Genomic DNA, 57,671 nt, shown 5'->3' on the forward strand with positions numbered 1-57,671 from the left:
CACTGGCAGAACGGCTAGTGGAGAAATACTCGAACCTTCTCGTGGTACACAATACGAAGTTGGTATCAAATCTGAGCTTTTTGATCAGCGGCTTTCGGCAACGCTAGCAGCCTATGATATTACTAAAACAAACATACCCATTACAGACCCTAATAATACTGACTTCTCAATTGCAGTGGGAGAAGTCAAAAGTCGAGGGATTGAAATGGATGTGGCAGGAGAAATTTTACCAGGTTGGAAGATTATCGCTTCTGGGTATTTGAATGATGCATTTGTTAGTAAGGATAACAGCACTTCAGTAGGACGCAGACTGGAAAATGCAGCTTATCATGGTGCTTCTTTATGGACAACCTATCAGATTCAAAAAGGTAACTTGCAAGGATTACAGTTTGGTGCAGGTATCTTTTTTGTCGGCGATCGCATTGCCAACCAGAGCGATCCCTTTACTATTCCTTCTTACGTCAGAACTGACGCTGCAATCTCCTACAAACATGATAATTGGCGAGCTGCGCTCAACTTTAAGAATATCTTTGATGTCAAATATTATGACACCAATGGCTACTATGTTTTCCCTCAACCACCGTTAACTGTGTTGGGAAGCATTTCAGTGGAGTTTTGACCTTTATTTAGCAGGAATATCTACCATGACTTTCAAAACTCTGCGTAACTAAGTTTTGACTCAACCTATGATTAAAGCGATCGCATGAAAGTTTGAAGCAAGAACCTGTGTAAAATATTTAAAATTTATCTTGTTGTACTATCCTACGGCAACCGGATAGGCGATCGCACTGTTTCTAATCTTCTTAATAGCAAGTGGAAATTAACAGTTGAAATTGCTCAACTATTGCTAACTCAATCTCAGCAACGCCAAAAATTCCAATTAGGGCGCAAAAAAATTCCGTTTTGGAGCCATTTTTTTCACATAAATCCTCTATTGTACTACCGCGGTACTAGTGGCAATAATTTTATCACTATGACATCTAAAATGGTACGTAAAGTTCTCTTTGGTTTACACCGCACTATTTCACTTTAATATTGATACAAATAGGTAGCAGGGGAGTCAGGGGAGGAAAGAGGGTCATTGTTCAGTAATTCTTGTCTCAAGAACAGCTTCTCTTCTCCCCCTGCTCAAGAACAGCCTGCCTCAACAAATAAATTCCTTAACCGAACGGTATTGGGGGTTGCCCGAATTCAATCAACGACTGCCCGAATTCAGTAAACGACTGCCCGAATTCAGTAAACGACTGCCCGAATTCAATCAACGACTGTCCGAATTCAATCAACGACTGTCCGAATTCAATCAACGACTGCCCGAATTCAGTAAACGACTACCGGAATTTAATCAACGACTGTCCGAATTCAATCAACGACTGCCCGAATTTAAGAAGTTGTTTGAAAAGTGGTTTGCTGTGATTTTAAACACTTATTCATCCCCTCTAGCCCCCCTTAAAAAGCTACCGCGTAAGTAAAAAAGTGCGAATCAACCAAAGTATGTAACTAAAAATTAACTAAAATCAAACCCTCTTCCCTTTTGCCTTACACCCTCTGCTTTCTGCCTTGCCCTAACGATAAATATTCACACCGACTTACTTAGCAGGCATTGTTACGGTTATGTTTATTGTCCTAACAGGTTTCATATCATGTCCGCTTGATTAGTTATTATTCCGGGCATCTATGCAAAAATATTAAAACCCTCTTTCCCCCTGCCCTCTTAATGAGCTGAGCGCAGTACGAAGCAAGCCGAGATACTCAGTACAAGTCAGTGACCACCGCAGGCATCACAATAACTAGCAGCCAAATTCAAATCGTGCAACGCCGCAATAGTAGTTACAGTCATCCTCCCAATGCATTTGGCGATCGCATTACTATCACTCAAGCAACCAATAATATGATAATTAAAAAAAATTTCAATAAATCACAAAAATGACTCTGTTTCTTTCAGCAAGAGAAGCCTATCACCAACAGCAAAATACTACTCTAACCTCTGAACCTACAAAAACTAACTCATATAATACTGGGTATCTAGCAGTGTTGGACGATCCAAAACAGCAAAGTCAGGGTTATTACCACGTAATGGCTTTCCCCACAGGTATCAACTTGCTAGTAAAACAGTACGACTTAGCGGAGGATTTAATTGTTGAGACAGAGGCATATAACCTTCCCTTAATGGAGTTTAGTTTTGCACTTGTCGGAGACAATGAGTCAGAAATGATACCTGCGGGACAAAATTTTACGGCAACTTATTTTGATTTCGATCAAGAAATTCCTGGTAGTGGATCTTATTGGCAAGCTGGTCAATGCATTTTGGAGGTAGAGATCGGGATCAATCCACAGGAATTCTTTTGCAGAGATGAAGTTAGCGGCTTAGATTTTCTACCAAAATCACTTCAGTTGTATCTAGAAACTGACAATATATCTTTTCTCAACTACTTTCGTATGGGGCAAAATACACCCGAAATACAAATTATTTTGCATCAAATAGTTAATTGTCCTTTCCAAGGTTTAATTAAAGAAATTTACTTGCAAACCAAATGTCTAGAATTAATCGCTCTGAAGTTGGAACCCGATACATCTGGAGAACGGGAATTGATGCGATCGCGCATTTTACGAGGAGATGATATTAACCGAATTTACCACGCCAGAGCAATTTTAATCTCTAATTTTGACAATCCACCCTCGTTGCTAGAATTGGCGCGACAAGTAGGTTTAAACGATTACAAGCTGAAAATCGGGTTCCGTCAGGTTTTTAACACAACAGTATTTGGTTATTTATGGGCATACCGGATGGAAAAAGCTAGAACACTAATCATGAGTCAGCAAATGACCATAAAACAGGTAGCTAAGATAGTGGGTTACGACTGTCCTAGTCGTTTCGCTGTGGCTTTTAAAAAGCGCTTTGACATCCAACCTAGTCAATACTTAGATAGATTTATTGTTGCCAAAAACACCGAAAAAAATCCGTTTCGGCATATACTTGGCTCGGATTTTTCACTATAGATTCCCGTATGCTGTTGATAATAAATCCTAAATCAAGATTGCTGTGATCTGGGATACTGTGGTGTGTGAGAGAAAAATGAGCAAGCGAATATTCCAAATCTTCAGTTGCAGACTGAAGTGGTTGTTGATACTTTTTATGGTTTTGGTGGTTCAGCCAGCGAAAGCGCAAGATATTTCTAAATTTGATTTATTGGTTAATCGGCTTCGCCCAGCGAAAACAGCACAAGAAGCGAAGCCACCTCAAACAACTAAAAAGATTCGACAACTAAGCGAAATAGAACCTGTTATTACCAGCGCCCAAATGTTACTGGTACAGTCGCCAACACCAACCGACCTCCTTAATCAAGGGAGTGAAGTTGTGCAGGTGACGGGAGTGAAAGCAAATCCCACGAATCAAGGCGTGGAGATAATTTTACAGACAACTAAGGGGCAACAGTTGCAAGTTATAAATCGCAGTGCTGGTAATAGCTTTGTTGCTGATATTCCCAATGCTCAACTGCGTTTACCGTCAAGTGAAGCCTTTACATTCCGCTCGACTAAACCAATTGCAGGTATTACTGAAATAACAGTCACTAACTTTGATGCCAATACAATTCGGGTGACAGCTATCGGTCAGGGGAGTGTACCAGCAGTTGAGTTATCTGACAGTCCAGACGAGGGTCTAATCTTCTCGGTGGCTAGTGCTGCATCTAGAGCGCAACAGCAACAACCCCAAACCTCACAACAGCCCGAACCTAGTCAGCCGTCAAGTCAGACACAGCCAACTCAACCATCAGCTTCTGGTGACGAGCCGATTGAACTAGTGGTGACGGGTGAACAAGACGGATACAATGCATCTAATGCAACAACTGCGACCAGAACCGACACACCGTTGCGCGATATTCCTCAGTCGATTCAAGTAATTCCGCAAGAGGTAATCAAAGATCAGCAAATTACGAAGATTACCGATGCTGCCCGCAATGTGTCTGGAGTATCACCCTTATCGGGCTACGGTGGTTTCTCTGATAACTACACAATTCGAGGATTTGTTGACTACAATGTTCTGGTAAATGGCTTCGTAAACAACTCCTTTTTCGGTTATGGTGCTAACGTAGAGCGCGTTGAAGTTCTCAAAGGCCCTTCTTCTGTACTATACGGCCAGATCGAGCCTGGTGGTGTCGTCAATTATGTCACCAAGCAGCCCTTAAGCAGTCCCTACTATGCAACAGAATTGACCGTAGGTAGCTTCAGTTTTTATCGTAGTGCCATAGACCTTTCTGGACCATTGACCACAGACAAAAAATTACTCTATCGCTTGAACGTTGCCTACGAGAATTCCGGCAGTTACCGAGATTTCTATGGTCAGGAAATTGTCTCTGTGACACCTGTAATCACTTACAAGCCCAGCGAAAACACTACCCTGAATTTTGAATACGAATATGGCAGACGACGTGGATCATTTGATCGCGGTTTTCCAGCGAATAACCCTGTGTTCCGAACTCTTCCCATCAGTCGTTTATTGGACGAGCCTAGCGATTTTTTAAATATAGATTACCAACGGGGAACCGCGACAGTAGATCATCGCTTCAGTGAGAATTTACAATTGCGAAGTTCTTTTTCTGTGCAATCGACGTTTGACAACAATGCTTATACCCAACCCGGTAGCGACATTGAACCAGATGGTAGTAGCGTAGGTCGTGGCTACATCACAAATCGCAATCGCAGACTTGAAGACTACTCCTGGCAAACTGATTTAATTGGTAAGTTCAACACAGGTTCAATAGCCCATCAACTCCTGCTGGGTTTGGAGTTGCGTCGCAACACAGACATTAATCCGATCTTTGACACTGATGATGTTGCCTCAATCGATATTTTCAATCCCGTTTATGGTGCCCGTCCGATAGGGGAACTGAATAAACGTCTATTCCGTACGAGAATTTCCACAACAGGTGTTTATTTGCAAGACCAGGTAACTCTACTATCTAATCTCAAGTTATTGGTTGGTGGTAGATACGATTTTGTTCTTAGCGATAACAGTGCAAAAGTCGGCGATGCAGACACCTCTAACTCTAATTTTTACGACGCTGCTTTTTCGCCCCGTGTGGGCTTAGTCTATCAACCCATAGAGCCAATTTCGCTTTATGCCAGTTACAGCCGTTCCTTTGTTCCCAGCAATGCAACAACGGCTAGTGGGGTACAACTGGAACCTTCTCGCGGTACACAGTACGAAGTTGGGATCAAATCTGAGTTTTTTGATCGACGGCTTTCCTCAACCCTAGCCGCCTATGACATCACAAAAACAAACATACCTACTCAAGACCCGAACCCGAACAATATCGACTTCTCCATCGCCATAGGAGAAGTCAAAAGTCGAGGAATTGAACTGGATGTGGCAGGGGAAATTTTACCAGGCTGGAAGATCATTGCTTCTGGGTATTTGAATGATGCCTTCGTCAGCAAAGATAACACCCTTCCAGTAGGACGCAGACTGGAAAATACTGCCTACCACGGTGCAAGTCTATGGACAACCTATCAGATTCAACAGGGAAGTTTGAAAGGATTACAATTTGGAGGTGGCATATTTTTTGTCGGTTCGCGCATTGTTAACCAGAGCGATCCGGATACTCTTCCTTCTTATTTGAGAACTGATGCCGCAATCTCCTACAAACATGATAATTGGCGGGCGGCGCTCAACTTTAAGAATATCTTCAATGTCAGATATTACGACACAAATGGCTACTTCTTCGTGCCTCAAGCGCCGTTGACTGTGTTGGGAACGATTTCGTTTGAGCTTTAACATTTATTTAGCACGAATATCTACCATGAATTACAAAACCTTGCGTAACTTCGTATTTGGTTTACACCGCTACATTGGGTTAGCTGTGGGACTGATTGCGATTATTGTTGGTTTGACTGGTAGCTTACTGGTCTTCCAATCCGAAATTATTGCCCATCAAAACCATGACCAAATTGTAACCATTATTCCTCAAGGGAAAATGCTGCCGATTGAGGTTATTCTGAATACACTCAAAAAGAGCTATGCCAACCAGCCTGATGCCAAGCTCAAGCGAGTTTATGTACCGACGAAACCAGATGAACCATTTAGTGTTGTCTATACGACCAAAAAAAATGATTGGATTCCAACTTCCGTTCATCCTTATACAGGAGCAATTCTGATCAGTAATAATCTCGAACCCAGCCCTTTAGAGCGCTTTTACAATGTTATTTATCCACTCCACTTCAGTCTCTTGGCAGGTGACATTGGAAACAAAATTGCTGGTACTGTTGGTTTACTGGTGTCCATTTTAACAATTACAGGAATATTTCTCTGGCCTGGTTGGAGGAACTTACTGTCAGGCTTTAAAATCAAGTGGAATGCCCATCCTAAGCGAGTCAACTTTGATATTCACAAAGTTGCTGGTGTAATTGCAGGTGTGTTTCTTTTTTTCACATTTTTTACAGGTTTTTGCTGGAATTTTGGTGAGTTTAGTGAGCCATTTATTCGGGCAATCACTTTTAGTCCGCACCCACAAGAACCTGTTTCTCAACTTATCCCTAATCAGTCTCCTTTAAAGCTTACCGAGCAACTTCAGACCGCTCAAGCTCAATTACCTGGTGCAGAACTCAGAAGCGTTTATTTTGCAGAAAAACCAGACAATGCTTTGATGATTCGCTACAAGTTTCCTCAAGAAATAGACGATAGTGGAAACAGCTATGTCTACCTCGATCAGTATAGTGGCAAAGTTTTGCGGGTGGACAATGCTATCAAACCGTTATTGGGCGATCGCATTCTCAATTCATTCATTCCTCTACACTACGGCACATTTGGCGGTTTGCCTACTCGCATTCTCTATGTGTTTGTAGGGCTTACACCGTTAATTCTATTCATCACTGGTTTTGTGATGTGGCAGTATCGCAAAAGACCTACCCCGGATTTCTCACCAGTCAGAAAAAATTCCTGGAATTAGCAAAATTTAGGATTGAATCCTGAAATAAATAAGATATGTATTATGAATTAGTCAACATAATCTGCTGAAATGTTCTATGAGTAAGGTTTTCGAGTGCCAATATGAGCAGTTTACTGCTCTTTTTCATGACTAATTGCGATCGCTTCATACCCAATATTGCTCGGTTAAGAATATTCGTAGGTTGGGTTGAGGAACGAAACCTAACCTAGACACTTTTGTTTTTTAGGCAAAACTTACGCAGTATTGGCTTCATACCCTATAGCGCCATAGTTTGCTCAAGGCGGAATTTGTCAACCCTACAACCAGATAGGATTTTGAGGCAAACAAATGTCTAACTAAATGAACATTATAATTATTATGATAAAAAATCAGTTGTATATTATTTAGCAAAGTTAATTTTATTACTTTAAATAGCAATAGATTTACTAATAATCTTTAAGAAAATTACGTAGAAATCAACTTCAATGAGACAATCTGACCTAATCTTCTCAACCCAAAGGAAGACATGAACGATCGCACAAAGGCTCTCCAGGCTCTCGCGGCTGAACGTTGGCGAGTATCCCTGATTCTCAGTGGAGCCATGATATTTATTTACTTTGGCTTTATCTTGCTAATCGCGTTCAATAAGCCCCTGCTGGGGTCATTAGTAGTTCCTGGTCTTAGCCTGGGAATTTTACTGGGGGCGCTGGTAATTGTCTCAGCATGGGTATTAATTTTTATCTACGTGCGTTGGGCAAATAGTAGTTACGACGACCAAATCGCCAGGCTGACACGCAAGTGAATTAGCTATTAGCAACTTCTAGTCCAAAATCCAAAATACTAAACCAAAAAAGCATGAATAGTGTGTGGTTCGATCTGCCACTAGCGGCGGATATTACCAGTCTTGGTAAGTTTAACCCGTTGGCGATCGCTTTCTTCTTTGTGTTTGTTGCAAGTTCTTTAGGCATTACCTATTGGGCGGCAAAGCTTACCAAAAATACCGCCCACTTCTATACAGCTGGCGGTAATATCAGTGGTTTCCAAAATGGGCTAGCCTTAGCAGGAGACTTTATGAGTGCAGCTAGCTTTCTAGGTATCACTGGGCTGGTGGCACTCAACGGCTTTGACGGCTTAATTTATTCTATTGGCTTTTTGGTGGGCTGGCCAATTGTGATGTTTTTGATTGCAGAACCACTACGTAACTTAGGTAAATACACTTTTGCTGATGTGGTGGCTTATCGCTTACAACAAAAACCAGTCCGCATCGCATCTGCGATTGGAACGCTGGCAGTGATTAGCTTTTACTTAATTGCCCAGATGGTAGGGGCTGGGGAGCTTATCAAACTGCTGTTTGGCTTTGATTATGAATTAGCTGTGGTGATCGTCGGTTGCGTGATGATGGCTTATGTGATTTTTGGCGGGATGATTGCCACCACTTGGGTACAAATTATTAAAGCAGTTCTGTTGCTGGGCGGAACTATCTTGCTAGCTATCTTGGTACTGGCACGATTTGGTTTTAACCCGATCGCTCTTTTCGCCGCAGCCGCAGATAAGTATCCAGGTGTGTTAGCTCCGGGCAAACAGGTTTCTGATCCCTTTGATGCTATCTCCTTGGGGATGTCGTTGATGTTTGGCACTGCTGGACTACCCCACATCCTGATGCGTTTCTACACAGTACCCGACGCCAAAGCAGCGCGGCTCTCTGTTACTTATGCTACAGCTATTATTGGCGTTTTTTATCTCCTTACCTTCATCCTGGGCTTTGGAGCGATGGTACTAGTAGGTCAAGATGCGATCAAGCAAATTGGGACTGGTGGTAACATGGCTGCACCGATGTTGGCAGAATTTCTCGGTGGTGATGCTTTCTTAGGCTTTATTTCCGCTGTTTCCTTTGCGACGATTTTGGCGGTTGTGGCTGGGTTGACACTCTCAGGAGCCGCTGCACTGTCTCACGATTTGTGGGTGAACGTGGTGCGATCTGGTCATGCTGACGAGTCAGAACAACTGAAGGTAGCTCGTGGTGCAACAATGGTTTTGGGGTTAGTGGCAATACTCTTAGGTATTTTGTTTAAAGGACAAAACGTCGCTTATATGGTAGGTTTAGCATTTGCGATCGCTGCTAGTGCAAACTTCCCGGCATTGCTCTTATCAATGCTTTGGCGACGCTTTACCACCAATGGGGCGGTTGCGAGTATGTTAGTGGGTACCTTCTCCTCGTTACTGCTGATTTATTTGTCACCTACTATTCAGGTGACAATTCTCAAGCACGCTTCTGCACCCTTTGGGTTAAAAAATCCTGGATTAGTTACTATTCCTCTATCGTTTCTAGTGGCGATTGTCGTTTCCCTATTGACTACTGAACAGCAGGCACAGGAAAAATTTGCCGAAGTTGAGGATCGCATCCACATTGGTTCTGGGATGTGATTTTGTCAACGCACTAACAAGTCTAAGCGGCGAAAGCCGCTCATCATTACCGTGTAAATGCGTAGCATAACGAGTGATGAGCGTTGGGGGGTGATGTTGAAGTTTGAGGACGTTGAACCGGAGAAGTTTGGTCAACTGATCGTATCTGTGCCGGATTGGGTGGAATGGATGGTTTGATTTGTTGGGCTAAATAAATCTAAACAATTACGAGCGATCTTGTGTCCTTAAAATAGTAGTCCCAACAGAACCCGCTAATTCCACATCTTCTAAAAACATTTCATTAACAGTCTTTTGACGGTAAATCATCATTTCCCGCACCCAAGAGTCATGACCTTGCTCCATGTACTTACCAATACAGTAACCAGAGTATTCAATATGCTTAGTTTCGTCGAAAATCAACAAATCAGACATTCGAGTTACTTTTGCTAAGTTATTAGGTGTAGCATATGCTTGCAGTACTGGACGCAACAATAATTGTAGGATCAATGCCCGAATTTCTAAGACATTGATTTGGATAATCTCATCCATCACCAACTTTTCATCCATTATTTGAGCTGAAGAAATGGGTACTAGGGGCGGATGCTTGTGATGATAGTATTGCGGAGAGAAGGCTTTCAACTGTGTGCGGAAATCTGCTTCTATTTTCGTCGGAAAAATAATATTCAACAGTGCCACAAACATTAGTGAGTGGCGCGACTCATCAATAGAGTGATTTCTCACCAACTGGGCAAACTCCTGATTTTCGATCTGCTCGGAGAATTGCCAAACTTGTTTAGAACCAGTTCCTTCTTCAGCGACGTTACTAATCAGGGAATTAGAGAACCACTCAGCATTACGAGCAAACTGACGATAGGAGTTACCGTACCATGCCATACCATGTGGTGGTGGATGAATTTCGCAAGCCTGTCTCAAAACACTTTGATAATCTTCAATAATCTGGCAGTTATAACGTTGTAGATAATTGAGCGCCAACTCACTAACATTGTTCATATATTTTATCTTAAAAAAAACTAGATTTAGTATAATTACTACCCTTGATTGGATAATTATGAGTAGCACATAGCTCTTAAAGCATAGGTGTAGATACAAACCTTAGAGGATATTTGAAAAGTATTGGGCGAATATAATTCGCTATTACATAAACGTTCGTGTAGCGTCTCGCAGAGAAGTCCGCTTTGAAGTTCTGAACGTCGGAAGTCGGCGCTCAGACTTCTCTATACGCGGACTAATAAAAAATCAAGGGTTTTAAACCCCCAGAGGTGGGTAAAGTCTCGTGTAGCCGGGATTTATAGTCGCCAAGGCTAGTAATAAATTAGACTTGTTCATTCATCCTCTTAAACTTAATCTTTCAATTTAATGATTAATCGTCCTTGCATTTGGGTGGTACTGCAACGATTGTAATTGTAAAAGGGGGCTTGGGTGGTACTGCAACGATTAGAATTCCAAAAGGGTGCTTGGGTGGTACTGCAACGATTCTAATTATAAAAGGGCGCTTCGGAGGGGATGGACATTTACTACCAGTCGAGATATCTTTTGGCACACTTGTACCACCTTTGATTGCCTCCATATCTTCTGGACTTAAATCAAAACTAATTAGTTCGTTATCTAAATCCTCTAGTTTTACATTTTCCATCTGTTTAACCTCAATTTAATTAGTATCAACCGGAAAGAATGTCTAAATACACAAGCTGATTTATGAGTTCAAGAACTTAAACAACGCTTTTCAAAGAATTCGTAGCTTAATTTATCTTGAAGATTCACTATAATTTTACAAACTAACATTATTTATGCACAGTTTGGCAATTATATTATGTAAAAGGGACATAATTAATTTATTTTTACTCGAATATTAATAGTAGCTAGGTCAAAGGCGAATAGCACGCTTGAAAAGCTAAAAGCTGTGAAACAAAGGATTGCAGCCTTTCAATGCCATTGAGCAGTGGTTGGATGGGTCAGGCGATCGCATCGCCATCACTCTCCATTGCAGGTACTGCGTAATAGATCCGGTAATGATACAAAAGTTATCCAAAATTATTTTTTAGTGTGATTATGTTTACCTCTTTTTATTCCATTTTTACGGGTATGTGACAACCCACAACGCGGACATTCCATCCAGTTTCACCTCAATTCATACTACCATTATGAAACGCTGTTTCTTTCTCACTATACTGAGCAAGATTCAAGTAGGATTTCTATAAGTAATTATACTTTTAGCAGTGATCGCACTCTCATCTGCGCTAGGCGCAGTTGTAAAATAAAAAATTATTTGTCGTCCTTAACACATTACTGTCGCTCGCCTGATGCACCATCAATTTAAAAGTTTAACGACATTAATTTGATAACACGACAAATAAATTGTTATTCGACAACATAACTCGGCAGTCTGTCTGCTTTTAACTAAAACCCTGCTTTTGCCTACCGTCCAAGTTCTTTGATGTTTTTCGTCACTTGTTGGTATAAGTCGTTGTTACCCTGACTTTGAAAAATGCTTGCTGCTTGTTCTAAGTCCTTGAGTGCCCCCTGCTTGTCTCCATTGGTGGCGCGAGCATTTCCCCGGTTATTGTAGGCAGGGGCAAAGTTAGGATTGAGGCGAATGGCTTGATTGTAATCTTCGATCGCTCCCTGTGGATCTCCAGCAGCACGGGCATTTCCGCGGTTATTGTAGGCGATCGCATATTTGGGATCGAGGAGAATAGCTTGGTCAAAATCATCTAGTGCCCCTTTTTTATCCCCAATGGTGGCGTGGGCATTCCCCCGGTTATTGTAGGCTTCGGCATAGTTGGGATTAAGGCGAATCGCTTCACTGTAATCTTTAACTGCTTCTCTGTTGTTTCCTAGTGAGGCGCGGGCATTCCCTAAGTTATTGTAGGCTTCGGCGTCGTTAGGGTTGATGCTAAGTGCTTGATTGTAATCTGCGATCGCTTTTTCCTTGTCTCCTAAATCAAAGTAGACTAATCCCCGCCCGTTGTAGGCAGCACCATATTGAGAATTTTGATTAATTGCCTTGTCATAGGAAGCGATCGCAGCTTGCAAGTCGCCGTTTAAATGCTGATTCTTTCCCTGAATATAAAATTCCCCACCTTTAGAAGTTGTAGCTGGACGGCTAGGTTGACTGACTCCTATTTCTGTCACCAATACATTGTCATTCTTACTACAAGAAACACTACTAATTGCGGTCAATGTAGTAAAAATAGCTATGGTAAATACTTGATTTACCCTTGTTCGCTTTTGCCTAAATAAACGCCGTCTCATAAGTTAATATAAACTGCCATAACGCCTGAACAAAATTAGTACTGAAATCTAGATTTTAATTCTTTAATTCAATAATTATTCTAACTTTTGATATACATTTAAAGTCAATTGACAAATTTCCCTGATATTTTACCGATTTATAAGAGAAGGTAATTCTTGCTGGACGAAATAATTATGAAACTTCAAGATTTATCCTTCACAATAACTCTATAAATTTTGGCATTTGTAGCCTGATGAACAATTTACTCATCCTCAGTTTCACTCGCTTGAGTTTTGTAAGTTAGCTTCCAAGAGGTGGTTTTGTCAATATCTACAGACAGTTGTTCCAGATTTTGTCCCAAATCTTTTTGGAGTTTCTGAGTTAATGTGATTGGAAAATCTAAATTAATACCTTGAGTTTGTGCTAGTCTTGCCAATTCTGTAAATGCGGCTTTGACTGTAGTCCGCTCATAACTAGTCAGCTTATAATCAGAAGTTTCCGATATATTCTGAGCCTGCATGGCTTTTTTTATACGTTCTTGTAAATGCTCAAATTCTGAATTCAACAACTTCCATTGCTGCTCAAGTTGCGAGTATCTAGTACTTAGTGATATTAAGTCTTCGGTTGTGGGTTCGGGGCTGGCTTGGGCTTGTAATCCTAACAAATTTAAGTGGATTTGAGCAAGATAAATACAATCTAAGTAAGCATACTCGATCTGTTCTTCAGTTAAGGGACGTTTTCCCCAATCGCTTTCTTGTTCTTGTTTGTCGATATTGTTAAAGCTACAAAGTGCTGTAGCTATGGTTTTGAGTTGGTAGTTGGGTAATGGCAAAAGATAGTAGGGAATTTTTTTTGCCATTTCCAAAGTGCAAGTAATATTTTTGGCTTTCTTGTTACCGAGAAGCTTTAGATCATAACTGGCATTGTGAAAAACTTTTTCAATGGCAGAATTTATCATAATTTCTTCAATAAATTCAGCTATAATATTAGGCTGATCTAGGACATCTAAAAGGTAGACGCGATCGCCACTCATATCTTGAGGATTATCTAATACCTGAATCAGCGATAGTCGGGGATTACGACTTTTATAGTCAGCTACTTCTGTATCTATCCATAGTGTTTTAGCGTTGGTATATTCAGCAACAATGGCACTAATTTCGCGGGCGGAAGTAAGGTACGGCATTGGCTAATTTTTCCTGATATTTGGGGCATTGTAAGTAAGCCATAGTTTTATAAAGTAACATTTTGTTGGTAATTTTGCTGGCACAGTATTGCAAAAACGCTGAAGTTTTGAGTTACTTAAGCATAGACATCACCAAAATTGCCTCAAATCTGATAACATCGAGTCACCACTCTCAGGCTGCATAGTCTACCCTCAAAAAAAGCTCCTTAGCATCTACGTTAAATTGACAGAGAGCCACAGACTCTATGCACTATAATGGTTACCAGCCGTTAGGAAAATTGAATTGGCGCTTCTCAAAAATGGCTGCAAAATCTTAGCCTGAAGAAATCGTCCAAGTTTCAATTTTCGGTAACCTGAGTGCTTGCTTGGGCACTTTTGCTACTTCACCTTTAATTGCTTTTTAACATCTGCTCCTCACCATGACACACACCTCAATTAATCGCTTCAAGTACTCAATTCGGAGATAGATAATGAAAAAGTTAATTCCATTACTAGTTAGTAGCATTTTGGTAGTTGGTACTTTTGGTTGCCAAGAGGCTCCTAAAACTGGTTCGGAAACTCCTAGCACTACTAATGAAGCCGCTCAAGCACCAGCCAAACCAGCTTCCCAAACAACTCAAACTGCCAAAATTCCCGGAACAGCAACGACTCCTTTAGCAGCTAGTACAGATACTAAAGTTAAAACCGGTTCTGAAAAAACGGCAGCAACAAAAGTTAAGAGTGACTTAAAAACTGAAGTTAGTGAAAAGTTGAATAAAGGCTTACCAGGCAATAAGTTACAAGTTGAAAACAAACAGGGTGAAATTATTCTCAAAGGCACAGCGACTTCTCAACAAGAACTCAAGAAGGCTGAAACTTTGGCTAAGGAAGTTCAAGGTGTAAAGACAGTGAAAGTAGAAGCAAAAGTTGATGCTGTGAAAAAGCCATAAAAAAATAACTGAAGCTCTCAGTTAACATCGGCATAAAAGTCAAACAGGGACTTACATCTGTGTAAGTCTCTGTTGTTTACTTGCTTAAATAAAAGTAAGATGAATTCTAGTAATAAAATTACCATAGCCGTTGGTTTCGACTTCCCTACGGGACGCTACGCGAACGCTCAACCAACTGAGTAATCGAGAGTATGAGCGACTCGTGCCGAGTTTAGCCTGAGCGGCGTCGTTGGCGCAGCCTCTCGTAGAGAAGGGCGGAGCCGAGGTAAGTCGAAACTCGTCAACATAGGTATTTTTTTCATCATCAATCACCTAAGCAGTAGGTAATTGATACCACTTGAATGACTTTATAAACCTATAGCTAATAGTTAAAGTCTTATCAAAAAGACTAAAAAATGGTTTCAGTTTACTTGAATAGACTTCAGTTTAGCTATGACTTATCTTTATAAATACTTGAAAAGCTTATCTAACTAGCAATCCAATTTTCTCAAATAGGTTTCAGTCATGGTGATATATAGAGTTATAATTCTATATTTTCATTTTTCAACTTCCATTATTTGAACCTCGATAAATTCGTTCCATCTGCTCTGGAGAAAGGCGTTTCATTGGAAACCACTCAAATGGAGAAACAGACTGCTTCTCATAAGGTTGAACATCATCCTGCTGGTTTTGAGGGGAATGCATTACTACATTGGTATTTGGAAACCGACCCCTGACCGACTCATCTATCTCTGATTCTGAAAGCTGAGTTTGAGCTAAAACATAAGCGTGCTTCTGGGGATCGTATGCGAAAACTTCTCCTGTTTCAATGTGATAAATCCAAGCATAAATGCTGAGTTCCCCGTGATAAAGCTTAGAGTGAACCACTGGATACGTCCGCAAATTCTCAATTTGAGTAAGAACATTTTCAGCAATCATAATCTCTAGCAGTTCTTCTCCGTCGTAGTCACTGTAGTGGTCTATAACTAACCTTCGAGTTGCCTCTGCATATTTAAGCCAATCATGTACGAGCGGCATTTCATCGCTGAGATTGTGTAACTTCATTAGTCCTTTCATTGCGCCGCAATGAGAGTGACCACAAATAATAATTTGGCGAATATCTAAAGCTTGAACAGCATATTCAATTGTCGCACCTTCACCGCCATTACTTGCCCCATATGGTGGAATGATGTTACCTGCATTGCGAATGACAAATAATTCACCGACTTGGGCTTGTGTAATTAGATTTGGATCGAGACGCGAATCAGAACAGGTAATAAACAATACCCTGGGCTTTTGGCCATGTGAAAGTTGCTCAAACAATTGTTGATGTGTCGAAAAATAGCTAGATTTAAATTCGCGCAGACCTTTAATTAATCTCTTCATTACTACGTTCTACAAATATTTGAAGGTTAAGAGCCAAATCACAGAGAGCAGATTGAGGTAGTAAAGAGGGATTTCTTTCTACGCTTTGACAATTGTAAAGATTACTTTATTATAAGTTCCTTTGGTGCTTTTAATATCCTTCGGCATTTGGTTGAGTTGGTTTTTTCCCTTGCTCCCCTCTGTTCCTTAACAGGCCATGTTACTGTGTGAGAACGCCTAGAGCGTGTTTTCAAACTTGTTATATCCTGAAATAAAAGATGCGATCGCCTTGCGGTAAGCCCTTCAGGTAAGCCAGTCGCTCATGGGGAGCCACTTGCTTCACTTGGAGTCTCCCCAAGTGAAGCAAGTCGCGTGGAAACCCCCTGTTGCCGCAGTGGTGGCTCCTCAACACCGCGCTGGCTTACTGCAACGCGTCTACAATGATCCCCAATTCTCCTCCCTACCCTCTTGCGAATTTTTAATTAGTTGATACACTTGTTCTTCATTAGCCCAGTCAACCAGCGCCTATGGTACACATCAAGCGCGTGGAACTTACGAACTTCAAATCCTTCGGTGGCACTACCTCAGTCCCTTTGCTACCGGGGTGTACTGTCATATCTGGGCCAAATGGTTCGGGTAAATCTAATATTCTAGATGCCCTGCTGTTTTGCCTGGGACTCTCCAGTTCTAAGGGAATGCGAGCCGAGCGCCTCCCAGATTTGGTAAATAACACCCAAACGTCTAAAGGACGCGCTTCTATTGAAGCTAGCGTCACTGTGACGTTTGATTTGTCAGGGGAGGATATCTTACCCAAAGCAACAAAAGCGCAAAATGAGGAAGATTTAGAGACAGTTGAGGAAGTTGAGGAAGCAGAGGAAGAAAATCCAAAATCCAAAATCCAAAATCCAAAATTGGCAGAGTGGAGTGTCACTAGAAGGCTGCGGGTTACTCACCAAGGGTCTTATACGTCAAATTACTATATCAATGGTGTATCTTGCACGCTGACGGAATTACATGAGGAACTAAGTAACTTGCGGGTTTATCCCGAAGGCTACAACGTCGTGCTGCAAGGGGATGTCACCAGCATTATCTCGATGAATGCGCGGGAACGGCGGGAAATTATTGATGAATTGGCGGGGGTGGCGGCGTTCGATCGCAAAATTATCCAAGCCAAATCAACTTTAGATGAGGTGAAGGAAAAGGAAGATAGCTGTCGGATTATCGAGACGGAATTAACTGCACAGCGCGATCGCCTTTCCCAAGATCGGGCTAAAGCTGAGAAATATCAAAAACTCCGCACGGAATTTTTGGCTAAACAATCCTGGGAAGCAGTTTTATCATGGCGATCGCTACAAGCACAACAAGAAAAGTTAGTTAACGAAATTCAAACGGGCGATCGCAATTCTGGTGAACTCACTACCCAACTCACAAACCTAAATTCCGAAATCATTCAAAAAACAGATCAACTTGAACAACTCAATGCCCATGTGAAAGCATTGGGAGAAGATGAACTTTTGGCGGTACAATCTACCCTCGCCACTCAAGAAGCAGAACGAAAACAACTCCAGCGTCAGCTAACGGAATTAGAAACAGCAACGCAGGAAACTGCCAAACGTCTAGCTCAAACTCAGCAAGAGATTCAAAAACACCGTCTTTCCCTAGAAGAAATTGCTGGAACACAGATTGTAGAGACGCGATTTATCGCGTCTTCACAACAACAAAGGAATGAAGCGCAACAAGCTTTAGAAACCTCCCGCGAAGCCGCAGCAGAAATTGCCTCGGCTTCAGAAGCGTGGGTGCAGCAACAAACGGCATTCAACCGTCAAATTGAAACTTTGCTGCAAACTCTAGAACCGCAACGCACGGAACAAGCACAACTTAGGGAACGCAATAATCAGTTACAGCAACTAATTTCCGAACAAACCCTGTTAATTCAACGCGACGAACCCCAATTATCCCAAAAACAAGCTGAATGCAGTCGAGTTGAAACAGAATTTAACGCCTCTAGTGAACCCATCCAAAATTTAGCCGAAAATCTCTCAGCCACAGAACAAGAATTGCAAATCCAACAGGAAACCCAAAAGCGGTTACTTTTTGAACAACGAGAAAAACAACGCCAGTTGGATAAAATAGAAGCGCAAACGCAAGCACAGCAAGAAGTCCAAGGGACCCAAGCTAGTAAAGTCATTTTACAATCGGCAATGCCTGGACTTTGTGGCTTAGTTGTGCAGCTAGGAAAGGTGGAACCCCGCCATCAGCTAGCTTTGGAAATGGCCGGCGGTGGACGCTTGGGACATATTGTGGTGGAAGATGACAGTATTGCCGCAGCAGGTATTGAATTGCTCAAACAAAAACGTGCAGGGAGGGCGACTTTTTTACCGCTAAATAAAATTCACGCTGCCAAATTTACTCAAGATGCAACGCTGCGTTTTGCCAGTGGCTTCGTTAATTATGCTGTTAACTTAGTCGATTGCGATCGCCGTTACAAAGATGTATTTAGCTATGTTTTCGGTAATACGGTGGTATTTGCCAACCTTGAGGCGGCGCGGAAAAATTTAGGGCTATATCGCATCGTCACCTTAGATGGGGAATTGTTGGAAACTAGCGGTGCAATGACTGGTGGTAGTAACACCCAGCGTTCAGCGTTACGTTTTGGCAATGCAGAAGCGGCGGAATCTGATGAAGCGATCGCTTTAAGAAGTCGCTTGGTGGATATTGAGCGGGTTTTAGAGCGTTGTACTGAGGCGATCGCTACTTTGTCAACCCGAACAAAAAAACTCACACCAGAACTCACAGAAGCCCGTCAGGCGCGGCGCGAACAGCAGTTGCAATTGGAACAGTTGCAGAAAGACATTAAGAGTTTAACAGCGCAATTAGAGGGGACGCGATCGCAACTGGCACAAAATAGTGAAAAGCTAGCCACTGCTCAATCCCGATTGGAAATTTTAGAGCGGGAATTACCGGGACAAGAAACTCAGTTGCAACAATTGCGACACGCTTTAGCAGAGTTGGAAGCATCTCAAACTCCCAGCGAATGGCAGCAAATCCAGGCGACAATTAAAACTCAAGAGCAACAATTGCAACAACGGGAGACGGCATTAAGAGAAGCTGAACAAAGATTAAAAAATTTGGAAAATCAGCAACAGCGTTTACAAGAAAAAATCCAAGAAGCAGAAACACGCATCGCAGAATACGAAACCCAACAAATCTCTTGTAGAGACGCGATTCATCGCGTCTTTACACAAACCACAACGATAGACAACCAAATCACCCAAACCCGTTTATCGTTAAATCAAATGGAACAGAATTTAGGAGAAGAGAAACAAAAACGCGACGCTACAGAAAAGGAAGTGCGATCGCACCTTTTGCGCCAACAACAATTGCAATGGGAAATAGAAAAACTCAGAGAAACCCAAGAGAAGCGGCGGGAGGAATTAATTGCTTTGCAAAGCCAGTTGCGGGATGTGGGAGCAGAATTACCAAATCCATTGCCAGAAGTTCCAGATCAGGTAGATTTGGAAGAATTGCAGAAAGAATTGCGATCGCTTACCAAACGCTTGCAAGCGATGGAACCCGTAAATATGCTGGCGTTGGAAGAGTACGAACGCACCCAAAACCGCCTTCAGGAACTGACGCAAAGGTTGCAAACCTTAGAAGGGGAACGCACCGAATTACTTTTGCGGATTGAAAACTTTACAACATTACGCCAACTTGCCTTTAAAGAAGCTTTCGATGCTGTCAACGAAAACTTTCAATCGATTTTTGCTATCCTTTCAGACGGCGACGGCTACCTGCAACTGGAAAATCCCGAAGATCCCTTTAGCAGTGGGCTGAATTTAGTCGCGCATCCCAAAGGGAAACCAGTACAGCGCCTAGCTTCCATGTCTGGGGGAGAAAAATCACTCACAGCCTTGAGCTTTATCTTTGCCCTCCAACGCTACCGCCCATCGCCCTTTTACGCCTTTGACGAAGTGGATATGTTCTTAGATGGGGCAAACGTAGAACGATTAGCTAGAATGATTAAGCAACAATCACAACAAGCGCAATTTATAGTTGTGAGTTTGCGTCGTCCGATGATAGAATCAGCCGAACGCACAATTGGCGTTACTCAAGCACGAGGAGCTTACACTCAAGTTTTGGGGATTAAGTTACAATCATCCAATACATCTGCTTGAGTTTTTGTTAATAATAGTGTATAGATAAACCGGATTCGAGATCAGGACTCGGTATAGAATGACCTCTGAACAGATAATTAGGCGTTCCGACATATTAAATACCCAGGTGATTACCCGCGACAACGGCAAGCGGCTAGGCATCGTCAGTCAAGTCTGGGTTGATATTGATCAACGAGAGGTTGTGGCTCTTGGTTTGCGAGACAGCCTGATCTCTATTTCGGGCATACCGCGTTACATGTACCTCAACAACATCAACCAGATTGGTGATGTCATCCTGGTTGATAACGAAGATGTAATTGAAGATATCGAAGTTGAATCTCTCAGTAATCTGATTAATTGGGAAGTAATTACAGAAACAGGTGAAGTATTAGGCAAAGTTCGAGGCTTTAAGTTCAACGCCGAAACCGGGAAGCTTAACTCCATAGTCATCGCTTCTTTAGGATTGCCCCAAATTCCCGAACAATTTTTGAGTACTTACGAGTTCTCAGTCGATGAAATTGTCAGCACCGGCCCCAATCGATTGATTGTGTTTGAGGGAGCCGAAGAACGGGTAAACCAGTTGACAACTGGTTTGCTAGAGCGCCTGGGTATTGGCAAAGCGCCGTGGGAGAGGGATGCAGATGAAGAATATGGTTATACTCCACCACGCACAATTGCAGCACCCAATCAACTGCCCAGTGGAGTGCCATTACAGCCACCCAAGCAGAGAGTTCGTGCCCCTGAACCCGTAGCGCGGGAAGAGGAATGGACAGAAGACTATGTGGAAGAGCAAAGGCCACAGCGTCAGGTAATGAAGGCGCGGCAGTATGAATCTATTCAATACGAAGAAGACGAGGAAGAAGATAACTGGAGTGAGGCAACGGGCAACGACAGGTATCAACAACCGCAACCGCTAAAGTATGAAGCCCAGCCCTATAGCAAGCCATACGTTGAGGAATACGATGATTATGACGACGTAGAGGGCGATGCTTGGGAAGATGCGCCGAAGCCGGTGAATATTCCTAAGAAAGTCAAAGAAAGACAGCCAGAATACGAAGAAGAAGAAGGATATTAACTAATTCGTAATTCGTAATTCGTAATTTAACTGGAAAATTAGGAAGTATTTTAAGATTAATTCAGCCTTTTCCTTACTTACAAGGAGAGGGCTAATTTTTTAGAACGCACTGTCTAAACTAGAGGGTAATTTGAGTAAAATTATAAAAAGTGAACAATACGCTATTGGCTCAGGGGTAGATATTCAATTCGATCCTGGTATTCATTTTCAAACGAAGCTTCCACAATTATGATTAATTCTTCAACAGTTTGCCCAATGCTTTGGTTTGCATCAATGGTGAAAATTCCAGGAATATGGCGACCTGAAGCTAAATGGTCAGCCAAATGTCCGGGCATTGACTTACGGTTGTTCGTCACCAAAATAAATCCATTGATTTCGCACCAAATCAAAATCTCTGGATCTGGAGTGCCCTTGGTTGGCACATTTAAATCCCCAATTATTCGCACAACCAATTCACGGTTGCGCCGCACAATTTGAGAACGATATGTAGGACTCAGATGTTCATCCAACAGATACCGGATTGCCATTAGCTTTCCTGTAAGTGCTTTGGAGCGTTTTCTTCCTGCATCCGCCAAAACCTCATCCTGGCAGGAGAAGGATTTCGCTGTTGTTCTTCGCGCATAGTTCGGGAAAATTCCAACCAATCTACCAGATAGGCATCAACCTCTGAACGATGATGCAAGTAATACAAAATCGTGGCGTAAACCTGTTCCAACGTCACCGTATGAAATTGTTCGGCAATTTCTTCTGGTGTTTTGCAGCGATAGATGTACTCGTAAAGAATGCTCTCAATCCCAATGCGGGTTCCTTTGAGTCGGATGTCATTTGGTGCAAGCACGTTGAAATACTCTTCCAGTTTCATAAAGCAAGGCCCCTCAACTGAACATTCAACTTCAATCATAAAAGAACACCGGGAAACTCTACGATGAACGCTAAAACAGTTTGGAACTAATTAGTTAACTGTTCAGAAACTCCTCAAAAGCTGATAGCGTCAAACAAAGGAAAGATATCATTGTGGATCTTCGAGCTTGAAAACGCGTTCTAATTACTGGCAACTTCTGCCTTATATTCGACTCCAGTGGCAAACCATCACCAAGGGACTTGTTGGTATCTTGGGATACGTACTGGCGACATTAGTGTTGATCAATCTCGCCGGTAAATTGGCAATTCCCTTTGCACAAGGTAATGTAGTAGCGATCGCTCAAATAACTGGCAGCTGTGCCTTAGTCTTTCTTGTCAGAGGCTTGTTTCAGTCTATACAAGATATGTACATGGCGAAAGCTGCTTTGAGAGTTGCTTTTCATCTCCGCCAGCAAGTTTACGCCCATCTTCAAAAGCTAAATCTCAGCTATTTTGAAACGGCAAAAGCAGGTGATTTATCTTACCGCCTCACGGAAGATGTTGACCGGGTTGGCGAAGTGGTAAATAAAGTATTTCACGACTTTATCCCCTGTATTTTGCAGTTGCTAGCAATTCCAATTTACATGGTTTACCTGAATTGGCAACTGACACTAGCGACGGTGTTAGTTGCGCCACTGATGGGTATTTTAGTCGGCTGGTTTGGTGAACGGTTACGCAAGTATTCCTTAAAAAGTCAAAATCGCGTGTCAGGTTTATCAGCCATCCTCGCGGAAGTTTTCAACGGTATTCGTTTGGTACAGGCTTTTGCTGCCGAAAATTACGAAATTGCTCGCTTTGGCCATGAAGCAGAACGCAGTCTCAAAGCAAAATACTCAGCCGAACGCCTGAAAGCGATTCAGATCCCCATCGTCGGATTTCTGGAAGCCTTAAGTGCGTTATCCTTACTGATTGTGGGAGCGTGGCAAATTTCCCAAGATAACTTGACAGTGGCGAGTTTTTTCAGTTACCTGGCGGCGGCGGCGCTGTTAATTGATCCCATTGGTCACACTACTAACAACTACAACGAATTTAAGCAAGGTGAAGCATCAGTTGACCGCGTTTTTGAATTGATGGCGATTCAGCCGACGGTGATCGAAAAGATCAATGCGATCGCTCTACCCCCAGTCAAAGGCAAAGTAGAATATCGTCATATTTCTTTTGCTTATAAACCAGGTGAACCTGTATTAAAAGATATCAGTTTATTGGTATCGCCAGGGGAAGCGATCGCTCTTGTAGGTGCTTCTGGTGCTGGTAAAACCACATTTGTCAACCTTCTCCCCCGTTTTTACGACCCGGAAGCGGGGCAAATATTGATTGACGGTGTTGATATTCGGGATGTGAAGCTGCATAGTCTGCGGCGACAAATTGGGATTGTTCCTCAAGAAACCATCATGTTTTCGGGGACAATTGCCCAAAATATCGCTTTTGGACAAGACGTTTTTAAAATGAAAGCAGTTACAGAGGCAGCTAAAATTGCTAATGCCCATCAGTTTATTAGCCAGTTGCCAGAAGGTTATCAAACTTGGGTGGGTGAACGTGGGGTAAACTTATCTGGTGGACAAAGACAAAGAATTGCGATCGCTCGTGCTGTTCTGCTCAATCCCCAAATCTTGATTCTTGATGAGGCGACATCAGCATTAGATTCTGAGTCAGAAGCACTGGTACAGGAAGCGCTGGAAAGATTGATGCAAAAACGGACAGTGTTTATTATTGCTCACCGTTTATCAACAGTTAGACGGTGCGATCGCATTTTAGTTCTTGAACAGGGACAAATTGTCGAATCAGGAACCCATGAAGAATTATTAGCTCTAGAGCGTCGCTATGCGCGGTCTTATGCCCAGCAATTTAGTTAGCTAAAAGAGGAAGTGGGGAATCTCACTTCTTTATTCAGGGCAGCCCCATCTAAAGTAGTCTTGCCGATGATGCAACCGCCCTGTCCGAGTACGACAATTCCGAATTAGACTAGTTCCCGGATTTCTCACAAGCCACAAAATGCTAAAAATAAGGCCACATTTGGCATTAGATGTTTTTTAGCTAATATCGCTCACCTCTATTGTTTGTGGTGGGTTCCCAGCAGCATAAATCTCCCACATAGCAAAATCAGGTGGGCGTTCACCCCTAGCAGCATCAGGCGAGAACTTTGATAGGTAGAGAAAGCCAGACTAATTTGCTGAGATTGCAGCCAGTCGATGAAATAACGCGAGGCGAGTATTTCTACAGGGAGAGAAGCTTTAGCAGTGGATTGTCGGATCATTGGCAAAAATATAATTTTTTGACACTAGGGATATTCATCGCTATAATGATGAGCATTTAGTTATTAACTATACATACATCATAATAAATCAAGTCAATAGCTACGTAAAATTCATTAGAACACTTCTCGCCCCCGATCTTCCCTGCAATCCTACTGAGGGGCTGCAAGCTCCCCGACTTCTTAAAGAAGTCGTGGATCTAATCACCAACTCATTTTATCCAACATCAAATTAATACTAAAACAGGGAAATACTTAAATATCATGACAAGTGCCACCGCCACAAAGCACACCCTAGTCATCATCGACTCAGCAATTAATGACCATCAAATACTCGCTCAAGGCATCATACCCACAGCTAAAGTAATTGTCCTCAATAAACACCAAGACGGCATCGCCCAAATCAGTGCCGTCTCAAAAAACCATCCCGCAGCCAGCATCCAAATAATTACCCACGGTAGCCCCGGTAGCTTGCAACTAGGTAATAGCCAACTAAACTCAGACAACCTCCACACCTATCGCCAGCAACTACAACAATGGCTTGCCACAGAAATCCTGATTTATGGGTGTGAAGTCGCCGCTGGAGAAACCGGAAAAACCTTCATAGAACGCCTACACCAACTCACCGGGGCAAACATCGCCGCCTCAGCCCAGAGAATCGGCAACGCCCAACAAGGGGGAACCTGGGAACTAGAAGTGAACATAGGGCAAATCGTCTCCAGCCTAGCTTTGTCATCAGAAATTAAAAAAGCATACCCCGGAGTGTTAGCAACCTTTGCCACCGCCACCAACTTCACCGTTGGCGCTTTCCCCCATTCAGTAACAGTGGGAGACTTCAACGGCGACGGCAAGCTGGACTTGGCTACTGCTAACATGGACAGCAACAACGTCTCAGTGCTGCTAGGCGACGGTACTGGCGGCTTTGCCACCGCCACCAACTTCACCGTCGATAGTAGTCCCCGGTCAGTAACAGTGGGAGACTTCAACGGCGACGGCAAGCTGGACTTGGTTAGTGCTAACTTCTTCGGCAGCAGCAACGGCTACGGCGAGCTGCTAGGTAAAGGCACTGTCTCAGTGCTGCTAGGTAACGGCACTGGCGGCTTTGCCACTGCCACCAACTTCACCGTCGGCACTAGTCGCATTCCATCAGTAACAGTGGGAGACTTCAACAGCGACGGCAAGCTGGACTTGGCTGCTGCTAACGTCAACACCGGCAACGTCTCAGTGCTGCTAGGCGACGGCACTGGCGGCTTTGCCACCGCCACCAACTTCACCGTCGGTAGTAGTCCCCAGTCAGTAACAGTGGGAGACTTCAACGGCGACGGAAAGCTGGACTTGGCTGCTGCTAACAACAGCAACAACAACGTTTCAGTACTGCTAGGTAACGGCACTGGCGGCTTTGCCACCGCCACCAACTTCACCGTCGGTAGTGGTCCCATTTCAGTAACAGTGGGAGACTTCAACCGCGACGGCAAGCTGGACTTGGCTGCTGCTAACTATGAAGCCAACAACGGCAACAATGTCTCAGTACTGCTAGGCGACGGCACAGGCGGCTTTGCCGCCACCAACTTCACCGTCGGTAGTAGTCCCCCCATTTCAGTAACAGTGGGAGACTTCAACCGCGACGGCAAGCTGGACTTGGCTACTGCTAACTTATTTGGCAACAATGTCTCAGTACTGCTAGGTAACGGCACAGGCGGCTTTGCCACCGCCACCAACTTCACCGTCGGTAGTGGTCCCATTTCAGTAACAGTGGGAGACTTCAACGGCGACGGCAAGCTGGACTTGGCTGCTGCTAACTATGAAGGCAACAGCGTCTCAGTGCTGTTGAATGCTAACCCTAGTGCCACTTTTAATGTTAATAATGGTGACGAAATACCCAACCGTCTGACTAACCCGGATGATGATGTCTTCAACATCCAAGGTGAGGATGTCAAAACCAAACTGGAAATCAAACTCACTGGACACAATTCTCAGCTAGTGAATGAACTAGCTTTATTTACTGTTGATGATGATAAAGGTACAATTAACGGTATTGCTCCTGGTGCTGAAGGTTATGCCGAAGAAGCTTTAGAACGTTCAGAGGTAATTTTATCTGCGATCGCTAATACCCCTAATGGGTTTGATACTAATAATCTCAGCAGGCTGCTGGAATTGAATTCTGGTCAGAATTTTAGATTCTTATTAGTCCAAGACGGTACGCTTGATGCTGTACGCATTGATCCTAACTCTATCGGAAAATTACTGTTTTCTAGTGTCTCAACCCAAAAAATTACAGATTTTGGTAATAATGGTTTCTCTTTAGCTTGGAAGGATGCTTCTGGTAAGAGTGCCACAGATTTTAATGATTTGGTGGTGAAAATTAACCAAACAAATCAAGCTTTACCTTTGGGTACAAATCTCCAAGGTCAATTCCAAGGGGAGGTGATTGATTTGCAAGATGTCAAACAATCAGTCAAAGCTGAATTTAGCGTTTACAGAGAGGCGTCTTACAAGGATTACGTCGGCTTTTATCAGGTAACTAATCAAAATGGTGGGATTGATACCAATGGCGACGGCAACGCTGATATTCTCACGGGACAGGCTGGTTATGCTCAGGCTGCTGTGCGTGGTCGGGTTGCTGGTATTGATTTGACTGCGAGTAATCAAGCTACTGCTACTTCCACTGCTACTTTCCAACCTGGTGCAATTTTTGTTCCCTTTATTATTGTTAATGGTAGACCTGATGCACTTTTAGATAACAATTCTAATAATGATCCGACGGTTTATTTCCCCTTCTTGCGTGCTAATTCTGATCAATCGGATCACATTCGTCTGTTAGCAAGTAACACCTTTGGCTTTGAGGATTTGCCTGGTGGTGGCGACAAAGATTTCAATGACGTGATTATCAAAGCTAATTTGACAACTACAATTTAGTCATCTTGAGAGAAGACCGCAGTGGCTCTTCTAAAAAAGGGGGGATCAATAAGTGCCTCAAAGTGCCTAAAATCACAACCAACTACTTTTAAAATCTCCTCTGAGGAATTACTTAGTACATTGACAAGAAAGCAGGGAAGCAGAGGGGCAAAGGAAAAAAATATTTTCGGTACAAGCCTTGCCCCTTGCAAACTTATCTCCTAGACTGAATTACCTTGATTAACTCATAAAAAGGTTGCCAATTATCTTCCTGAGCAATTGATTCCCAAATAGATTCAATCACAGGTCTTAATAATGCCGTTTGTGGATTATGAACAGCTAGAGTTTGGGCAATTACATCGATGCGATCGCACTCCAAATCATTCAAAATTTGATGATACAGTATGCACCAATCATCAAAAATTCCTGACGCACCCGGAACTGGTACAATCTCTGAACTGTTCATCACAAAACCCGGTTCATCTCGCCATTTAGATGAAAAAGTACGAGCCATCTCATAAAAGAATTGGTGATAACCAACTTGGCTCTCTTTTAAGAATTCAATCGTTAGATTCAAGAGTTCGTCAGCTTCTGGATGTAGCAAATCCTCAAAACCCAACTTTTTCAACATCAAAGAAGTGTATTCGGCTTCATAATATTCACCAAACCTGACTAATCCAGCTTCCATTTCACCTTTATCAATAATCGCCTTTAAAGGTTCTTGGAGCATTTGTAGATTCAGCTGGCAAATACTTGGTTGATTACCGTAACAGTAGCGTCCAGAATAGTCAAAATATGCAGCTATAAAGTAAGGATTATAACTAGGGATAAACGCGTAAGGGCCATAATCAAAACTTTCTCCGGTAATTGACATATTGTCAGTATTCAGGACTCCATGACAAAAGCCAGCAGCCATCCACTGCGCTGCTAATTCTGCAACTCGTTTCACTAATTCGGCGTAAAACAAGGCATATTTATCTTGTTCAGCACTTAAGTGTGGATAATACTGCTCAATTACGTGGTCTAACAGCTTCTTAGTTAAATCTGGACGCTGGAAATAGTGCAGTCGCTCAAAAGTGCCAAACCGAATATGAGAACTGCTCATTCTGACCATCACAGCTGAACGGGTAGGCGAAGGTTCATCGCCCCGCCAGAGTGGTAAACCTGTTTCAATCATGCTCAGACAGCGCGAGGTACGTACACCCAAGTAGTGCAGAGCCTCCGCAGCCAGAACTTCCCGCACTCCACCTTTGAGCGTGAGCATACCGTCGCCACCACGGGAGTAGGGCGTTCTTCCAGAACCTTTCGTGCCAAAATCGTACAATTGCCCATCATTGGCGCGTACTTGCCCGTAGAGAAAGCCTCTACCATCACCCAACTGTCCGTTATATTCACCAAATTGATAGCCGTGGTAACGAAGTGCCAACAAGGGTTTGCGCCCCTGAAATTTGCCAAAGGCTGTGATAAAATCTTCGTCTTTGACTACTTGGGGGTCTAGACCGAAACGGGGTACTAGTTCATCGTTACGCCAACGCAGGAGGTGTTGGGGAAATTCCGCTGCTGCAACCTCATCGTAGTAGTCACCGCCTAGAGATTCTAAGGCTGGTTCGTAGTTGAGGGTGAGAAAAGGATTGCTAGAATTCTTGTAGTTTGGAGTTTCAGCCAGAGTCATTACGAGCAAAGCTTAATTCATTCTTCCCTTAATACTACCTCTGGCTTCAAACATCAGCATAGACACAAAAAGCGACCCATATCTAAAATATGGCAGCGCCACCATCAAAATCTGGAGCGCATAATGGATAAAGTTTTACAATTAAAGAAAAAGTTGACTCAATTAGCTATTCTAGACGCTACATTTGAGGTTTTTGGCTCAGAATCACACCAATATCAATTTAAACCTTGCTTGATTAATAAAGATATTCAAGTGTTTGAATCCAGATACAATATTACGCTACCAAGTGAATATCGAAATTTTCTCTTAGAAGTTGGTAATGGTGGTGCAGGACCAGGATACGGTTTATCTGGACTGTCGGGAATTGAATATGAAGATGTCATCCCAGAAAAACTATACCACGAGAACTACGAAATTATCTCTAAACCATTTCCTTTTACAGAAGCATGGAATGATTTGGATATGATTGTCAAGAATAATACAGGATTTATTACCAACAATGATGCTTATTTCGATGATAAGTTCATCCAGGGCACTCTTCCCATTACAAATTATGGTTGTGGAATTTATGGGATGTTAATTGTTACCGGGGAGCAGTCAGGAAAAATCTGGATAGATGACCGGACTAATGATAATGGAATATATGCTGCTTCTTTGAGTTTTTGTCATGCTTTCCATAACGTTGACCCTGATGATTTTCATCCAAATAGCGATGAAGATAAGCCTTTGAGTTTTTCTGATTGGTATGAAGACTGGCTCAACCGAAGTTTGGATCAAATCCGCCAGTCTTCCGAAACTTAACCTTAATTAAATAAAACTGATTTTTTACTTTTTAATTGGTTGTGGTGTTGATGGAGTAACTCCTAATGAGTTTGATGTTGGTTGTGATGGCTGTGAAGATAGAATTTGTTTTACTTGCAGGTTATAAGTTTGCAAAATTGATTGAACCTGTTTTTGTTGAGCTTGATTCAAATCTAAAGATTTTAACACTATTCTGATTCTCTGACGGGATTGTAATGCTGCTTTAAATTTAGTAGTTTGGGACGGGTTTAATAAAGCCTCAATATCCTTATCTCTTTGCTGGCGAGCCACTTGGATTTGCTGGCGCTGTTGGTTTGTGAGTTTGATTGGCTGGTGTGATGCAGGACTAGTCTGAGTTTTTAAAGCTGGTGTAGTGACGGAACTTGGAGCTGGTGCTGCCAACACGACTGCATGTAAGATTGTAGCAAAGGTGAAGATAGTAGAAAAGACAGATAAGCGCTTTATAGAATTAATGGACACTTTGAAAAACTCCTCAATCATTTAATAAAATTGGACACATCGGCTAAAACGAACCTTGGTAATTAAGCCGGAGAGTGAACAAACATTACTATTGCATTTGCTTGTGGAGTTGTTGTGTATTTATTATGGATTTACGATGAATTGATAAATATTGTCAACTGATGTCTCGAATTTGTTAATTAGCTGTATATAAATAAACATAATACCCAGATCCCTAATTTATCTGAGAAGTTGGGAATCTATCTTTTAGTGTTTTATCTTTCAGGAAGTTGAGCTAATTAAAACAGACTAAATAACCCCAATTCTCAAGATGTCGGTTAGTAAAATTAAAATGCTAAAGAGAAGACTGCGTTAACTCACTAGAAACTTTAATTTATTTACACCTAGTTACTTAATTTTATTAGAAAAATAGCTGGTTAAAATTTAGGTATTTGCCAGTTAGGATTTGTCAGACTTGTGAGAATATGATCTTCCCATTGCCCATTAATTAACAAATAGTCTTTAGCATATCCTTCAATGACAAAGCCTAGTCTTTTAAGTACATTGCCACTGCGCCGATTGTGAGGCATATAATTAGCCATAACTCGGTGAAAATTTAACTCTTGAAATAGATATTGAGTTGCGGCTTTTAGTCCTTCTGTCATGTATCCTTTACCTTGTTTACTTTCAGCAAGGCTATATCCCACATAGCAAAAATGAGCGGCTCCTCGGACAAAATTACTAAAATTGATAGTTCCAATAATTACAGTAGGATTTTTTTTGGTAAAAATAAATAGCTTTAATGATTGACCATTAATAAATTCCAGAAAGCTATTCTCTATCTGATATTGCCAATATTCTTCAGAAAAAAAACCATCAGCCCAAAGAGGGTAGAATGGAGTCAGATAAGTTTTATTATGAATAAAGTATTTGAGAATTAAGGGTATATCTTCATGGATCGCCGCTCGTAAGAACAGGCGATCGCTTGTAATTAATGGCAGTTCTGATATCATAAACTACTTAATCGACGGGATCTCTTTCCAGAACATTCTCGCTAATTTTGTAAATTCTCTCATACATGCGGTTTAGCAACAGTGAGATTAGCTGTATTATTATGTACCAATTTGGATTATCAGTGGTGTAGGCATAGGTATTTTGCCAAAAATGCCATCCTTTTGCTTTACTTGCAGGTGAGTATTTTTGCTGCTAATCTGTCATTCAACCAAAATCTTGATAAGCTGATGTCTAATATCTAGAGCGGAAGGATTGAGAGCCAATGGGTAATAAAGCGCAGTGCATGGCATAACTTCAAGAAAATCGCTTTGCCCAAACGCGGTACCGCAGGAGATTCTACCAAAAGACAGCTCAAGATTTAACCCAGTCTACAAGAAGGATAATGATGTGGTGGGAATACGCTACGATTGGCAGGAATTAGAGATTCGGGCGATATACAACACGCCATTGCTAGAGCTTATTTATCAAGCTGCTAGCGTGCATCGCCAATATCATGACCCGACAAAAATACAAGTTTGTAAGCTCATATCGATTAAAACTGGAGGTTGTCCAGAAGATTGTAGCTACTGTGCCCAATCTTCCCGCTACAAAACAGACGTAAAGGCGCAAGCACTCCTAGAAAAGGAAACGGTAGTTAGCATTGCTCAAAAAGCTAAAGAAACTGGTGTTAGCCGCATCTGCATGGGTGCTGCTTGGCGCGAAGTGCGGGATAACTCACAATTTGAGGAAGTCCTGGAAATGGTCAAGGATGTAACCGCAATGGGTTTAGAAGTGTGCTGCACGCTAGGTATGTTGACAGCAAATCAGGCTAGGAAATTGTCAGAAGCCGGACTTTACGCCTACAACCATAATTTAGATACCTCGGAGGAATATTACAGCACAATTATTACCACGAGAACTTATAGCGATCGCTTGAACACAATTGAGAATGTGCGTCAGACAAATGTTACTGTATGTTCCGGCGGTATTCTTGGTTTGGGTGAAACTGTCGATGACCGGGTTGGGATGTTACAAACTTTGGCAAACTTACATCCGCATCCAGAGTCAGTGCCAATTAATATTCTTTCACAAGTACCGGGCACACCCTTAGAAAATCAACCTGATGTCCCCATTTGGGATATTGTGCGGATGATTGCCACAGCCAGGATTTTAATGCCGGCTTCCGATGTGCGTCTTAGTGCCGGTAGAGCTAGACTTTCTCAAGTTGAACAAGCTTTCTGCTTTATGGCGGGAGCCAATTCTATCTTTTCCAGCGACGATAACAAGATGTTGACGGTGACAACTCCTTGTCCAGATTACGATACTGACCGAGAAATGCTGAATTTACTTGGTTTGGGAATGCGTCCGCCTTCCCAAAGACAGGAGAAGGTTGCAAGTCCGGCTGTTGTGGGATAAATATTTTTTTGTGGGATGGGCATCTCGCCCGTCCTTATTAAACTGAGGGCAGGCAAGATGCCCGCCCTACAAGAGTCTTAGTTAAATTATTTTGGCAGTCCGCAGACCGAAGAACAGAGCGACAGCCAAACCAAAGAATAAAGCTAAAAAGCCGATGTAAGCTGCAATTGCAAACATTTATTTTTCTCCACAATACTTCCTAAATCTATTGAATCATTAGTTGTTGGGCATTGGGCATTAGGCATGGACATGGGTTATTCACTTTTTCTCCCTTATCTCCCTCATCCACCTTATCTCCCCACTCCCAGATTGCGATAGAATACAGCCCACTGGCGCTTGTTTGGGGTTAGGCAATGACTTCTGTAATTAATGTAAATTTACCAGAGCAGTCTTATGAGATTGCGATACCTGCGGTAAGCTCCGCTAACGCACCTTTGAGTTTAGATCAACTAGGTCAACAGATGGCTAGTCTCAAGCTAGGCAAGAAGGTATTGCTAGTTTCTAATCCGACGATTTTAAAACATTTTGGGGAAAGAGCGATCGCATCCCTCACATCTGCTGGATTTGATGTTGCTAGCTGCACCCTACCACCTGGTGAACGCTACAAAACCCTCAATTCCATCCAAAAACTTTATGATATCGCCTTGGAAAACCGCCTAGAACGTTCTTCTACGATGGTGGCTTTAGGAGGAGGTGTAATTGGCGATATGACTGGCTTTGCTGCCGCAACTTGGCTGCGCGGCATTAATGTTGTCCAAGTGCCTACCACTCTCTTGGCAATGGTAGATTCGGCAATTGGTGGCAAAACTGGCGTGAATCATCCCCACGGTAAAAACTTGATTGGGGCATTCCATCAACCACGTCTAGTATTAATTGACCCAAATATATTAAAAACTCTACCTATGCGCGAGTTTCGGGCCGGGATGGCAGAAGTTATTAAGTACGGTGTGATTTGGGACGCCGAATTGTTTGCCCAGTTGGAAGCAAGTAAACGCCTCGACCAACTCCGCTATGTAAAACCTGAATTAATAAATCACATATTAACGCACTCTTGTCAAGCTAAAGCTGATGTTGTTAGCAAAGATGAGAAAGAAGGCGGATTGCGGGCGATTCTCAACTATGGACATACCATCGGTCATGCAGTGGAAAGTTTGACTGGTTATCGGCTAGTGAATCACGGTGAAGCGGTCGCTATTGGCATGGTAGCAGCCGGTCAAATTGCTGTGGAATTGGGACTGTGGCAAAAGGAAGACACGGAACGTCAAAATGCTTTAATTCAAAAAACGGGTTTACCGACTCAGTTACCAGCTGGGGTGGATATTGAAGAAATTATTCAGGCGTTGCAGTTAGATAAAAAAGTCAAAGCAGGGAAAGTGCGGTTTGTTTTACCAACGGAGATTGGTGTAGTGACAGTTACCGATGAGGTGCCATCGGATATCATTCGGCAAGTGTTGCGGGCAATGTAAAAGTAAAAAGTGAATCCCCCAGATAACTTGAGGCGGCATAACGTCCGCGTTAACTGGGGTGCGTGCTTTTGGCGTGTCCGCCCTCAAACGCATATAAGACTTACGCAAAAAACCTCTCAAACTCTTATTCCTCCGTGTCGCGCCAGTTGCTTCTCCCTACAGCCTTTTGGGCATCCTACGGCAGGCGCTAGCCTCTCCCTTTGGGAGAAGGGGAGACGCTGCGCGTAGCTTCCCCGGAGGGGTACAAGTCTCTTAACCACAAGGGCGCACTGGCTTCTCTGCGTCCTCTGTGGTATCCTGCGGCAAGCCGCTTTGCGTCTACGATTTTCCGTTACCTGTGCGTAAGTCCTGGCATAGTTAGGCAGATTAATTAATTAGGATCATTGATCACGACGGTATGCGATTTTTCTTATCAATGGCGCTACCGCCTCCATCAGCTCGACGTTTGCGTCGCTTATTGGGATTGGGCAAAAGTCGAAGTGACAGATCGTCATACAGGCATTAAAATAAAAATCTTTACAATATCTTTACATTACTCCTCTGAAAAATTTATTTGCGGTGTTGATAATGCTTTATTTCCCGACATCTCCCTTAACAAGCGACAGTATCAACAATACTGCCGCCCTTATTTTCATTAGATTAATGAAATCCAACTATTTAACGGTGATAAGCTGACCTGTAAAGAAGAATGACCCTCCATTTTTTCCATTACCCTGTAGTGGATTAGTTTTTAGATCAAACAGACGAAGCTCAATTGTCCCTTGCACCGTTTGAGTTGTCGGATTAAAACTAGCTTTAAAATCATTTCTTGCAATACCACTACCGCCCTTGTTTGAGAGGCTAAAGTTGAGTGCCCTAGCTGTAATTTCCCTATTTCCATTACACACCCAAGTACCTTGAGAAGTAGTAAAAGGATCAAACTGACCTGAAACACCACCTTGGTTTGAGTCACTACTAATCAAGTTGCCTTCTTCAGTAAGAGTGATCAGCGCACGTGAGGCAAACTTTCCATAAGCATCTTTAATTGTCGTCAGGTATGTGCCAGTGACAAAATTTCTGCAAACAGCCTGTTTAGAATTAGTATCAATTACAGAATCAGCCTTTGCTTTATGAATGTTGCAGATATCTAAAATGCTCACTGTAGAAAGTACACCAATTGTCAATCCAACCAAAGTTTTACGAATTCTCATGATAAACAGTAGTAAAGAATTTATGGAACGCCACTTAGAAACATATACTTAAACAAAAAATAATCTTGATAAATTTTGGTTAATTTTTGATTAAAAGAGACGTAACCACTTCCCAACACTCTAACGGGGATAATGTGCCAGGGTAAGCGCATCTTAAATGAGATTGACAAAATGTATATTTAATCTACTAAGGAGAAAACAGGGATTTATAGTTCGGTTGATTTCTACAGGCTAATAGCAATGTCTACGACGGGCTACGCCTACGCCTAATTTATTATCAATAAGCATATTTTAATGCGATTGATTAAGATTTTATTGAGATTGGGGCTTTGTTATTGACAAGATGCGCTTGCCCTGATCTCTATTTTTGAAACTCTGGTTCTTTCTGCGGTTGCTGTTGGTTATTTGTTGGTTGCAGTTTTTGAAATAAAGCTGGTGGTGTTGCCTTGCGAAATGCACCACAGTAGTACATAGTCATAACTGCTTTAAAAGCCCAATGGTCTGCTGGCACATCACTAAAGGGATTTGGTAAAGTTTCTGCTTGATTTTGGACACAAGCATTCAAAACTTGATTCGATTTTGCTGAAGTGTCGATAGTAGGTTCTTGAGATTTAACAGGAGTAATAAAGCTAGTAGTAGCTAGCACTACGACTGTTGCCAGAAGTTTACAGTTCATAATTTGAGTTTTCTAGGGATGAAAGTATACCCTATCTTAGTTCCCAGGCTGCTGCCCAGGAACTAGAATAACCTTGTGAAATTAAGCGTTAGAAAACATTGTAAGCATTACTAATAGAACAACTAATGCACTGATCCAAAGGGCTAACGATCCCCAACTAACTGAATCTTTTTGTACTTTTTGCCAGAAATTGGCGACTAAATTATTCCGAATTGCCATTTTATAACCTCCAATTTGTATGAAATTTGTACTGACTCAATGCAGGCTTAATGCATTGAGTAAAAAAAGTTCATCTTTGGGGTATCAGCCTTGATTTGCTGATTCCCAGAGATTAACCAACAGAGATTTAAATTAATCCATGCAGCGATGTCTCCGACGGGCTACGCCTACGCCAATGCATATGTTTCAACGCATTACTGATCTAAAAAACAAATAAAAATTTACAAAAAGATATTTGTTGATCCCTAACTTGATTTTCCCATACGTAAGTGTTTACACTCGAAAATTTGGTAATTTTGAGAGAATTCTTAATGTTGTGTTAACCACGGATAAAAGTTAGTGTTTTTCAAATTACAAACTACGTAAATAGTGAGTCTATTTCACTTTCACTTGCGATTTCTCTAAACTTGAAAATAGACACAATTAACAGTGAGATTGGTAGGTAAATAATGGTGCAACAAATAAGACATAATGAACCGCAATATATCTGTATTATTCCAGTTGAGACAATTACAGCTAACCAAGACGAAGAAATCATTGCCTTTGGTGTATCTGCCGACGAGGCAAAAAAACAAGGTGAGGAATTATTAGCATCTACCTATGGTTGTAATCAATCGCAAGTTTTGGAATTGATGCAGCAAGCACGAATTGAACCAATAGCTCAGTGGTGTGCCCCTCAAGAGCGCTAAAACTAGTTATGATGGTCTTGGCAACAGCAAGTATTAGCAACCAAAATGGTATGCAAATATTCGGCCAACATACATAAAGAAGAATCAATTAATGTAGACTTGCAAAAGCTCACAGACCTAATCGAGCGAGTCGGCGCAGAACGTATTCCCTATATCAGCGTCGCCGGAACTGTGAATATGGCTGGCGGACAGCCGATTTCAATGGCTAACCTGCGGGCGGTATTTCAGTTAGCCCAGACCTACGGTATCCGCATTATTCTTAATGCCACCCGCGCTGTGGAAAACGCTTACTTTATTCAGCACAGAGAAGAGGATTATTCCAACCAGGCGATCGCAACTATCTTAGATGAATTTTGCTCCTATACCGACGGTTGCACCATGAGTGGCAAAAAGGATGCACTAGTTAACATCGGTGGTTGGCTGGCTCTGAATGACTATAACCTTTACGAAGAAGCACGTAATCTGATAGTAATCTATGAAGGTCTACATACTTATGGTGGTATGGCTGGGCGAGATATGGAAGCTATGGCACGGGGTATAGAAGAGTCAGTTCAAGATGATCATATTCGTGCCCGTGTCGGGCAAGTTGAGTATCTCGGACAAAAGCTTTTAGATTGGGATATTCCAATTGTTGTGCCCATTGGTGGTCATGCCATTTATTTAGATGCCAAACGCTTTTTACCACAAATTCCCCAAGACCAATTTCCGGCACAACGTCTAGCAGCAAAACTGTATCTAGAGGCAGGCATCCGGGCAATGGAACGGGGTATTGTTTCTGTAGGGCGTAGTAAAGAAACAGGCGATTATTATCCAGAGTTAGAACTAGTACGTTTGACTATTCCATGCCGCGTTTATACCCAAGCTCACATGGATCTGACTGCTGAAGCAGTTGAAGAAGTTTATTATAATCGCGATCGCCTACGCGGACTCAAAATGATTTACGAGCCGAAGTATCTCCGCTTCTTTCAAGCAAGATTTGAATTGCTGTAAAGGGGCATGGGGCATGGGGAATAGGGAACGAGTCTTTAATACTCGTGAATGAGTCTTTGAACTCTGTGAATCAGTCTTTGATACTCGCCAACGAGTCTTTGAACCAGGGCAAACGCATCTAAATATTGACGAGCCTGAATCAGGGCGAAATACACCAAGACTCAAATCAAATAAGGCTTTCAGGAAATTAAATCTCACTACTTATAAAAATGATAATCATTACAATATGAAGAGTTAGATGTAAGCCTCATACCATCATTGCTGGAGTCCAAACTAGAGAAGAAAAGGGAAACTACAGCACGCAACATGTAAGGTTTAACTCTCATTCTTCTGCTTAACTGTTTGTTATATACCGATAAATTTTTCCCCCGAATTACTTAAAATAACTGGTATTTTTATTTACAAAATAATATACATATATTTAGCTATAAAAGCATTGATTTGTTAAATGGAAAAGTAGGAAAAGTGGGAAAAGTAGGACGTTTTATAGAAACTCTTGATAATGCTGTTGATAAGCTGTAATTTAATGCTTAATACATGTTTGGCAAGAGTAACTTGTGATTTTTTCGATTATTAGAAATAATTTCACTTACCCAAGATTAACAGCGAATGTAAAATTATAGCGGTTCCCACTCAGGGACGGCACAAGATTATATCGCTAGGTGTAGGGGCACGGCAGTGCCGTGCCCCTACAGGTGTAACTCACGTAACCTAGAACCATTTTAACGCGACTTCAATCAAGACACTGAGCTTAAACTGATAGGTTTTAATGGACAATGACTTCAAGTAAGCAACCTTTTGAGTTGCCGAGTTTTTATGTACCTTGGCCGGCACGGCTGAACCCAAACCTGGAAGCGGCACGGGTACATTCTAAAGCTTGGGCTTATGAAATGGGAATTTTGGGTGGGGCAGAGGGATCGGAAGATTATGGAATTTGGGATGAGCGCAAGTTTGATGCTCATGACTATGCACTATTGTGTTCCTATACCCATCCAGATGTAGATGAACCTATGCTCAATCTGGTAACTGATTGGTATGTTTGGGTATTTTTCTTCGACGATCACTTCCTTGAGCTTTACAAGCGTAGCCAAGATATGGCCGGGGCTAAGAAGTACCTCAATGGACTACCAGCGTTTATGCCTGTGCAGCCCCAAAAAACGCCGTCAGAACCCACTAATGCTGTAGAACGGGGTTTAATAGACCTCTGGACTCGTACTATCCCTAATGCCTCCCAAGACTGGGTAATCCGATTTTCTGAGAGTACCATCAATCTTCTCAAAGAATCTCTCTGGGAACTCGCCAATATTAGCCAAAATCGAGTTGCTAACCCTATTGAGTACATTGAGATGCGCCGTAAGGTGGGGGGAGCGCCCTGGTCAGCTAACTTAGTGGAACACGCGGTTGGGGCAGAAATTCCGGCTGCGATCGCCCGCACTCGACCAATGCGTGTCCTCAAAGACACCTTTTCTGACGGAGTACATCTACGAAATGACATTTTGTCTTACCAAAGAGAAGTTGAAGAAGAAGGAGAAAATGCAAACTGTATCCTGGTTTTAGAACGATTCCTCGATGTGAGTACCCAGGAAGCGGCCAATCTAGCTAACGACTTATTAACATCTCGGGTACAACAGTTTGAGAATACCTTTGTTACTGAGCTTCCTTCCTTGTTCGAGGAATATAGTCTGACTCCTGATGAGCGTCTGAAAGTCGTCCTATATGCCAAAGGACTTCAGGACTGGCAGTCGGGAGGTCATGAGTGGCACATGAGATCGAGCCGCTACATGAATCAGACATCAGACAAATCTTCGACAGCAAGCTGGCTTTTAGGTGGCCCTACTGGACTAGGTACATCGGCGGCTCGTTTAGGAGCCTTATACGATAGTTTGGGACTAAAACGGTTCAAAAGCTTCACCCATATTCCCTATCAGCCTGTAGGGCCAGTAACCCTACCGCAGTTTTATATGCCCTTCTCCACCAGTTTGAATCCCCATGTAGAAGAGGCTCGGCGGCATTCTAAGGAATGGGCGCGTCAAATGGGGATGCTGGACGTACTGCCAGGGATACCCAGCATTTACATCTGGGATGACCACAAATTTGATGTGGCCGACGTAGCTTTATGTGGTGCTTATATTCATCCCAATGGGTCTAATGCTGAGTTGAATATCACAGCCTGTTGGCTGGTTTGGGGAACCTATGCCGATGACTACTTCCCTGCACTATACGGCTATAGCCGCAACATGGCAGGGGCAAAAGTTTTCAACGCTCGGCTATCAGCGTTTATGCCCCTTGATGGGAGTCCTATTTCCGTACCAACAAACCCAGTCGAACGAGGTTTAGCTGATATTTGGGCGCGGACGGCTGACCCTATGACCGCTAATTCTCGTCGCCAGTTTCGTCAGGCGATCGAGGATATGACGGAAAGTTGGTTATGGGAACTGGCTAACCAGACCCAGAATCGCATTCCAGATCCGATAGACTATGTGGAAATGCGTCGTAAGACCTTTGGCTCCGATCTAACTATGAGCCTGTCTCGACTTTCCCAAGGGGATGAGATTCCACCAGAGGTCTTCGCCAGCCGAACCATGCAGGGAATTGACAATTCAGCCGCTGACTTCGCCTGTTTGACGAACGATATTTTTTCTTATCAGAAAGAAATCGAATTCGAGGGCGAGATTAATAACGGTGTGCTGGCGGTTCAGAATTTCCTTAACTGCGATATCCCCCATGCTGTCGCCATTGTTAACGACCTGATGACCTCGCGTGCCCTTGAGTTTGAACATATCGTTGCGACTGAACTCCCTATCTTGTGTGATGATTTCGACCTGGATACCAGTGCCCGTAAGAAACTGTACGGTTACATCAAGAAACTAGAGCAGTGGATGTGTGGGGTACTCAAATGGCATAGGGCGGTAGACCGCTATAAGGAATTTGAATTGCGGAATAACTCGTCAGAAAAGCGGTTACTCCAAGGCCCCACAGGATTAGGTACTGCGGCGACCAAAATTAGACCAAGTGTCGGTCAGCAAACAACTCAAACCAATGTTCAACCAGTGGTGCAGAACTTACTGAGTAGTCCAACAGGGTTAGGGACTTCAGCTATGCAAATCAGATCGCTGTTAGGAACGAAAGGTTAGCTCAATCTGAGTTCTAATTACGCTCAATCAAATCACTTGTCAACAAATATTACTAATGGAGATTAATCATGACTAATACAGCAAATACTCCCCTAGAAAATCAAATTGAGCAACTGCCAATGAGTTTGCAGATCGAAGCGGCGCGGAAATTGGCAGGCAATACCAAAACTCAACCCCAAATGCAGGGAATTACCTCACGGTGGCTCTTAAAACTGCTGCCTTGGGTAGAAACCGTGGGGGGTAGCTATCAGGTCAACCGTCGCTTAACCTATGCGGTTGGGGATGGACGGGTCAGCTTTACTAATACAGGGTCTCAAATACAGGTCATTCCTCAAGAACTCACTGAGTTACCTTTGTTCCGGGGATTTAAAGATGTCGAGGTATTAAACGCCTTGGCTAGTCAATTTGTACAACAAGAATTTGCTGCGGGTGATGTGATCATACGAGCAGGTCAAGCAGCTGCTCAAGTATTGCTGATTGCCCATGGTAAAGTCAATAAAATTGGCCCAGGCAAGTATGACGATCAAGTTGTTTTGACTGTATTAGCTGATGGTGACCATATTGGCGACTACGCTTTAGTGGAATCTCAGGATACTTGGGATGTCACCCTTGTTGCTCTTACCCGTTGCACCATCTTGTTTCTACCTCAAGCAGCCTTTCAAAACCTGGTTAACCAGTCTGAGGCTTTACAAGCGCAAGTGGATCAATTCAGGGTAAAGTTGAGCCAACCCAAAAACCGAGAAGGGGAAGCTGATATTAGAATTTCTGCAGACCACTTCCCAGAGGCAGTATTACCTGGGACGTTTGCAGATTATGAACTGAATCCACGGGAATATGAGTTAAGCGTGGCTCAGACTATTTTGCAAGTTAATACACGGGTTGCTGACCTCTACAACGAACCCATGAACCAGACTGAGGAACAATTACGGCTCACTATCGAAGGCTTACGGGAACGCCAAGAATACGAAATGGTGAACAATCGTGACTTCGGACTGCTACACAATGCTGACCTCAAACAACGCATTTTTACCCGCAGTGGTCCCCCAACTCCCGATGATCTTGATGAATTGATCTCCATTGTTTGGAAAGAACCGAGCTTTTTCCTCGCTCATCCCCGCACCATTGCAGCGTTTGGTCGGCAATGTAACCACCTTGGACTTTATCCCGATCCTATTCCGATGGGTAACAGTGCAATTCCGTCTTGGCGTGGTATTCCCATCTATCCTTGTAATAAGATTCCCGTTACGAAAGAGCGTACTAGCTCCATTATGTTAATGCGCGTGGGAGCAACCAACCAGGGTGTTGTTGGTCTGCACAAAACGAATATTCCCGATCAATACCAGCCTAGTTTGTCTGTCCGTTTCATGGGGATTAACGAAAAGGCGGTTATTTCCTACCTGGTCAGTGTTTACTACTCTACAGCCGTTCTCGTTCCTGATGCACTAGGCATCCTTGAAGATGTAGAAATCGGTCTATAAGTAGTCGGACATCCTCTTTAAAGTAGGGGCGAACGGTCGTTCGTTCCTACCCTCCAATGCTCTCTGTTAGGAGAGTAAATTTAGTCCCATGAAACGTTAACGTTATGACAGATATTTTGATTAGGCCAGATTTAGACCAAGAAAACTGGCAACCCCAGATCAGCTTAAGCACGAAAGGGGCGCGAAATTTAGCCAAAACCACGAAAACTCCGCCCCAGATGCAGGGCATTACCCCTAGATGGTTGTTACAGATGTTGCCTTGGGTGCGAATCACGGGTGGGGCCTATCGGGTTAACCGTCGCTTGACCTATGATGTTGGTAATGGACGAGTCAGCTTTACTAATACAGGGACTCAGGTGCGGGTCATTCCCCAAGCACTTTGTGAACTCCCTTTACTGCGCGGGTTTGAGGATATTGAGGTACTCAACGCCTTGGCAAACCGCTTTGTGCAACAAGAATTTGCTCCGGGTGAGGTAATTGTACAAGAAGGTCAACCAGCCGACCAGGTATTATTAATTGCTCGTGGTAAAGTCAATAAGCTTAAGGCAGGAAAGTATGAGGCGGAAGCTTTACGGGATGTTTTAGCTGACGGCGATTGTTTTGGCGGCGAAGCAATAGTTGTATCTCAAGATACATGGGAAGTGAGCCTTAGAGCGATTACTCATTGCACAGTGTTGGTCCTGCCAATACAGGCGTTTCGGGAGTTACTGAACCAGTCTGAGGCATTGCAGACTCAGGTTGATCGCTTTAGAGCGATATTGAGTAAACCCCAGGATAGGTATAATCAAGCTGAGATCGCCATGATCGCAGGTCATAGTCAGGAAACTGAGTTACCCAAAACCTTTGTTGATTACGATTTGACTCCACGGGAGTATGAGTTAAGCGTCGCTCAAACCATTTTACGGGTGAATACGCGAGTTGCTGACCTCTACAACGAACCCATGAACCAGACGGAGCAACAATTACGGCTGACTATTGAAGCGTTGCAGGAACGGCAAGAATACGAAATGCTTAATAATCCTAATTTCGGGTTATTGCACAATGCCGATCTCAAGCAACGCATCTTTACCCGCACTGGCCCACCCACTCCCAATGATCTTGATGAATTGCTCTCTCGGCGGCGCAAATCCCATTTTTTCCTCGCTCATCCTCGCGCGATCGCTGCTTTTGGCCGCGAGTGTAACCGTCGTGGCATCTATTCCCCAAGCAGGGAGGTCAATGGAAAGATTGTACCTGCATGGCGCAACTATCCGATTTTTCCTTGTAACAAAATTCCGATCACCAAGGAGGGTACTAGCTCTATTTTGGTACTCCGTGTCGGAGAAGAAAACCAAGGGGTAATAGGTTTACATAAAACAGGTATCCCAGACGAATACCAGCCCAGCTTGTCCGTCAAATTCATGGGTATCAACGAAAAAGCTGTCATTTCTTATCTTGTCAGCGTTTACTACTGTGCAGCCATTCTCATCCCCGACGCACTCGGCATCCTGGAAGATGTTGAAATTGGGCACTGAGGGAAGGGGAAACCTGACTTTTTGAGTGGCTAAATGAAATGTCGTCGTGACAAATTGCTGTCCTTGGTTAATCCCGAAAGCAGCATTGTTTGATAGTTTCTATCAACCAGCTTTTGTCGGTTAGGTGTAGTACTGTAATTTTGAAGATAAATATTTATGGTGAATACTCAAGTCTTTGAATCATCTGTTAAAGAAATCACTTTTGACCTTAAAGCCTACTTATCAGAACGGCGATCGCAAGTTGAAGCAGCGCTTGAACAATCAATCACTGTAGTCTATCCAGAAATACTCTACGAATCCATGCGCTATTCTCTACTGGCTGGAGGAAAGCGCCTACGCCCGATTCTATGTCTTACCTGTTGTGAACTGGTTGGAGGCACAGTCGAGATGGCGATGCCTACTGCTTGTACGCTGGAAATGATTCACACCTTTTCTCTGATCCATGACGATTTACCCACAATGGATAATGATGACTATCGACGCGGCAAGTTAACTAACCATAAAATTTATGGCGAAAACATTGCCATTCTAGCTGGTGATGCGCTTTTAGCCTACGCCTTTGAGTTTCTTGTGGTTCAAACCAAAGGAGTTGCTGCCCAGCAGTTATTGCAGGTTGTTGCTAAGTTAGCTCATGCAGTAGCAGCAACAGGTCTAGTTGGCGGTCAAGTTCTTGATTTACAATCTGAGGGATTGCAGAATATTGACATCGAAACTCTCAACTTTATTCATGCTCACAAAACAGGAGCTTTGTTAGAAGCTTCCATTCTCTCAGGTGCAATGCTAGCGAAAGCTGACAAAGAAGTCCTGCAAAAGCTTTCTTGCTATGCTTCCTACATTGGTCTAGCTTTTCAAATAGTTGATGATGTTTTGGATGTAATTGGGACACAAGAAGAACTCGGTAAAACCCCAGGCAAAGACCAAAAGGCACAGAAAGTGACGTATCCCAGTTTATGGGGTATTGAGGAATCAAAACGCAAGAGCCAAGAATTAGTTGACCTAGCCAAAGCTGAACTTGTTGATTTTGGAGCAAAGGCACAACCTCTAATGGCGATCGCAGACTATATCACAGCTAGAACACATTAGTCAGCGCTCACTCTGCTCAGAAGATCGCAAAAAAAGTCAGGTTACTTCAAGTGGAACACACATTCCGCACCTGGAACTCTCACAGAAGAAATGGCAAGTAATTTTGGCGCTAGTTTTTGAATTAAAACAAAAGCTGGAGGGATAGAAAGTAAAGAATCAAGCCAGAGTTTGGTAAAAAAAATCAGTATAAAAAATACTGCATGAGAAAATAGAGCTACTGAAAGTAGAGTGAGTAACTCTTGCAAGTGACTTTTCCCGTTAAGTGTCTTTTGCAAGCTGCCAACCTTCTCTACGTTCGCGCAGCGTGTCGCAGACAGACGCTACGCGAACACAAAGGTCGTGTAATTTTAACCAACCACGCCACAGTACCTAATACCGTTCAGTTAAGCCCTAAATCCTTGGTAGAGACGCGAACATTTCGTGTCTCTACCAGTCAAAACACTTGATGAGTAGCGCCTCGTTCCGTTGCATTTGCGGAAAGTAGAACCACCGATGTTTCGGGTTGTACGTAATCACGTAGGCTTACCCGACGCGATCGGGATACACAAGGTCTGTTGGTGCGATACTTTGGGCGTCATACACCGCTAATGGAGACTCCTGCACTGGCCCTGCGTAGGCGTAGCCCGTCGAAGACATCGGTCGCCAGAGGTTGACTGGGGACTCTAACCTGTTCCCTATTTCTTGTCTTACTTTTGAGCAGAAGCAACGGCAGTGGGCGCACCAAGAATCTTGGCAAATCGTTCTAAATAGAAGCTTGCAGGATTTTCCACAGCCCGAATTGACTCGCGATCGCGCACAGTATTCCACCATTTCTGCAAGCGAGGGGTTTCTGTTGGTAAGGTGAAATTGCGGAAGTGTTCCAGGAGGGGCAAGCGTTCAAACCAAGGATAAAAGCTAATATCGACTAAACTCAGCTGATCTCCTAACCAGTAAGGGCCATCACCAGAGAGCTTACCTAGTCCTTCTTGCTCAATGTACAACAGCGATTCCAAAAACTCTCTTTGTCCCTGTCCCTGTTCTTGAGCATCTTTACCACGCAGGAGTTTGTTAAAGGCGGGTACAAAGCGAGTGTTGGCATAGTCGATCCAGATCCGAGCGATCGCTTTAGCACCCGGATCGCGGGGCAATAGAGGTGGTTCTGGGAAGACTTCATCGAGATATTCGTTGATGATGGCAGACTCATAAATTTCGATATCCCTATGTTTAATGGCAGGGACTTTGCCGTAGCGAGAAATCTGGGTGTAGCCATCTGGTTTATTTTGTAAGTCAATTTCAGTAGCGCTAAAGTCAATTCCTTTTTCCAGTAAAACCACACGGGTTCTTTGGGAAAAGGTGGAGGCTTTAGCAAAGTAAAGTTGTACGCTGCTCATAAAATACTTTCCTTGTAAATATTGCGTAGACGCGCAGTATCGTTAGACATTGCCTAGTTGGCACGCAAAAAAAAGTGCGATCACATACAGGATAATATACTACGGTTTATCAGTCGAATTAGCGTACAATAGGTTAAAAATATTTCATAGTCTTTACAAAAATACAAGTCCCAACAATTGCAGACGACTTGGCAAAAGTGACCAAAGCCAAGTATCGATATTCTTGATAACCACTGCTAAAGTTGATACAGCATACAATTATGATGTTATAAGTGCAAAACTTAAATCTGTAGGAACTGTAATCAAAATTAGGTCAATAAATCAGGATTTTCAAGTCAATATTATGGAGCCAATTCAGCCACAACAGCGCCGCGCCGCTGATCAAGTGTTTCAACAATCCCTCGATCAGTTGGAGGATATCTTACAAGAAAGTTCAACTGAGGAAGAAGAAATCCCCCAACTCCCGCAACTGGATACTAGTAGTCTCAGTGAAGTCGAAGCTCAAGACTTGATAAATATTGATTTAGCGGCTCTTGAGGATGCAGTTGCTGATATTGAACAATATCTCGAAGAAATAACAAAAACAAAATAGGGGTAAAAAGTTAAAATTCATTACTGACAAATCATTTGCCGCCGAGCTTCGTACAACATTAAAGCGGCTGCGATCGCCACATTCAATGATTCCACCCCAGGACTCAAAGGAATTCTAACTTGCTTATCTGCGATCGCTGCCAAATCTGCTGACAATCCAGCACCTTCATTTCCCAGTAAAATTAGACTGGGTTTTCGCCAGTCCACCTCCCAATAAGTTAAAGTCGCACTGGGTAAGGTTGCCACTACCTGCATTCCTGCCTGCTGACTTTGTTGAACTGTAGCTTTTAAATTTTCGGTTACCGCCGTTGCTAGGCGAAACCATTGCCCTGCTGAAGCCCGGAGAACTTTGGGGCTATCTAAATCTACACTATCTCCACTTATCCACAACCCAGATGCTCCAGCAGCAGCAGCAGTGCGGATCATCGTACCCAGATTCCCCGGATCTTGCACTGTTTCTAAAGCTAGGACTAAACCAGTCAATGGTAGTTGAGTTTGGCCAACGCTTCGTTTTGCCGTTGCCACCACACCATCTGGTTGGACTGTAGTAGCGATCGCATTTAATACTTCCTCGCTCACAATTTCGGTGCGATCGCTTTTACTACAAGCTTCTGACCACAGTGAGGAGTGGGCTGCTTGCCAATCTGAAGTACAACACACTGTTTCTAGTGGGTAATTAACCGCACAAGCTTCCTCTAACAGGTGCGTCCCTTCTAGTAAAAATAACTGTTGCTTGTGCCGCTCCTTGGTGGAGTGAAGTTTGCGAATTTGCTTGACTAGGGAATTTTGTAAACTGGTTAACATTAAAAAGTTAGGAGTTAGGAATTAAGAGTTAGGAGTTAATTTAGTTTTCTTAAACTCATAACTCTTAACTTCTAACTCGATAATATGCGGAACCCGGGACTTGAACCCGGAAGCCTTGCGGCACTAGAACCTGAATCTAGCGCGTCTGCCATTCCGCCAGTTCCGCTGACAATTGTCTTTATCGACAATTTCTTATAATTGCGTAATTTTTTACCTTTGTCAAGTGAAAACATTACACTTCTTTAAAAATCTCAACCTGAAAACGAGTTTTTTAGGGGATAGGTGGAATCAAAATATTAACTCAATAGTACAGCATTGATTTTTAGAGAACACTTAAGTTATTTTACTGAGTATTTAATTTTGCTTAGACTTACTAATTATTAGTTCTTTTTTATTAAATTTTTAAAAAGCTCAAAAAGCTTGCTATTGCTTGTTGTCAGCCCTAAAATTTCACCAAAAAAACAATTTTTTCCTCGAAGATGTTGTCCTAAAACGTGGACAAATTGAATCTTTACTGTAGAATCAAAACCAACTTCAAGCAGAATAAAATACGTATTACTTTTGGAGGTAGGCTTATTAATCCTTCTAGCAGCTTACCAGATGCCAAATTTGCTCCAAAAGCAGACTCCTCAGTCTTGCAAATTTGGGGTGGGCATCCTTTGCGAGGTCATGTGAAAATTAGCGGGGCAAAAAATGCAGCACTGGTAATCATGGCTGGAGCCTTGCTGTGTCCGGGCGATTGTCGCATCCGCAATGTCCCCTTATTAGCGGACGTGGAGCGGATGGGTCAGGTATTATCGGCTTTGGGTGTACGCTTAACACGGCAAGGTGACATTTTAGACATCAACGCCAGCGAAATTAAAACATCAAAAGCTCCCTACGAATTAGTTACCCAGTTGAGGGCGAGTTTTTTCGCCATTGGTGCCATTCTGGCAAGATTGGGAGTAGCGCAGATGCCCTTACCAGGCGGTTGTGCTATTGGAGCAAGACCAGTTGACTTGCATGTCCGGGGACTGCAAGCAATGGGAGCTGAGGTACAAATTGAGCATGGCATTTGTAATGCCTACGTCCCTGGCAGCAGCCGGAGATTAAAAGGTGCGAAGATTTACTTAGACATTGCTAGCGTTGGAGCGACGGAAAACTTGATGATGGCGGCTACCCTGGCAGAGGGCGAAACGATCATCGAAAATGCTGCCAGAGAACCGGAAGTAGTTGATTTGGCTAACTTCTGTAACGCGATGGGAGCCAAGATAAAGGGGGCGGGGACTAGCAGAATTATTATTGAAGGAGTCCCCAAGTTACATTCTGTTGACTACAGTATTATTCCCGATCGCATTGAGGCCGGGACATTTTTGTTGGCAGCAGCAATTACCCGCTCAGAACTTACCCTCTCGCCGGTGGCTTCAGAACATCTTGTACCAGTGATTGCCAAGCTGCGGGATATTGGGGTGACAATAGTTGAGGAAAAGCCTGAATACTTACGCATCCTGCCAGCGGAAACCCTCAAGGCAACGGATATTGAAACTCAATACCATCCAGGTTTTCCCACAGATATGCAAGCGCCGTTCATGGCTTTGCTGGCATTGGCGGAAGGCGACAGCGTGATTAACGAATCCGTCTTTGAAAATCGCTTACGTCATGCCTCAGAGTTGAATCGCTTGGGGGCAGATATTCGTGTCAAAGGCAACGCTGCTTTCGTTCGGGGAGTACCGAAATTGTCTGGCGCACCAGTATTAGGCACAGACTTACGAGCATCGGCAGCGCTAGTGATAGCAGGACTGGCGGCAGAAGGACAAACCACAATTCAGGGATTACAGCACCTTGATCGCGGATATGATCGACTTGATGTGAAGTTGCAGCAATTGGGAGCTAAAATCCTGCGTGTGGGCGAAACATCAGCAGATGCAGAAATCGCTTCCAGCATTAGTAGCCTGTCAAGTTGAAATTGATCGGTTGAGACTGACGTTGGAACAAGGGGAATGAGGGAAACGAGGGAGATAAGGTAAAATTTTCTCCCCCTGCTCCCCTGCTTCCCCTGCCCACCCTACTTAAATCGTTATACTAACTGTGGGAGGCTGTTTATTTAACCAGCCAGATTCCATAGTTGTGTTTTTTTATAGCTTGCTGCACTATGTCCTTCTTCAAAACCCCGCTAATTGGTTTAAAAGCTGACTCATTTCGTCATCCATTAGACCTGGAAGCTACTAAAACGCTCAAGCAAATACCAGGCATAGATATGTTGGTGCGAAATTGGCTCGGCCCAATGGCAGAACAGGTTTTCTATGTGGAAAATATTGCCTCCAGCGTTCTGGTGGGTGAACAGCAACTGCCCGATTTATATAAGCTGTTGTTAGACGCCTGTAAAATCCTGGATATAGAGCCTCCCCAGTTGTACGTCCGGCAACATCCGGCTCCCAACGCCTATACTTTTGCTGTGCGGGGTAAGCAGCCCTTTGTTGTGCTACACACATCCCTAATTGATATCCTCACACCAGAGGAAATACAAGCAGTAATTGCCCACGAATTGGGGCATCTCAAGTGTGACCATAGCGTTTATTTGACTCCTGTAAATTTATTAATATTAGCTGCGGCGATTGTGCCCAATGTCGGCACCTTCGTTGCTCAAGCGATACAGGCGCAGCTTTTAGAATGGGTTCGCTGTGCTGAGTTTACCTGCGATCGCGCCGCATTACTAGCAACCCAAGACCCGAAAGTTGTCATGTCAGTGTTAATGAAGCTGGCGGGTGGTTCCCCCACCTTAGCGCCACAACTGAATCTCGATGCCTTTGTTGCCCAAGCCCGCGCTTACGATGACATTAGCAAGACTGAACTAGGCGAAATGGTCAAAGCCGCCCGTACAGCCCAATTAACTCATCCAGTGCCAGTGCTACGGGCGCGAGAAATTGACCGCTGGGCAAGCAGCACAGAATATCAAACTCTGTTGCAAAGTCACGGACTTAAATCTACAAGTAATGAAGTTGCACCCAAAGGCGGATGGCGAAACTGGTAAAGCTACTAATGAAATTTGGTTATGTAAATTAGATGTGTTTTGGCTTACAATACTCCAGGGATTCGCTAATGCGTTGGCGCAGCCCGTCGTAGACATCGCACATTCTAAATTTCTTCAGGTAAGCTATGGGCGATTGCAGTGTGATCTAAAATACTGGTACAGCCCAAAAATCAGCTAATGACTAGGTTTCCTTACGACCAGTTCGCCAAAGACTATCTTAAAGAATTGTTACAACCATTGGGAGAAGTGGAAACAAGTCGGAAAGTTCCAGCCCAAATCCGAGAGATTGATGTTTATTTTGTACCTCCACCCCAATCCACAAAAAATACAAAGAATACAATAGAATTAGGGCTATTAGGAAAATTTGCGGCTGAACCTGCATTAGTTGAACCATTTAGAAATGCTGCTACAATTGCGGAGATCCGCAGTTGCATAAATAAGTTGTTTGATATCTTTGCTGAAGTAAAACGTCAAGCTAAAGGTGATAAAACTCGGCTTACAGAATCAGAATTACCACGTTTGTGGATTTTATCACCTACAGCTTCTGAATCTATACTGGATGGTTTTAGAACTGACCTAGATGAAGAAAATTGGGGAATAGGAATACATTTTTTAGGCGACTATTTTAGAACAGCAATTGTGGGAATTCACCAATTACCGTGTACAGAAGACACACTATGGTTGAGAATTTTAGGTAAGGGAAGAGTCCAGCAACAAGCGATAGATGAATTAGAAGCACTTCCCCAAAATAATCTCTTACGTTCCAAAGCAATTGATTTATTATTAAATTTAAAGATTACCTTAGAATTCAATCAAAATATAGACGATGAGGATAGAGATTTAATTATGCGCTTATCACCTATTTATGAGCAAAAATTAGCAGAAGTCAAACAAGAAGGAATCCAAGAAGGAATTCAAGAAGGAATTCAAGAAGGAATTCAAGAAGGAATTCAAGCAGAACGTCGTAATGTTATAGAGAATTTGTTGCAAGTTCGCTTTGGTTCTTTAGATGCAGACCTAAGAGTAATTACTGAAGCTTTATTAACATTATCTCCAGAGGAATTTACACCCTTATTACTGCAACTATCCAGGGAAGAATTATTAAATAGGTTCCTTTAGATGAACTCAGTCGGAGATATTGGGTTTTCTAGCTTGACTAAGAAATCGATGATTACTCGAACAATCCGATTCAAAAACATCCCATTGCTTAACCCACAGCCTCTACCATGACAGTTGTACCCAACGGCCATCGCTTTCAACCCATAAATCTCTTTGAGTACGAAAAGCTAGCAAAAGAGCATCTGTCTCAAATGACGCTCGATTACTATAGCAGTGGCGCTTGGGATGAAATAACATTACGGGATAATCGTGCTGCCTTTGAGAGACTCAAGTTGCGACCTCGTGTATTAGTCGATGTTAGCGATCGCAATCTAACTACCTCTATTTTAGGACAACCCCTGCAACTACCTTTATTAATTGCGCCAATGGCTTTTCAATGTCTAGCTCATCCAGACGGAGAAATTGCTACGGCTATAGCTGCCGCCTCAGCTGGTGTGGGCATGGTGTTAAGTACAATGGCCACAAAGAGCATTGAAGAAGTGGCCAGTGCATCTGATAATTTTCCAGATTCTCTGCGATGGTTCCAGCTTTACATCCATAAAGATCGGGGATTAACTCGTGCTTTAGTAGAAAAAGCCTATAAAGCAGGCTACAAAGCACTTTGTCTGACTGTAGATGCACCTGTTCTCGGACAACGAGAAAGAGATAGACGTAACGAGTTTGCCTTACCCCCAGACTTACATCTGGCTAATCTCGCCACTATCTCAGGGCTAGATATTTCCCATGAAAAAGGCGAATCTGGGTTATTTACCTATTTTGCCCAACAGTTAAACCCAGCAGTAACTTGGCACGATTTGGAATGGTTGCAGTCTTTATCACCACTACCTTTAGTCATCAAAGGAATTTTACGGGGAGATGATGCTGTTCGGGCTGTAGAGTGCGGAGCCAAAGCAATTGTTGTTTCCAATCATGGTGGCAGACAACTCGATGGTGCGATCGCTTCTTTAGATGCTCTAGCGGAAATAGTAGTAGCAGTGGATGGTAAAGTAGAAGTGCTGTTGGATGGAGGCATTCGTAGGGGCACAGACATTCTCAAAGCTCTGGCATTAGGAGCAAAAGCGGTACTGATTGGACGACCCATATTGTGGGGACTAGCGGTAGCAGGACAAGTCGGTGTATCTCATGTCATCTCACTCCTACAAGATGAGTTAAATGTGGGAATGGCACTTAGCGGCTGTGCCAAACTGGAGGATATTCACCCTAGTTTATTGACCCTGCCACGCCTTTAAGCCTTATTAAAGCTATTATTCCAGCAAAATCAGAATTAATTTTCAGATTAGTTACAAAATCCCTCAATTAGAGTATAATAGTTAAGATTAGATATAACGGGCGGGTGGCGAAACTGGTAGACGCACCACACTCAAAATGTGGCGGCCTTGCGGTCATAGGAGTTCGATTCTCCTCCTGCCCACTAGCAAAGAAGTACTAGAGAGGTTAAAAGTAGTGCGCCTCAAAAGATGGGAATCTCCCCGTAAAGAAGGCAGAAATGACAAAGGTAGAGGCGGTTCTGCAAGGAAGCGGCAACTTAAAAAGCAAAGGCAAATGTTACGGCAAAGACTCAAGGAAAGTAACAAACCAGACAATAACAAAAACAATATAGTAGGGGAAGATAAGTTTATCTTCCCTTGTTTTTTGAGCTTTTATTTGATAAAAAAATAAATTGTAGGGATATTTCAGTATATAGAATAAATCAAATTTGTAATAAATTTGAAAAATAATAAGAAAAAATTATTAGCCATTCTTTAAAATATACTAATTTGAATTAAACCTCTTAAGCGCATACTTACATCTCAAAATCATCAGACTGAGTTATGGGATTTTGCTTCGATATATATTTTTTAAATGTAGCAAATATTACGCAATAAATATATATCCATAGGAATTTATCGCAATTGTAATGCTTGCATGAATCTATCAAAAATTTATTATAAAGGAAGTATGAATTTTGGCAAACAGCGTCTGAAATCCCTAGCTTAAAACAGTAAGCTAGGACACAACAGCAAATAATTCTAGTATTACCGATTAAGCCAAAAGTATACTAAGAAGGCAATTGCACCTCCACGTGTTAACTTCCAATGATGACACAAGCCGACAAAAAGTCAGGAGTCATCCAATCCGAATTATTCAATATTTGGAATGGTCTAGGTAATCTATGGATTTTTTTCTTGGACACAGGAGTTATTGATGGTGGCAAGAGTGCTTCTACCTACTAAAAAAGTGCTTGATTTTCCTATTACTGCTTTACGCTTTGATCACCAGGTACAAACAATACTGAAGTGGGCCAATAAGCGTGAAAGTAAAACTGTATATGTAGCCAATGTACATATGCTCATCGAAGCTCATTGGAATCCAGAGTTTGCTGCCGTATTACGAAATGCAGATATAGTTACTCCTGATGGTATGCCTCTTGTATGGATGATGCGAAAAATGGGAGCGCTTTACCAAGACCGTGTGGCAGGGATGGATATTTTCCTAGCATTGTGTCAGCTAACTCAAACACAAAATCTTAGTATTTTCTTTCTAGGTTCCCAAACAGAAATTCTTTCTAGGATGCGAAAAAGGTTAGAGCAGGAATTTCCTCAGATGAAGATTGCGGCGATGGAACCTCTACCCTTTCGTCCCCTGACTGAAACTGAAGACGAAGCTTTGGTTCAAAAGATTAATTCTAGTGGTGCCAGCACCGTCTTAGTGTCTCTGGGATGTCCCAAACAAGAAAATTGGATAGCTCAACATAAGGGTAAGATACAAGCTGTAATGATTGGACTGGGTGGAGTTTTCCCAGTTTATGCAGGAATTCACAAGCGGGCACCCCGCATAGTTCGAGACTTAGGACTTGAATGGCTGTATCGATGGATTCAAGAACCGCGCCGACTTTGCAGTCGCTATGCTAAGACCATTCCACTATTTATATGGCTGGCTACGAAGCAACTACTATCATCAAGTCGTATTGCAGCAGTCTTCCTTCACGACACTGGGGATTAAGGAAAAGGAAATAGGGTAAGACCATCCGTAAGAGTTTAAGGTCATAAATAGTTTTTAAATAAGTAATAGTACTTAAAAGTCTGTCGAAAGGGGGGTAAAAAACACAATTTTTGGGCTAGCGATGCCTACGGGGAGCTACGCCATAAATAGTGTGTCCCTAGTCAGCAGGAACAGACCCTAAGGCGTTCATAATCAAGTGAAGCACATTTTAGATGCAAAGCGAATCGCGATCGCACAATTTTGTCCCTTAACCGTCTTTCATCACTATCGGATAAATTAACGTCAGTTCGACGATACAGCCAAACGTTGATTCTAAGGTTCACCCCAAAATGATCAAAGAGCCTAAGTGTAAGCATTTCGACCAATCAATGTCCTGCTGAAAAAACCCATTATCTGAAACCAACTATTAAAATACTTGACATTAACCCAGAATTAAGTGCTATATTAGCTATAGTGAAATCATTGGGGCGTCGCCAAGTGGTAAGGCAGCGGGTTTTGGTCTCGCCATCCCTGGGTTCGAATCCTAGCGCCCCAGTAAATATAAAGACAGGCATGATAACCTGTCTTTTATAATATTTAATTACATTTTTAAGATGCGTATCAATGCATCTAATTCTGTAAATGTTACTTGTCAGGCGATTTGAGAGCTTGATCCAGAGTCTGCCGAGCCTGTTCTGCTTTAGATCGCGCTTCCTGGTAACGCACATTAGCTTGGGCAAAATTTTTGAGAACTTTAAAACCTTCCTTGAGTCGAGTAATTTCCTCTTCAGTTACCGACTCATCGGAGAACAGAACATCAACAGCTTTGCGAATTTCCAACGCTTCAGTTCGTGACTCTTGAACTTTCAGCTTGAGTGTGGCCAAGTTACTCAGCACCTGAACAGCTTGTGTAATGGTATCCTCACCGCTAGCAGTATCAATAGTTGGCTCTTTAACCTCAATTAATTGTTGAGGCCCAAATCCTTCTTCCAGTTCCGTGGGTAGCTTACCTGCATCCATCAGTTCCATCAGCTGATCCATTGCTTTATCACGGGCTTTGGCTGAATCTTTTCCAGAAACAGTGAGGATAATTTCTGGGCTTTGAGCGAGAGTGTACTGAACCATATTTGATTTGAGCAGAAAATTTGCAGGTTAACCAAGCTGAGGAAAATAATTATAACATCTTACGTGTCAGGTGATTTATTGGTAAATCTATTTTAGTGTCGGTTTGCCAAATTCGTGTGATTTATATTTTTAATGATTTCATACTTCAATCCTGCACCTGCCAAGTCGCTCAAAATAAAACTTTATACTTAAGAAAAGGGGAATAAGTTTCAACAGGAGGGGAGAGCAATGGCTCCCAGTCCCACCATCATGCAAGCTGTGGAACAGCTGGGCTATCGTGTCACCGTTGGTGATGTGGCAACTCAGGCAGGATTGAACGTCGCTGAAGCTAATCAAAGCTTGTTAGCCCTGGCATCTGATGCTGGGGGACATTTGCAGGTAGCGGATTCAGGTGATATAGTTTACCTTTTCCCACCAAATTTTCGAGCAATTTTGCGTAATAAATACTTCCGGTTACGATTGCAGGAATGGTGGAAAAAGGTCTGGAGCATTCTGTTTTACCTGATTCGCATTTCTTTTGGAATTTTCTTAACTCTTTCCATCGTCCTGATAACTGTTACCATATTCATTATCATTACTGCTGCCAATTCAGACCGTGACGGCAACAATCGGGGCAGTAATTCCGGCGGTGGGGGGTTCTTCTATTTTCCAAATTTATTCTGGTATCTTAGCCCAAATTATGACACCCAGTACCAGGAACGGCGACGTGGAAGCCAAGAAGAAAGCAATCTGAATTTCTTTGAAGCTGTGTTTTCGTTTTTGTTTGGTGATGGGAATCCAAACGCCAACTTAGAAGAACGCCGCTGGCAAGAAATTGCTACGGTGATTCGGAGTAACCGTGGTGCAGTGGTAGCAGAACAAATTGCCCCATATTTGGATGACATTGGCGAGGGATATACAAGAGAGTACGAAGATTATATGCTGCCTGTTCTGACCCGATTTAATGGGCAACCGACGGTAAGTCCGGAAGGGCAAATTGTTTATTACTTCCCAGAGTTGCAGGTAAGTGCAGTTAAAAAACGCCGTCATTCAATATCAGCTTACTTGGAGGAATTACCCTGGCGTTTTAGTGCTGCAAGTTCAGGGCAAATTATGCTGAGTGCTGGGTTGGGTGTACTAAATTTTGTTGGTGCTTTAGTACTGGGAAGTTTGTTGAGAGATGGTACAGTTGCTGTCCAATTAGGTGGACTGGTAGCTTTTGTGCAAGGAATTTATTGGCTGCTATTGGCTTACGGAGCAGGTTTCTTAGGTGTACCGTTATTGCGTTATTTCTGGATTCGGTGGCGTAATCGCAAAATTGTTGATCGCAACCGCGATCGCCTTTCCCGATCAAGGCTATTAGCAAGTCCTGATCCACCTTTGCAACAAAAAATCGACTATGCTCAACAATTTGCAACAGAAAAAGTTATTGGCAATGAAGATTTAGTGTATTCTAGCGAAACTGACTTACTCGACCAGGAAGTTGAGCGTTCTGCACAAATTGATGCTGAATGGCAACGGCGCTTGGAACGTGGGAGTGGGGAATAGAGTGAAGAGTTGAGAGTGAGGAGTGAATAATTAAGATTTATTTAAAACTCCTAACTTTTAACTCCTAACTTTCT

The 57,671-nt window shown here is 42.8% G+C and carries 46 protein-coding genes and 3 tRNA genes (1 of these 49 only partly in view); 30 read left to right on the plus strand and 19 right to left on the minus strand.

The features are described from left to right. Positions 1-619, plus strand: partial view of a TonB-dependent siderophore receptor gene (locus V7K46_RS24755; protein WP_335117849.1) — the 3' portion only. The gene continues 2,042 nt to the left of window position 1, outside the view; 619 of the gene's 2,661 nt are visible here — the last part of the coding sequence; its start codon lies off the left edge, out of view; it ends in the stop codon at positions 617-619. 541 nt (positions 620-1,160) lie between these two features. Here the strand turns inward: V7K46_RS24755 and V7K46_RS24760 are convergent. Then, positions 1,161-1,304 carry a hypothetical protein gene (locus tag V7K46_RS24760; protein ID WP_335117851.1) on the minus strand — a complete coding sequence of 48 codons (144 nt, stop codon included), beginning with the start codon at positions 1,302-1,304 and terminating at the stop codon, positions 1,161-1,163. A gap of 619 nt (positions 1,305-1,923) precedes the next feature. Between V7K46_RS24760 and V7K46_RS24765 the strand changes: the two genes are divergently transcribed. From V7K46_RS24765 to V7K46_RS24785, 5 genes are all read left to right on the plus strand, one after another. Then, positions 1,924-2,997, plus strand: a complete 1,074-nt coding sequence (locus V7K46_RS24765) for a helix-turn-helix transcriptional regulator (RefSeq protein WP_335117853.1) — start codon at positions 1,924-1,926, stop codon at positions 2,995-2,997. A gap of 76 nt (positions 2,998-3,073) precedes the next feature. Then, the gene (locus tag V7K46_RS24770) at positions 3,074-5,773 is read left to right on the plus strand and encodes a TonB-dependent siderophore receptor (protein WP_335117856.1); all 2,700 of its coding nucleotides are present in this window, start codon (positions 3,074-3,076) and stop codon (positions 5,771-5,773) included. A gap of 25 nt (positions 5,774-5,798) precedes the next feature. Next, positions 5,799-6,944: a PepSY-associated TM helix domain-containing protein gene (locus V7K46_RS24775; protein WP_335117858.1), complete on the plus strand. Its 1,146-nt coding sequence runs from the start codon at positions 5,799-5,801 to the stop codon at positions 6,942-6,944. A gap of 505 nt (positions 6,945-7,449) precedes the next feature. Then, complete coding sequence (locus V7K46_RS24780) at positions 7,450-7,725, plus strand: DUF485 domain-containing protein (RefSeq protein ID WP_335117859.1); 276 nt, start codon at positions 7,450-7,452, stop codon at positions 7,723-7,725. Positions 7,726-7,778: 53 nt separating this feature from the next. After that, positions 7,779-9,347, plus strand: coding sequence for a sodium:solute symporter family transporter (locus tag V7K46_RS24785; protein ID WP_335117861.1), 1,569 nt, complete (start codon positions 7,779-7,781; stop codon positions 9,345-9,347). 204 nt (positions 9,348-9,551) lie between these two features. Here the strand turns inward: V7K46_RS24785 and V7K46_RS24790 are convergent, their stop codons facing one another. From V7K46_RS24790 to V7K46_RS24805, 4 genes are all read right to left on the minus strand, one after another. Continuing rightward, positions 9,552-10,337, minus strand: coding sequence for a hypothetical protein (locus V7K46_RS24790; RefSeq protein WP_335117863.1), 786 nt, complete (start codon positions 10,335-10,337; stop codon positions 9,552-9,554). A 370-nt stretch (positions 10,338-10,707) separates the two neighbouring features. After that, a complete protein-coding gene (locus tag V7K46_RS24795) occupies positions 10,708-10,980 on the minus strand; it encodes a hypothetical protein (RefSeq protein WP_335117867.1) in 273 nt (90 codons plus the stop codon). Between the two features lie 782 nt (positions 10,981-11,762). Next, on the minus strand, positions 11,763-12,599 hold the full coding sequence (locus V7K46_RS24800; protein WP_335117869.1) for a tetratricopeptide repeat protein: 837 nt from the start codon (positions 12,597-12,599) through the stop codon (positions 11,763-11,765). A gap of 242 nt (positions 12,600-12,841) precedes the next feature. After that, complete coding sequence (locus V7K46_RS24805; RefSeq protein WP_335117871.1) at positions 12,842-13,762, minus strand: ribonuclease D; 921 nt, start codon at positions 13,760-13,762, stop codon at positions 12,842-12,844. 470 nt (positions 13,763-14,232) lie between these two features. Here V7K46_RS24805 and V7K46_RS24810 point away from each other — a divergent pair, with 470 nt between their 5' ends. Then, positions 14,233-14,691: a BON domain-containing protein gene (locus tag V7K46_RS24810; RefSeq protein ID WP_335117873.1), complete on the plus strand. Its 459-nt coding sequence runs from the start codon at positions 14,233-14,235 to the stop codon at positions 14,689-14,691. A 543-nt stretch (positions 14,692-15,234) separates the two neighbouring features. Here the strand turns inward: V7K46_RS24810 and V7K46_RS24815 are convergent. Continuing rightward, positions 15,235-16,056 carry a carbonic anhydrase gene (locus V7K46_RS24815; protein WP_335117875.1) on the minus strand — a complete coding sequence of 274 codons (822 nt, stop codon included), beginning with the start codon at positions 16,054-16,056 and terminating at the stop codon, positions 15,235-15,237. 506 nt (positions 16,057-16,562) lie between these two features. Between V7K46_RS24815 and smc the strand changes: the two genes are divergently transcribed. Together smc and V7K46_RS24825 are read left to right on the plus strand one after the other, a co-directional pair. Further along, on the plus strand, positions 16,563-20,210 hold the full coding sequence (gene smc / locus V7K46_RS24820) for a chromosome segregation protein SMC (RefSeq protein ID WP_335117877.1): 3,648 nt from the start codon (positions 16,563-16,565) through the stop codon (positions 20,208-20,210). 58 nt (positions 20,211-20,268) lie between these two features. Next, complete coding sequence (locus tag V7K46_RS24825) at positions 20,269-21,264, plus strand: PRC-barrel domain-containing protein (RefSeq protein WP_335117879.1); 996 nt, start codon at positions 20,269-20,271, stop codon at positions 21,262-21,264. Between the two features lie 161 nt (positions 21,265-21,425). Here V7K46_RS24825 and V7K46_RS24830 read toward each other — a convergent pair whose 3' ends face one another. Together V7K46_RS24830 and V7K46_RS24835 are read right to left on the minus strand one after the other, a co-directional pair. After that, positions 21,426-21,791, minus strand: a complete 366-nt coding sequence (locus V7K46_RS24830; RefSeq protein WP_335117881.1) for a DUF5615 family PIN-like protein — start codon at positions 21,789-21,791, stop codon at positions 21,426-21,428. Beyond that, positions 21,791-22,126 carry a DUF433 domain-containing protein gene (locus V7K46_RS24835; RefSeq protein ID WP_335117883.1) on the minus strand — a complete coding sequence of 112 codons (336 nt, stop codon included), beginning with the start codon at positions 22,124-22,126 and terminating at the stop codon, positions 21,791-21,793. The genes V7K46_RS24830 and V7K46_RS24835 overlap by 1 nt, the downstream gene beginning before the upstream one ends. Positions 22,127-22,292: 166 nt before the next feature. Between V7K46_RS24835 and V7K46_RS24840 the strand changes: the two genes are divergently transcribed. Beyond that, entirely contained in the window at positions 22,293-24,017 is a 1,725-nt protein-coding gene (locus V7K46_RS24840) for an ABC transporter ATP-binding protein (RefSeq protein ID WP_335117885.1), read from the plus strand. Positions 24,018-24,214: 197 nt separating this feature from the next. Here V7K46_RS24840 and V7K46_RS24845 read toward each other — a convergent pair whose 3' ends face one another. Next, entirely contained in the window at positions 24,215-24,418 is a 204-nt protein-coding gene (locus tag V7K46_RS24845; protein ID WP_335117887.1) for a hypothetical protein, read from the minus strand. A 261-nt stretch (positions 24,419-24,679) separates the two neighbouring features. Between V7K46_RS24845 and V7K46_RS24850 the strand changes: the two genes are divergently transcribed. Continuing rightward, positions 24,680-27,331: an FG-GAP-like repeat-containing protein gene (locus tag V7K46_RS24850; protein ID WP_335117889.1), complete on the plus strand. Its 2,652-nt coding sequence runs from the start codon at positions 24,680-24,682 to the stop codon at positions 27,329-27,331. A gap of 193 nt (positions 27,332-27,524) precedes the next feature. On the opposite strand, the gene V7K46_RS24855 is transcribed toward V7K46_RS24850, so the two are convergent. Next, a complete protein-coding gene (locus V7K46_RS24855) occupies positions 27,525-28,982 on the minus strand; it encodes a protein adenylyltransferase SelO (RefSeq protein ID WP_335117891.1) in 1,458 nt (485 codons plus the stop codon). A gap of 123 nt (positions 28,983-29,105) precedes the next feature. On the opposite strand from V7K46_RS24855, the gene V7K46_RS24860 reads away from it, so the two are divergent. Next, positions 29,106-29,783, plus strand: a complete 678-nt coding sequence (locus tag V7K46_RS24860; RefSeq protein ID WP_335117893.1) for an SMI1/KNR4 family protein — start codon at positions 29,106-29,108, stop codon at positions 29,781-29,783. A gap of 24 nt (positions 29,784-29,807) precedes the next feature. Here V7K46_RS24860 and V7K46_RS24865 read toward each other — a convergent pair whose 3' ends face one another. Both V7K46_RS24865 and V7K46_RS24870 read right to left on the minus strand, forming a co-directional pair. Next, positions 29,808-30,263: a hypothetical protein gene (locus V7K46_RS24865; protein ID WP_335117895.1), complete on the minus strand. Its 456-nt coding sequence runs from the start codon at positions 30,261-30,263 to the stop codon at positions 29,808-29,810. 416 nt (positions 30,264-30,679) lie between these two features. After that, positions 30,680-31,255: a GNAT family N-acetyltransferase gene (locus V7K46_RS24870; RefSeq protein WP_335117897.1), complete on the minus strand. Its 576-nt coding sequence runs from the start codon at positions 31,253-31,255 to the stop codon at positions 30,680-30,682. 388 nt (positions 31,256-31,643) lie between these two features. Between V7K46_RS24870 and bioB the strand changes: the two genes are divergently transcribed. Beyond that, entirely contained in the window at positions 31,644-32,651 is a 1,008-nt protein-coding gene (gene bioB / locus V7K46_RS24875; protein ID WP_335117899.1) for a biotin synthase BioB, read from the plus strand. Between the two features lie 81 nt (positions 32,652-32,732). On the opposite strand, the gene petL is transcribed toward bioB, so the two are convergent. Further along, complete coding sequence (gene petL / locus V7K46_RS24880; protein ID WP_298908792.1) at positions 32,733-32,828, minus strand: cytochrome b6-f complex subunit PetL; 96 nt, start codon at positions 32,826-32,828, stop codon at positions 32,733-32,735. A 176-nt stretch (positions 32,829-33,004) separates the two neighbouring features. Between petL and aroB the strand changes: the two genes are divergently transcribed. Then, entirely contained in the window at positions 33,005-34,117 is a 1,113-nt protein-coding gene (gene aroB, locus V7K46_RS24885) for a 3-dehydroquinate synthase (RefSeq protein WP_335117901.1), read from the plus strand. Between the two features lie 653 nt (positions 34,118-34,770). On the opposite strand, the gene V7K46_RS24890 is transcribed toward aroB, so the two are convergent. Both V7K46_RS24890 and V7K46_RS24895 read right to left on the minus strand, forming a co-directional pair. Then, positions 34,771-35,280 (minus strand): hypothetical protein, encoded by a 510-nt coding sequence (locus tag V7K46_RS24890; protein ID WP_335117903.1) that lies wholly within the window; start codon positions 35,278-35,280, stop codon positions 34,771-34,773. A 388-nt stretch (positions 35,281-35,668) separates the two neighbouring features. Further along, positions 35,669-35,983, minus strand: a complete 315-nt coding sequence (locus tag V7K46_RS24895; protein WP_335117905.1) for an S-layer protein — start codon at positions 35,981-35,983, stop codon at positions 35,669-35,671. Between the two features lie 668 nt (positions 35,984-36,651). Between V7K46_RS24895 and V7K46_RS24900 the strand changes: the two genes are divergently transcribed. The 7 genes from V7K46_RS24900 (at position 36,652) to V7K46_RS24930 (ending at position 45,536) form a co-directional block, all read left to right on the plus strand. After that, the gene (locus tag V7K46_RS24900) at positions 36,652-36,891 is read left to right on the plus strand and encodes a hypothetical protein (RefSeq protein WP_335117907.1); all 240 of its coding nucleotides are present in this window, start codon (positions 36,652-36,654) and stop codon (positions 36,889-36,891) included. 45 nt (positions 36,892-36,936) lie between these two features. Beyond that, entirely contained in the window at positions 36,937-37,881 is a 945-nt protein-coding gene (locus tag V7K46_RS24905; protein WP_335117909.1) for a tryptophanase, read from the plus strand. 776 nt (positions 37,882-38,657) lie between these two features. Further along, a complete protein-coding gene (locus tag V7K46_RS24910; RefSeq protein ID WP_335117911.1) occupies positions 38,658-41,015 on the plus strand; it encodes a family 2 encapsulin nanocompartment cargo protein terpene cyclase in 2,358 nt (785 codons plus the stop codon). Positions 41,016-41,083: 68 nt separating this feature from the next. Then, positions 41,084-42,493 carry a family 2B encapsulin nanocompartment shell protein gene (locus V7K46_RS24915; RefSeq protein WP_335117913.1) on the plus strand — a complete coding sequence of 470 codons (1,410 nt, stop codon included), beginning with the start codon at positions 41,084-41,086 and terminating at the stop codon, positions 42,491-42,493. Between the two features lie 104 nt (positions 42,494-42,597). Then, complete coding sequence (locus V7K46_RS24920; RefSeq protein ID WP_335117915.1) at positions 42,598-44,007, plus strand: family 2B encapsulin nanocompartment shell protein; 1,410 nt, start codon at positions 42,598-42,600, stop codon at positions 44,005-44,007. Positions 44,008-44,163: 156 nt separating this feature from the next. Then, positions 44,164-45,090, plus strand: coding sequence for a geranylgeranyl diphosphate synthase CrtE (gene crtE / locus V7K46_RS24925; protein WP_335117917.1), 927 nt, complete (start codon positions 44,164-44,166; stop codon positions 45,088-45,090). A gap of 245 nt (positions 45,091-45,335) precedes the next feature. After that, positions 45,336-45,536, plus strand: coding sequence for a hypothetical protein (locus V7K46_RS24930; protein WP_335117919.1), 201 nt, complete (start codon positions 45,336-45,338; stop codon positions 45,534-45,536). Positions 45,537-45,776: 240 nt separating this feature from the next. Here the strand turns inward: V7K46_RS24930 and V7K46_RS24935 are convergent, their stop codons facing one another. Beyond that, positions 45,777-46,460: a glutathione S-transferase family protein gene (locus V7K46_RS24935; protein ID WP_335117921.1), complete on the minus strand. Its 684-nt coding sequence runs from the start codon at positions 46,458-46,460 to the stop codon at positions 45,777-45,779. A 343-nt stretch (positions 46,461-46,803) separates the two neighbouring features. Here V7K46_RS24935 and V7K46_RS24940 point away from each other — a divergent pair, with 343 nt between their 5' ends. Then, positions 46,804-47,052 carry a hypothetical protein gene (locus tag V7K46_RS24940; RefSeq protein WP_334722381.1) on the plus strand — a complete coding sequence of 83 codons (249 nt, stop codon included), beginning with the start codon at positions 46,804-46,806 and terminating at the stop codon, positions 47,050-47,052. 20 nt (positions 47,053-47,072) lie between these two features. On the opposite strand, the gene V7K46_RS24945 is transcribed toward V7K46_RS24940, so the two are convergent. Next, positions 47,073-47,855 (minus strand): TrmH family RNA methyltransferase, encoded by a 783-nt coding sequence (locus V7K46_RS24945; RefSeq protein WP_335117923.1) that lies wholly within the window; start codon positions 47,853-47,855, stop codon positions 47,073-47,075. A gap of 85 nt (positions 47,856-47,940) precedes the next feature. After that, positions 47,941-48,021 (minus strand) — tRNA-Leu (locus V7K46_RS24950). 409 nt (positions 48,022-48,430) lie between these two features. Here V7K46_RS24950 and murA point away from each other — a divergent pair. The 7 genes from murA (at position 48,431) to V7K46_RS24985 (ending at position 55,501) form a co-directional block, all read left to right on the plus strand. Continuing rightward, positions 48,431-49,798, plus strand: a complete 1,368-nt coding sequence (gene murA, locus V7K46_RS24955; protein WP_335117944.1) for a UDP-N-acetylglucosamine 1-carboxyvinyltransferase — start codon at positions 48,431-48,433, stop codon at positions 49,796-49,798. A 188-nt stretch (positions 49,799-49,986) separates the two neighbouring features. Further along, entirely contained in the window at positions 49,987-50,865 is an 879-nt protein-coding gene (locus V7K46_RS24960) for a M48 family metallopeptidase (RefSeq protein WP_335117925.1), read from the plus strand. A gap of 177 nt (positions 50,866-51,042) precedes the next feature. After that, positions 51,043-51,984, plus strand: a complete 942-nt coding sequence (locus V7K46_RS24965) for a hypothetical protein (protein ID WP_335117927.1) — start codon at positions 51,043-51,045, stop codon at positions 51,982-51,984. 107 nt (positions 51,985-52,091) lie between these two features. Continuing rightward, positions 52,092-53,213, plus strand: a complete 1,122-nt coding sequence (locus V7K46_RS24970) for an alpha-hydroxy acid oxidase (RefSeq protein WP_335117929.1) — start codon at positions 52,092-52,094, stop codon at positions 53,211-53,213. A gap of 98 nt (positions 53,214-53,311) precedes the next feature. Then, positions 53,312-53,395: transfer RNA gene (locus V7K46_RS24975), tRNA-Leu, on the plus strand. Positions 53,396-54,168: 773 nt separating this feature from the next. Further along, the gene (locus V7K46_RS24980; RefSeq protein ID WP_335117930.1) at positions 54,169-54,966 is read left to right on the plus strand and encodes a WecB/TagA/CpsF family glycosyltransferase; all 798 of its coding nucleotides are present in this window, start codon (positions 54,169-54,171) and stop codon (positions 54,964-54,966) included. 463 nt (positions 54,967-55,429) lie between these two features. Beyond that, a tRNA-Gln gene (locus V7K46_RS24985) sits at positions 55,430-55,501 on the plus strand. 89 nt (positions 55,502-55,590) lie between these two features. Here V7K46_RS24985 and V7K46_RS24990 read toward each other — a convergent pair. Then, positions 55,591-56,070, minus strand: a complete 480-nt coding sequence (locus tag V7K46_RS24990) for a hypothetical protein (protein ID WP_334721898.1) — start codon at positions 56,068-56,070, stop codon at positions 55,591-55,593. 228 nt (positions 56,071-56,298) lie between these two features. On the opposite strand from V7K46_RS24990, the gene V7K46_RS24995 reads away from it, so the two are divergent. After that, entirely contained in the window at positions 56,299-57,597 is a 1,299-nt protein-coding gene (locus V7K46_RS24995; RefSeq protein ID WP_335117933.1) for a hypothetical protein, read from the plus strand. Positions 57,598-57,671: the final 74 nt, after the last annotated feature.

The sequence above is a fragment of the Nostoc sp. genome (assembly GCF_036917395.1).
Taxonomy (GTDB): Bacteria; Cyanobacteriota; Cyanobacteriia; order Cyanobacteriales; family Nostocaceae; genus Nostoc.

Excerpts from the sequence above, each read along its gene's own strand:
- V7K46_RS24765 (WP_335117853.1), top strand. The coding sequence starts at position 1,924 with ATGACTCTGTTTCTTTCAGCAAGAGAAGCCTATCACCAACAGCAAAAT.
- V7K46_RS24770 (WP_335117856.1), top strand. The coding sequence starts at position 3,074 with ATGAGCAAGCGAATATTCCAAATCTTCAGTTGCAGACTGAAGTGGTTG.
- V7K46_RS24775 (WP_335117858.1), top strand. The coding sequence starts at position 5,799 with ATGAATTACAAAACCTTGCGTAACTTCGTATTTGGTTTACACCGCTAC.
- V7K46_RS24780 (WP_335117859.1), top strand. The coding sequence starts at position 7,450 with ATGAACGATCGCACAAAGGCTCTCCAGGCTCTCGCGGCTGAACGTTGG.
- V7K46_RS24785 (WP_335117861.1), top strand. The coding sequence starts at position 7,779 with ATGAATAGTGTGTGGTTCGATCTGCCACTAGCGGCGGATATTACCAGT.
- V7K46_RS24790 (WP_335117863.1), bottom strand. The coding sequence starts at position 10,337 with ATGAACAATGTTAGTGAGTTGGCGCTCAATTATCTACAACGTTATAAC.
- V7K46_RS24795 (WP_335117867.1), bottom strand. The coding sequence starts at position 10,980 with ATGGAAAATGTAAAACTAGAGGATTTAGATAACGAACTAATTAGTTTT.
- V7K46_RS24800 (WP_335117869.1), bottom strand. The coding sequence starts at position 12,599 with ATGAGACGGCGTTTATTTAGGCAAAAGCGAACAAGGGTAAATCAAGTA.
- V7K46_RS24805 (WP_335117871.1), bottom strand. The coding sequence starts at position 13,762 with ATGCCGTACCTTACTTCCGCCCGCGAAATTAGTGCCATTGTTGCTGAA.
- V7K46_RS24810 (WP_335117873.1), top strand. The coding sequence starts at position 14,233 with ATGAAAAAGTTAATTCCATTACTAGTTAGTAGCATTTTGGTAGTTGGT.
- V7K46_RS24815 (WP_335117875.1), bottom strand. The coding sequence starts at position 16,056 with ATGAAGAGATTAATTAAAGGTCTGCGCGAATTTAAATCTAGCTATTTT.
- smc (WP_335117877.1), top strand. The coding sequence starts at position 16,563 with ATGGTACACATCAAGCGCGTGGAACTTACGAACTTCAAATCCTTCGGT.
- V7K46_RS24825 (WP_335117879.1), top strand. The coding sequence starts at position 20,269 with ATGACCTCTGAACAGATAATTAGGCGTTCCGACATATTAAATACCCAG.
- V7K46_RS24830 (WP_335117881.1), bottom strand. The coding sequence starts at position 21,791 with ATGGCAATCCGGTATCTGTTGGATGAACATCTGAGTCCTACATATCGT.
- V7K46_RS24835 (WP_335117883.1), bottom strand. The coding sequence starts at position 22,126 with ATGAAACTGGAAGAGTATTTCAACGTGCTTGCACCAAATGACATCCGA.
- V7K46_RS24845 (WP_335117887.1), bottom strand. The coding sequence starts at position 24,418 with ATGATCCGACAATCCACTGCTAAAGCTTCTCTCCCTGTAGAAATACTC.
- V7K46_RS24850 (WP_335117889.1), top strand. The coding sequence starts at position 24,680 with ATGACAAGTGCCACCGCCACAAAGCACACCCTAGTCATCATCGACTCA.
- V7K46_RS24855 (WP_335117891.1), bottom strand. The coding sequence starts at position 28,982 with ATGACTCTGGCTGAAACTCCAAACTACAAGAATTCTAGCAATCCTTTT.
- V7K46_RS24860 (WP_335117893.1), top strand. The coding sequence starts at position 29,106 with ATGGATAAAGTTTTACAATTAAAGAAAAAGTTGACTCAATTAGCTATT.
- V7K46_RS24870 (WP_335117897.1), bottom strand. The coding sequence starts at position 31,255 with ATGATATCAGAACTGCCATTAATTACAAGCGATCGCCTGTTCTTACGA.
- petL (WP_298908792.1), bottom strand. The coding sequence starts at position 32,828 with ATGTTTGCAATTGCAGCTTACATCGGCTTTTTAGCTTTATTCTTTGGT.
- aroB (WP_335117901.1), top strand. The coding sequence starts at position 33,005 with ATGACTTCTGTAATTAATGTAAATTTACCAGAGCAGTCTTATGAGATT.
- V7K46_RS24895 (WP_335117905.1), bottom strand. The coding sequence starts at position 35,983 with ATGAACTGTAAACTTCTGGCAACAGTCGTAGTGCTAGCTACTACTAGC.
- V7K46_RS24900 (WP_335117907.1), top strand. The coding sequence starts at position 36,652 with ATGGTGCAACAAATAAGACATAATGAACCGCAATATATCTGTATTATT.
- V7K46_RS24905 (WP_335117909.1), top strand. The coding sequence starts at position 36,937 with ATGGTATGCAAATATTCGGCCAACATACATAAAGAAGAATCAATTAAT.
- V7K46_RS24910 (WP_335117911.1), top strand. The coding sequence starts at position 38,658 with ATGACTTCAAGTAAGCAACCTTTTGAGTTGCCGAGTTTTTATGTACCT.
- V7K46_RS24915 (WP_335117913.1), top strand. The coding sequence starts at position 41,084 with ATGACTAATACAGCAAATACTCCCCTAGAAAATCAAATTGAGCAACTG.
- V7K46_RS24920 (WP_335117915.1), top strand. The coding sequence starts at position 42,598 with ATGACAGATATTTTGATTAGGCCAGATTTAGACCAAGAAAACTGGCAA.
- crtE (WP_335117917.1), top strand. The coding sequence starts at position 44,164 with ATGGTGAATACTCAAGTCTTTGAATCATCTGTTAAAGAAATCACTTTT.
- V7K46_RS24935 (WP_335117921.1), bottom strand. The coding sequence starts at position 46,460 with ATGAGCAGCGTACAACTTTACTTTGCTAAAGCCTCCACCTTTTCCCAA.
- V7K46_RS24940 (WP_334722381.1), top strand. The coding sequence starts at position 46,804 with ATGGAGCCAATTCAGCCACAACAGCGCCGCGCCGCTGATCAAGTGTTT.
- V7K46_RS24945 (WP_335117923.1), bottom strand. The coding sequence starts at position 47,855 with ATGTTAACCAGTTTACAAAATTCCCTAGTCAAGCAAATTCGCAAACTT.
- V7K46_RS24960 (WP_335117925.1), top strand. The coding sequence starts at position 49,987 with ATGTCCTTCTTCAAAACCCCGCTAATTGGTTTAAAAGCTGACTCATTT.
- V7K46_RS24965 (WP_335117927.1), top strand. The coding sequence starts at position 51,043 with ATGACTAGGTTTCCTTACGACCAGTTCGCCAAAGACTATCTTAAAGAA.
- V7K46_RS24970 (WP_335117929.1), top strand. The coding sequence starts at position 52,092 with ATGACAGTTGTACCCAACGGCCATCGCTTTCAACCCATAAATCTCTTT.
- V7K46_RS24980 (WP_335117930.1), top strand. The coding sequence starts at position 54,169 with ATGGTGGCAAGAGTGCTTCTACCTACTAAAAAAGTGCTTGATTTTCCT.
- V7K46_RS24990 (WP_334721898.1), bottom strand. The coding sequence starts at position 56,070 with ATGGTTCAGTACACTCTCGCTCAAAGCCCAGAAATTATCCTCACTGTT.
- V7K46_RS24995 (WP_335117933.1), top strand. The coding sequence starts at position 56,299 with ATGGCTCCCAGTCCCACCATCATGCAAGCTGTGGAACAGCTGGGCTAT.